General features: G+C 64.6%; 48 protein-coding genes and 3 tRNA genes (2 of these 51 only partly in view). 22 read left to right on the top strand and 29 right to left on the bottom strand.

From position 1 onward, the window contains the following. Positions 1 to 563 carry the 3' end of an ABC-F family ATPase gene (locus tag DNJ95_RS06440; RefSeq protein ID WP_131183904.1) on the top strand. The gene continues 1,027 nt to the left of window position 1, outside the view, so the window shows 563 of its 1,590 coding nt (coding positions 1,028–1,590); its start codon lies beyond the left edge, outside the window; its stop codon occupies positions 561 to 563. A 113-nt stretch (positions 564 to 676) separates the two neighbouring features. Here the strand turns inward: DNJ95_RS06440 and DNJ95_RS06435 are convergent, their stop codons facing one another. Further along, entirely contained in the window at positions 677 to 1,162 is a 486-nt protein-coding gene (locus DNJ95_RS06435; RefSeq protein ID WP_131183903.1) for a MarR family winged helix-turn-helix transcriptional regulator, read from the bottom strand. Between the two features lie 80 nt (positions 1,163 to 1,242). On the opposite strand from DNJ95_RS06435, the gene DNJ95_RS06430 reads away from it, so the two are divergent. After that, complete coding sequence (locus DNJ95_RS06430) at positions 1,243 to 2,154, top strand: DMT family transporter (RefSeq protein WP_131183902.1); 912 nt, start codon at positions 1,243 to 1,245, stop codon at positions 2,152 to 2,154. Between the two features lie 181 nt (positions 2,155 to 2,335). Here the strand turns inward: DNJ95_RS06430 and hisN are convergent, their stop codons facing one another. From hisN to aroC, 13 genes are all read right to left on the bottom strand, one after another. Next, entirely contained in the window at positions 2,336 to 3,139 is an 804-nt protein-coding gene (hisN, locus tag DNJ95_RS06425; protein WP_131183901.1) for a histidinol-phosphatase, read from the bottom strand. Positions 3,140 to 3,153: 14 nt separating this feature from the next. Continuing rightward, the gene (locus DNJ95_RS06420) at positions 3,154 to 4,089 is read right to left on the bottom strand and encodes a choline kinase family protein (protein ID WP_131183900.1); all 936 of its coding nucleotides are present in this window, start codon (positions 4,087 to 4,089) and stop codon (positions 3,154 to 3,156) included. A 10-nt stretch (positions 4,090 to 4,099) separates the two neighbouring features. Next, the gene (locus DNJ95_RS06415) at positions 4,100 to 5,029 is read right to left on the bottom strand and encodes a phosphotransferase (protein WP_131183899.1); all 930 of its coding nucleotides are present in this window, start codon (positions 5,027 to 5,029) and stop codon (positions 4,100 to 4,102) included. Positions 5,030 to 5,047: 18 nt separating this feature from the next. Then, entirely contained in the window at positions 5,048 to 6,310 is a 1,263-nt protein-coding gene (locus DNJ95_RS06410) for a M20 family metallo-hydrolase (RefSeq protein ID WP_131183898.1), read from the bottom strand. Continuing rightward, complete coding sequence (locus tag DNJ95_RS06405; protein ID WP_131183897.1) at positions 6,288 to 7,046, bottom strand: DeoR/GlpR family DNA-binding transcription regulator; 759 nt, start codon at positions 7,044 to 7,046, stop codon at positions 6,288 to 6,290. Before DNJ95_RS06405 ends, DNJ95_RS06410 begins: the two co-directional genes overlap by 23 nt. Positions 7,047 to 7,134: 88 nt before the next feature. Further along, positions 7,135 to 8,955 carry a dipeptide ABC transporter ATP-binding protein gene (locus DNJ95_RS06400; protein WP_131183896.1) on the bottom strand — a complete coding sequence of 607 codons (1,821 nt, stop codon included), beginning with the start codon at positions 8,953 to 8,955 and terminating at the stop codon, positions 7,135 to 7,137. Further along, positions 8,955 to 9,863, bottom strand: coding sequence for an ABC transporter permease (locus tag DNJ95_RS06395; RefSeq protein WP_131183895.1), 909 nt, complete (start codon positions 9,861 to 9,863; stop codon positions 8,955 to 8,957). The genes DNJ95_RS06400 and DNJ95_RS06395 overlap by 1 nt, the downstream gene beginning before the upstream one ends. A 1-nt stretch (position 9,864) precedes the next feature. Next, positions 9,865 to 10,845 (bottom strand): ABC transporter permease, encoded by a 981-nt coding sequence (locus DNJ95_RS06390; RefSeq protein ID WP_131183894.1) that lies wholly within the window; start codon positions 10,843 to 10,845, stop codon positions 9,865 to 9,867. 240 nt (positions 10,846 to 11,085) lie between these two features. Next, complete coding sequence (locus DNJ95_RS06380) at positions 11,086 to 12,651, bottom strand: ABC transporter substrate-binding protein (RefSeq protein WP_131183893.1); 1,566 nt, start codon at positions 12,649 to 12,651, stop codon at positions 11,086 to 11,088. A 91-nt stretch (positions 12,652 to 12,742) separates the two neighbouring features. Then, positions 12,743 to 14,137, bottom strand: a complete 1,395-nt coding sequence (locus DNJ95_RS06375) for an amidase (RefSeq protein WP_242671880.1) — start codon at positions 14,135 to 14,137, stop codon at positions 12,743 to 12,745. A 342-nt stretch (positions 14,138 to 14,479) separates the two neighbouring features. Beyond that, positions 14,480 to 16,561 (bottom strand): BCCT family transporter, encoded by a 2,082-nt coding sequence (locus DNJ95_RS06370; protein ID WP_131183891.1) that lies wholly within the window; start codon positions 16,559 to 16,561, stop codon positions 14,480 to 14,482. A gap of 660 nt (positions 16,562 to 17,221) precedes the next feature. Further along, the gene (locus tag DNJ95_RS06365) at positions 17,222 to 17,749 is read right to left on the bottom strand and encodes an acireductone dioxygenase (protein WP_131183890.1); all 528 of its coding nucleotides are present in this window, start codon (positions 17,747 to 17,749) and stop codon (positions 17,222 to 17,224) included. Further along, entirely contained in the window at positions 17,746 to 18,837 is a 1,092-nt protein-coding gene (gene aroC, locus DNJ95_RS06360) for a chorismate synthase (protein WP_131183889.1), read from the bottom strand. Before aroC ends, DNJ95_RS06365 begins: the two co-directional genes overlap by 4 nt. 280 nt (positions 18,838 to 19,117) lie before the next feature. On the opposite strand from aroC, the gene DNJ95_RS06355 reads away from it, so the two are divergent. The 3 genes from DNJ95_RS06355 to folE all read left to right on the top strand — a co-directional run bounded on the left by DNJ95_RS06355 (position 19,118) and on the right by folE (position 21,619). Continuing rightward, complete coding sequence (locus tag DNJ95_RS06355; RefSeq protein ID WP_131183888.1) at positions 19,118 to 20,077, top strand: alpha/beta hydrolase; 960 nt, start codon at positions 19,118 to 19,120, stop codon at positions 20,075 to 20,077. 66 nt (positions 20,078 to 20,143) lie between these two features. Next, positions 20,144 to 20,935, top strand: coding sequence for a hypothetical protein (locus DNJ95_RS06350; RefSeq protein ID WP_131183887.1), 792 nt, complete (start codon positions 20,144 to 20,146; stop codon positions 20,933 to 20,935). Between the two features lie 123 nt (positions 20,936 to 21,058). Beyond that, complete coding sequence (folE, locus tag DNJ95_RS06345) at positions 21,059 to 21,619, top strand: GTP cyclohydrolase I FolE (protein WP_131183886.1); 561 nt, start codon at positions 21,059 to 21,061, stop codon at positions 21,617 to 21,619. Between the two features lie 55 nt (positions 21,620 to 21,674). Here the strand turns inward: folE and DNJ95_RS06340 are convergent, their stop codons facing one another. Both DNJ95_RS06340 and DNJ95_RS06335 read right to left on the bottom strand, forming a co-directional pair. Next, positions 21,675 to 22,277, bottom strand: coding sequence for a glutathione S-transferase family protein (locus tag DNJ95_RS06340; RefSeq protein WP_131183885.1), 603 nt, complete (start codon positions 22,275 to 22,277; stop codon positions 21,675 to 21,677). A gap of 11 nt (positions 22,278 to 22,288) precedes the next feature. Continuing rightward, on the bottom strand, positions 22,289 to 23,485 hold the full coding sequence (locus tag DNJ95_RS06335; RefSeq protein ID WP_131183884.1) for an aminotransferase-like domain-containing protein: 1,197 nt from the start codon (positions 23,483 to 23,485) through the stop codon (positions 22,289 to 22,291). A 68-nt stretch (positions 23,486 to 23,553) separates the two neighbouring features. On the opposite strand from DNJ95_RS06335, the gene DNJ95_RS06330 reads away from it, so the two are divergent. After that, positions 23,554 to 24,033 (top strand): MarR family winged helix-turn-helix transcriptional regulator, encoded by a 480-nt coding sequence (locus DNJ95_RS06330; RefSeq protein WP_131183883.1) that lies wholly within the window; start codon positions 23,554 to 23,556, stop codon positions 24,031 to 24,033. Positions 24,034 to 24,163: 130 nt separating this feature from the next. Here the strand turns inward: DNJ95_RS06330 and DNJ95_RS06325 are convergent. The 3 genes from DNJ95_RS06325 to DNJ95_RS06315 form a co-directional block, all read right to left on the bottom strand. Next, a tRNA-Leu gene (locus DNJ95_RS06325) sits at positions 24,164 to 24,248 on the bottom strand. A gap of 56 nt (positions 24,249 to 24,304) precedes the next feature. Beyond that, positions 24,305 to 24,380, bottom strand: a tRNA-His gene (locus DNJ95_RS06320). Between the two features lie 31 nt (positions 24,381 to 24,411). Beyond that, positions 24,412 to 24,488, bottom strand: a tRNA-Arg gene (locus DNJ95_RS06315). A gap of 436 nt (positions 24,489 to 24,924) precedes the next feature. On the opposite strand from DNJ95_RS06315, the gene folD reads away from it, so the two are divergent. From folD to DNJ95_RS06275, 8 genes are all read left to right on the top strand, one after another. Further along, positions 24,925 to 25,779 carry a bifunctional methylenetetrahydrofolate dehydrogenase/methenyltetrahydrofolate cyclohydrolase FolD gene (folD, locus tag DNJ95_RS06310; protein ID WP_131183882.1) on the top strand — a complete coding sequence of 285 codons (855 nt, stop codon included), beginning with the start codon at positions 24,925 to 24,927 and terminating at the stop codon, positions 25,777 to 25,779. 387 nt (positions 25,780 to 26,166) lie between these two features. Next, complete coding sequence (locus DNJ95_RS06305; RefSeq protein ID WP_131183881.1) at positions 26,167 to 28,392, top strand: NADP-dependent isocitrate dehydrogenase; 2,226 nt, start codon at positions 26,167 to 26,169, stop codon at positions 28,390 to 28,392. A gap of 77 nt (positions 28,393 to 28,469) precedes the next feature. Further along, positions 28,470 to 28,910 (top strand): NUDIX hydrolase, encoded by a 441-nt coding sequence (locus DNJ95_RS06300; protein ID WP_131183880.1) that lies wholly within the window; start codon positions 28,470 to 28,472, stop codon positions 28,908 to 28,910. A gap of 778 nt (positions 28,911 to 29,688) precedes the next feature. Next, positions 29,689 to 30,816 carry a tRNA 2-thiouridine(34) synthase MnmA gene (gene mnmA, locus DNJ95_RS06295; RefSeq protein ID WP_131183879.1) on the top strand — a complete coding sequence of 376 codons (1,128 nt, stop codon included), beginning with the start codon at positions 29,689 to 29,691 and terminating at the stop codon, positions 30,814 to 30,816. Further along, positions 30,813 to 31,436, top strand: a complete 624-nt coding sequence (gene hflD, locus DNJ95_RS06290) for a high frequency lysogenization protein HflD (protein ID WP_131183878.1) — start codon at positions 30,813 to 30,815, stop codon at positions 31,434 to 31,436. The genes mnmA and hflD overlap by 4 nt, the downstream gene beginning before the upstream one ends. A gap of 200 nt (positions 31,437 to 31,636) precedes the next feature. Continuing rightward, complete coding sequence (purB, locus tag DNJ95_RS06285) at positions 31,637 to 33,007, top strand: adenylosuccinate lyase (protein ID WP_131183877.1); 1,371 nt, start codon at positions 31,637 to 31,639, stop codon at positions 33,005 to 33,007. Positions 33,008 to 33,085: 78 nt separating this feature from the next. Further along, positions 33,086 to 34,252 (top strand): ribosomal protein uL16 3-hydroxylase, encoded by a 1,167-nt coding sequence (locus tag DNJ95_RS06280; RefSeq protein WP_131183876.1) that lies wholly within the window; start codon positions 33,086 to 33,088, stop codon positions 34,250 to 34,252. Further along, positions 34,245 to 34,667, top strand: coding sequence for a GNAT family N-acetyltransferase (locus DNJ95_RS06275; RefSeq protein ID WP_131183875.1), 423 nt, complete (start codon positions 34,245 to 34,247; stop codon positions 34,665 to 34,667). Before DNJ95_RS06280 ends, DNJ95_RS06275 begins: the two co-directional genes overlap by 8 nt. Positions 34,668 to 34,892: 225 nt before the next feature. On the opposite strand, the gene dsdA is transcribed toward DNJ95_RS06275, so the two are convergent. Then, complete coding sequence (gene dsdA / locus DNJ95_RS06270; protein WP_131183874.1) at positions 34,893 to 36,233, bottom strand: D-serine ammonia-lyase; 1,341 nt, start codon at positions 36,231 to 36,233, stop codon at positions 34,893 to 34,895. Positions 36,234 to 36,435: 202 nt separating this feature from the next. On the opposite strand from dsdA, the gene DNJ95_RS06265 reads away from it, so the two are divergent. Together DNJ95_RS06265 and DNJ95_RS06260 are read left to right on the top strand one after the other, a co-directional pair. Then, entirely contained in the window at positions 36,436 to 37,239 is an 804-nt protein-coding gene (locus DNJ95_RS06265; protein ID WP_131183873.1) for a secretin N-terminal domain-containing protein, read from the top strand. Between the two features lie 479 nt (positions 37,240 to 37,718). After that, positions 37,719 to 39,314 carry an isocitrate lyase gene (locus DNJ95_RS06260; RefSeq protein ID WP_131183872.1) on the top strand — a complete coding sequence of 532 codons (1,596 nt, stop codon included), beginning with the start codon at positions 37,719 to 37,721 and terminating at the stop codon, positions 39,312 to 39,314. Positions 39,315 to 39,453: 139 nt separating this feature from the next. On the opposite strand, the gene DNJ95_RS06255 is transcribed toward DNJ95_RS06260, so the two are convergent. Continuing rightward, on the bottom strand, positions 39,454 to 40,191 hold the full coding sequence (locus DNJ95_RS06255) for an alpha/beta fold hydrolase (RefSeq protein ID WP_131183871.1): 738 nt from the start codon (positions 40,189 to 40,191) through the stop codon (positions 39,454 to 39,456). Further along, positions 40,188 to 41,168 carry an isopenicillin N synthase family dioxygenase gene (locus DNJ95_RS06250; protein WP_131183870.1) on the bottom strand — a complete coding sequence of 327 codons (981 nt, stop codon included), beginning with the start codon at positions 41,166 to 41,168 and terminating at the stop codon, positions 40,188 to 40,190. Before DNJ95_RS06250 ends, DNJ95_RS06255 begins: the two co-directional genes overlap by 4 nt. A 299-nt stretch (positions 41,169 to 41,467) precedes the next feature. Here DNJ95_RS06250 and DNJ95_RS19170 point away from each other — a divergent pair, with 299 nt between their 5' ends. The 6 genes from DNJ95_RS19170 to DNJ95_RS06225 all read left to right on the top strand — a co-directional run bounded on the left by DNJ95_RS19170 (position 41,468) and on the right by DNJ95_RS06225 (position 48,767). Further along, positions 41,468 to 41,635, top strand: a complete 168-nt coding sequence (locus tag DNJ95_RS19170) for a hypothetical protein (RefSeq protein ID WP_165491556.1) — start codon at positions 41,468 to 41,470, stop codon at positions 41,633 to 41,635. Between the two features lie 668 nt (positions 41,636 to 42,303). Then, a complete protein-coding gene (locus DNJ95_RS06245; protein ID WP_131183869.1) occupies positions 42,304 to 42,834 on the top strand; it encodes a sigma-70 family RNA polymerase sigma factor in 531 nt (176 codons plus the stop codon). Then, a complete protein-coding gene (locus tag DNJ95_RS06240) occupies positions 42,831 to 43,769 on the top strand; it encodes a FecR domain-containing protein (protein WP_131183868.1) in 939 nt (312 codons plus the stop codon). The genes DNJ95_RS06245 and DNJ95_RS06240 overlap by 4 nt, the downstream gene beginning before the upstream one ends. Before the next feature lie 81 nt (positions 43,770 to 43,850). Beyond that, positions 43,851 to 46,244, top strand: a complete 2,394-nt coding sequence (locus DNJ95_RS06235) for a TonB-dependent siderophore receptor (RefSeq protein WP_131183867.1) — start codon at positions 43,851 to 43,853, stop codon at positions 46,242 to 46,244. Positions 46,245 to 46,698: 454 nt separating this feature from the next. Continuing rightward, positions 46,699 to 47,751: an NAD(P)-dependent alcohol dehydrogenase gene (locus DNJ95_RS06230; RefSeq protein WP_131183866.1), complete on the top strand. Its 1,053-nt coding sequence runs from the start codon at positions 46,699 to 46,701 to the stop codon at positions 47,749 to 47,751. Between the two features lie 383 nt (positions 47,752 to 48,134). Continuing rightward, entirely contained in the window at positions 48,135 to 48,767 is a 633-nt protein-coding gene (locus DNJ95_RS06225; protein WP_131183865.1) for a DUF2238 domain-containing protein, read from the top strand. 14 nt (positions 48,768 to 48,781) lie between these two features. On the opposite strand, the gene DNJ95_RS06220 is transcribed toward DNJ95_RS06225, so the two are convergent. The 7 genes from DNJ95_RS06220 to hisS form a co-directional block, all read right to left on the bottom strand. After that, complete coding sequence (locus tag DNJ95_RS06220) at positions 48,782 to 49,576, bottom strand: amidohydrolase (RefSeq protein ID WP_131183864.1); 795 nt, start codon at positions 49,574 to 49,576, stop codon at positions 48,782 to 48,784. Next, positions 49,564 to 50,712 carry a pyridoxal phosphate-dependent aminotransferase gene (locus DNJ95_RS06215; RefSeq protein WP_131183863.1) on the bottom strand — a complete coding sequence of 383 codons (1,149 nt, stop codon included), beginning with the start codon at positions 50,710 to 50,712 and terminating at the stop codon, positions 49,564 to 49,566. The genes DNJ95_RS06220 and DNJ95_RS06215 overlap by 13 nt, the downstream gene beginning before the upstream one ends. Positions 50,713 to 50,961: 249 nt before the next feature. Beyond that, positions 50,962 to 53,013, bottom strand: a complete 2,052-nt coding sequence (locus DNJ95_RS06210) for an AsmA family protein (RefSeq protein ID WP_131183862.1) — start codon at positions 53,011 to 53,013, stop codon at positions 50,962 to 50,964. A 358-nt stretch (positions 53,014 to 53,371) separates the two neighbouring features. Further along, the gene (der, locus tag DNJ95_RS06205) at positions 53,372 to 54,847 is read right to left on the bottom strand and encodes a ribosome biogenesis GTPase Der (protein WP_131183861.1); all 1,476 of its coding nucleotides are present in this window, start codon (positions 54,845 to 54,847) and stop codon (positions 53,372 to 53,374) included. Between the two features lie 93 nt (positions 54,848 to 54,940). Continuing rightward, entirely contained in the window at positions 54,941 to 56,089 is a 1,149-nt protein-coding gene (bamB, locus tag DNJ95_RS06200) for an outer membrane protein assembly factor BamB (protein WP_131183860.1), read from the bottom strand. 4 nt (positions 56,090 to 56,093) lie between these two features. Further along, entirely contained in the window at positions 56,094 to 56,735 is a 642-nt protein-coding gene (locus DNJ95_RS06195; protein WP_131183859.1) for a YfgM family protein, read from the bottom strand. A 28-nt stretch (positions 56,736 to 56,763) separates the two neighbouring features. Then, a protein-coding gene (hisS, locus tag DNJ95_RS06190) for a histidine--tRNA ligase (RefSeq protein WP_131183858.1) crosses the window boundary here: on the bottom strand, positions 56,764 to 57,671 show its 3' portion. It continues 382 nt past the right edge of the window; only the last 908 of its 1,290 coding nucleotides appear in the window; the start codon falls outside the window, past its right edge; it ends in the stop codon at positions 56,764 to 56,766.

Here is a 57,671-nt window from a genome sequence, read left to right as displayed (position 1 = left end):
AGGCCGGCGAGCGCGTGGCGATCATCGGCCCCAACGGTATCGGCAAGACCACGCTGCTGCGCACCCTGGTTGGCGACATGCCGGCCATGAACGGCGAGGTGAAATGGACCGAGAGTGCCGAGATCGGTTACTTCGCCCAGGACCATGCCGACGACTTCGCCGAGGATCTCAGCCTGTTCGACTGGATGGGCCAATGGACCCAGGGCGGCGAGCAACTGATCCGCGGCACCCTGGGGCGCATGCTGTTTTCCAACGATGAAATCCAGAAGTCGGTGAAAGTGATTTCCGGTGGCGAGCAGGGCCGCATGCTGTTCGGCAAGCTGATCCTGCAGAAGCCCAACGTGCTGGTGATGGACGAACCGACCAACCACCTGGACATGGAATCCATCGAGGCGCTCAACCTGGCGCTGGAGAACTACCCGGGCACGCTGGTCTTCGTCAGCCACGACCGCGAGTTCGTCAGTTCCCTGGCCAGCCGTATCATCGAGCTGTCGGAGAATGGCGTGACCGACTTCAGCGGCAGCTACGACGACTATCTGCGCAGCCAGGGCGTGCAGGTCTAGGGCTGGCGGCTGGACGAAAGAACGTGTAGCCGATATTTTTCGTCCAGCTTTCAGCCTCCAGCGCTTTTATCGAAGCGCCTTGCCGTTGATAACTGCATAGCACGATCGCCCTGCTAACATCCCCTGAGCAACTTGCCCAGCAGCTCGTAGAGCGCCCGTTGCTCTTCCCTGCTCATTCCCGCCAGTACACGCTGCTCGTTCGCCACGTGCAGCGTCATCAGTTCCTCGATCAGCGCGAACCCTTGCTGGGTCAGGGCCACCAGCACGCCACGCCGGTCATGGGGGTGCTTGCGGCGCTCGATCAGCCCGGCTCTTTCCAACCGGTCGATACGGTTGGTCATGCCGCCTGACGAAATCATCGCGCTCTCGTACAGCACCGTCGGCGTCAGCGCATAGGGCTCGCCCGAGCGGCGCAAGGTGGCCAGCACGTCGAACTCGCCGGATTGCAGGCCATGCTCGGCGAACAGCGGGTTGAGATGGTCGCGGGCAACCACCTGCGCCGCTTCCCCCAGCCGCCCCAGCACGCCCATCGGCAGAGGATCGAGGTCCGGGCGTTGCGCTTGCCACTGGGCCATGGCGATTTCAGCGCGATCCGGCATATGACGCTCCACTTATCTTGATACTAAGATACTTTTCATCGAGACTGTCGCGATCATACCCCACCGGCAAGGGAGCCGACATGGCAAACCGTCACACCAGCCTCTGGCTTCCTCTGCTCCTGCTGGTCAGCACCGGCGGCCTGATGGGCCTGACCAACAATCTGGTCAAACAGGCCGTCGCCAGCGGCTGGCAGCCGCTGAGCTTCCTGATGCTGAGCCTGCTGGGCAGCGGCCTGCTGCTGGCGCTGCTGGCCGTCGCCAGGGGCGAATATCCGGGGTTGCGCAAACAACACTTTCGCTACTACCTGGTCGCCGCGCTGCTCAGCGCCAGCCTGCCGCATTCCCTGCTGTTCAGTGCCGTGACGCACACCGGCGCCGGCTTCGCCTCGATATGCCTGGCCTTCCCGCCGCTGTTCACCTATCTCATGGCACTGTCATTGAACATGGAACGCCTGCGCCCTCTACGCCTGGCCGGGCTCCTGCTCGGCCTGCTGGGCGCAGTGCTGCTGACCCTGGACAAATTCGCCGGGGCAAACCCCAGCCCCTGGGCGCTGGCGCTGCTGTGCACGCCGGTGCTGCTGGCGCTGGGCAATATCTACCGCACGCGCCACTGGCCCGCCGGCGCCAGCCCGCTGTCCCTGGCGCCCGGCATGCTGCTGGCCGCCGCGCTGCAATTATTGCCCGTGGTACTGCTGGGCGGAGCCCCCTGGCTGCCGGAACAGGGCGGGCGGGCCGTGCCTGCGCAACTGGCGGCGCAGACAGCCCTGTTCGCCCTCACCTACGCACTGTTCTTCCTCCTGCAACGCATCGCCGGCCCGGTCTATCTCAGCCAGGTCGGCGCGGTAGCCGCCATCGCCGGCACCGCCATCGCCGTCGGCCTGCTCGGCGAATCGGCCAGCCCCGCCATGCTGCTGGCTCTGCTGGCGGTGATCGGCGGTGTACTGCTGGTCAGCCTGAATCCCCCCACGCCTGGAGACAGGCATGGGAACTGAGCGCTTGTTGACGGGCATCACGCTGGTGCTGCCAGTATCGCGTCAAATATCCAGTGGCGCAGTGGGTAACGGTGGGTTTGCCCAGGGTGCGCCGAGTGCCTGGGTGCGCACGGTGCCGCTATCGTTGGTGCGCACGGCGCACCCTACGCCAGAGCTACAGGCCGACAGGGCCTGACGAGGATCAGGGCTGCCCGTCCACATAGGGCCTGAGCCGCTCGAGCAGCCGGGCATGCAGGGCCGGGTCGCCACAGGCGAGGATGGCGCCGCCGTGCTGGGCGTCGCCACCGTCCCAGGTGGTCATGCGCCCGCCCGCCGCCTCGACGATCGGGATCAGCGCCTGCACGTCATAGGGCATCAGGCTCGCCTCGATCACCACGTCCACCAGCCCCTGCGCCAGCAGGCAGTAGGCATAGCAATCGCCACCCATGCGCAGCAACTGGGCTTCACCGGCAATCGCCTCGAAGCCGGCGCGCAACGCTGGTGTGGTGAAGATTTCCAGGCTGGTGGCCATCACCCGCGCCTGCGCGAGGTCGGCGCAGGGACGCGTGGCGATGGGTACGCCGTTGAGCCAGGCACCGTTTGGCGTACCCAGGTAACGCTCGCCGGTGAACGGCTGGTTCATGACGCCGATGCGCGGGCGGGCGCCGTCATTGAGCGCGATCAGGGTGCCCCACAGCGGCAGGCCGGTGATAAAGGCACGGGTGCCGTCGATGGGGTCGAGCACCCAGGTATAGGGCTCGCTGCCGGTGACACTGGCCTCCTCCTCACCGAGCACGCCATGCCCCGGGTAGCGCGTGGCGATCAGTTCACGCATGGCGCGTTCGGCGCCCTGGTCGGCCACCGTGACCGGATCGTAGCCGGCCTTGCCCTTGTCCACGACGGCCAGGGGCACGCGGAAGTGCGGCATCGCGGCCTCGCCGGCGACCCGTGCCAACTGGTGCGCGAAGGCGGTGAACTGGTCGATCTGTTCAGGTGTCAGCGACATGGATTACCTCGTTTTCAGACCTGGCGCAGCCAGGATTCCCACTGGGAGTTGCGCATCACGCTACGGGCGCGCATGTGCTTCCAGAAGCCATATTTGTAATAGTCGAATTCCAGCGATGAGACCGCCCGTTGCACCATGGCCCAGGTCGACCACTTCAGGTCGGCCAGCGCCTTGTGCAACTTGATGCGCGCCACGTCCCGCGGGCGCACGGCACCGAAGTAGTCCTCGATCACTTCCAGCTCCAGCGCCTCGGGGAAGAACATTTCGCCGAACCACAACGCCAGTTCGTAGTGGCGATCGTTGTTGGAGGCGTATTCGAAGTCCACCAGGCGGATGTCGCCGGCCTGGTTGAGCATGAAATTGCCGGCCAGGGTGTCGTTCATGCAGGGCACCAGGTCCAGCCCCGAGGCTTCCAGCGCCTGGCGCGCACGCTGGTACTGCAGGGTCAGCCAGTCATGGTCCGGCGGCGTGCTCGCGCCCAGCTCGCGAACCTGCCGGTAGTGCTCGTCGATCATGTCGAACACCGTCTTGGTCTGGATCAGCGAGCCCTGCGAGTTGAACGCCTTGAGGCCACGGGCCGCCCCCAGGCGCACGTCACGCTCGAGGAAGTCCCGGTTGCTGGCTGGGCGCCAGCCTTCGATGAACTCGAAGATTTCCACGCCCTGCTCCGGCAGATAGCCGACCACCGGAACCCCATAGCCGGTCGCCGCGGCCTTCAGGCTGGCGTCATGGGCGGTATCGCGGCGGATGAACATCTCGGTGCCGGTGCCCGGAATCTTCACGAAATAATCGCATGGCGCCCCGGCGATATGCACACGCCAGTTGGTATTGGAAATACCCCCGCTGACCGGTGCATAGCTGGCAGCCTTGCCGCGCCATTCGGGCAGGCCGTGGATGGCCGCCTCCAGCGCCTGTTCCGGTGGAGTCTGTGCAGTACCCAGGGTTTTCATCGTCGCCTCCTCAGAGCAATCGCAGCCAGCTTTCGAAGCGTGGATCGGCCAGGCCGTCGCGCAGGCGCAACAGGGTCCACTGGCCGACCTTGGAGAATTCCACCTCACGCTGGGTGACACTGCCGGCCCACAGCCCCCAGAGCGTCCATATCCAGTCATCGAGCAGGGCATGCAGGCGGCAGCGGGCGTAATCCGGCTCGCGGCAGGCGCCGTTCCACAACTCGATGCCGAGGCGCCACTGGTCCTCGAACTGGTACAGCTCGTTGAGGGTGGCAGCCAGGTCGTACCAGGGGTCGAACAGGCTGGAACGGTCGAAATCCACCAGCATCAGGCGCTCGCCGGCGAGGATGACATTGCTCGCCACCCCGTCGCCGTGGATCGGCGTGACGCGCCAGCCGGAGCGCGTCAGGGCGGCCCGCACCAGATCGATGCACTGGTCGATCCAGGCCGCGTCTTCCGGCAGCAGCACCCGGTCCTGTACACAGCGCCGGCGCAGCCAGTCCAGGGTTTCCAGCGGGGTGCGCCCGAGCGGCGCGGCCGGGCAGGCATGCAGGGCCTTTTTCGCCGCGAACAACTGGGTCAGGCGCTCGGCCGACAGCAGGTCGTCGACCCGGCTCCAGCGGCTGCCCTCGGGCAAGGCGGCGAACACCAGCACGCCCTGTTGCGGGGCCTGGGCCACCAGTTCAGGGGTCACCCCGCTGGCGGCGAACAACTGGCTGGCACGGGCGCTGGCGGGCACGTCGATCCAGGCCGCGGTATCGTCGAACAGCACCTTGGCGTGGTAACGCGCGCCCTGGCACTCGAATGCATAACCCTGCCATTCCGTGGCCAGGCGCAACGGCGAGGCCACCGCGGCGGTCACCTCCACGGGTTCGCTGGCGGCGGCGAAGCCCAGGGTTCCCAGGCAGTCATTCAGTCGTTCGAGAGGGCTGGACAGCATGAGACAACTCCTCCGCTCTTACAGGGCAAGGCGGCCAATACTGGCGCGATAGAGAAATTCGGTGAGCACATGCAGGCCGTTATGCAAGTCACGTTCCTGGGTCAGCTCGCCCTCGTTGTGGGCGATACCGCCCTCGCTGGGGATGAACACCAGCACGCTCGGATACTTGCGGCTCATGCTGATGGCGTCATGGCCGGACACGGTGACGCTGTCCACGCAGGGCAGCGCCAGCTCATGGCAAATCGCCTGCACGGCATCGCCCAGGGCTGGTTCCAGGTGCGCCGGCGCGCGCACCTGTTCGCTGAGCACCTGATAGCCGCAACCGGTCGCACTGGCGACAGCGTCGAGCTCGCTGTGCAGGCGTGCGCAGGCTTCCTCCAACAGCGCCGGTCGCGCCGAGCGCAGCTCGACGAAGCAGGTCACCCGCGACGGCACCACGTTCGGCGAATTGGGGTAGATATCCAGCTTGCCCACCGAGGAATGCAAAGCGCTGCCGAATTCGTCGCTCAGACGCCGGGTGGCATCGATGCAGCGTGCCGCCGCCCACAGTGCATCGATGCGCGCGGCCATCGGCGTCGGCCCGGTGTGGGCCTGGACACCGTTGAAACGCAGCGACAGCTTGATCGCCGCCCAGGTGCTGCGCACCACGCCGATGGCCGCGGCGCGCTCGGACAGGCCGGTGCCCTGCTCGACATGCACTTCGGCATAGCCGGCCACCGGCAATTCGACACGGGCGGCGCCCAGGTAACCGATCTCGCCGAGCGCCTGGCCGAGCGTCACCCCCTTGGCATCGGTGGCGGCGTGGGCCTGCGCCGCATCCAGCTCGCCGATGAAGTAGGAGCTGCCGATCAGGCTCGGCTGGAAGCGCGCGCCCTCTTCGTTGGTCCAGTCGACCAGCGCCAGGTTGAAGCGCGGCGCGACACCGGCCTGGCGATGCAGACGGGAGACCCGGGCCACCGCCACGGCGCCGGCGATCACGCCATAGGCGCCGTCGAAACGGCCCGCGGTCGGCTGGCTGTCGAGATGGGAACCACAGAGGATATAGGGCGCGGCGGGGTCGAAGGTGGCCAGGCCGAACAGATTGCCTGCCGGGTCGACCCTGACGTCGAGGTCATGCGCCTCGAGCCACTGGCTGAGCAGGTCGCGCACCTGCCCATCTTCGCGCGAGGCCGCCAGGCGGTGCAGGCCGCCGGCCGGGGTGGCGCCGATGCGTGAACTCTCGGCGAACAACTGGTCGAAACCCTCTATATCGATGGCGCTAGGGGGTAAGCACTGTGACATTGGCCTGCTCCAGACAGACGGCGAATGCGTCCGGCAAAGGTTTGCTGGTGACCAGGCAGTCCACCTGGTCGAAGGGGATGGTGCGAATGAAGGTGCGCAGCCCGACCTTGCCCGAGTCGGCCAGGATCACCCGCTGCTTGGCATGGCTGCACAGCAGTCGGCGCAGCAGCGCCTCGGGTTCCTCGTAGTCCATGAAGCCGACCTCGAGGTCGATGCCGCCGATGCCCATGAAGGCAATGTCGAAGTGGAACTGCTCGACGAACGCCAGGGTGTGGCTGCCGATCAGCGCGCTGTCGTTGCGGCGGACGCTGCCGGGCACCAGCGTCACGCGGTTGTCGCTGGTCTGGTTGAGCAGTTGCGCGATATCCAGCGAGTTGGTGAACAGGTTCAGCGAGCCGAAGCGATCCAGCCGGGCGGCCAGCGCCTGGGTGGTGGTGCCGGTGTCGAGGAAGATCGACATGCCGTCGCGGATCAGCCCCAGGGCCTTCTGCGCAATGCGCGCCTTTTCCTGCGGGCGGATACGGCTGCGCACGCCGAGCGGTTGCTCGGTGCTGGTGTTGGGCAGGATCGCCCCGCCATGGATGCGCCGCAGCTTGCCCAGTTCCTCCAGCCCCTTGAGGTCGCGGCGGATGGTCTCGTCCGAGACATGCAGGGCCTCGGCCAGCTCCAGCACGCTGACACGCTGCTGCAGCGTCAGGCGGCGCATGATTTCATCGAAACGGGGTTGGCTCAGCATGGCGGTCGCTCCTGGGCAAAAGCGCCAGTCTGCCCCATGCCTGCGGCGAAGTCAGGTAGGCCGCCATGGCGCTGCGGCGCGGCGCGCATCAGGCCAGACCCCGTGTGAGCGGCGACTCGACCGCTGGCGGGCGGCGGTTGAGGTGGCAGGCGGTGTAGCCGGCCGCGCCCTCGCGGCGGTCCAGCGTCGGCGAGACACTGGCGCAGATCTCCATGGCCCTGGGGCAGCGGGTGCGGAACGCGCAGCCCTGCGGCACGTCGATCGGGCTCGGTGGCTCGCCTTCGAGCAGGTACTCGCTGGCGGCGAAGGGGTTGTCCTCGAGGGTCGATACGGCGCTGAGCAAGGCGCGGGTATAAGGATGGCCAGGGTTGCTGAAAAGTGTCTGGTTATCCGTGACCTCGACCATCTCGCCCAGGTACATCACCGCGATCCGATCGCAACTGCGGCGCACCATCGCCAGGTCGTGGGAAATGAAGATGTAGGTCAGGCCGTGCTTCTTCTGCAGGCGATCGAACAGCTCCAGCAGCTTCTGCTGTTCGCCCGGGTCCAGCGAGCTGAGGGTTTCATCGAGGATGATCAGCTTAGGCGACAGGATCAGCGCCCGGGCGATGGCGATGCGCTGGCGCTGGGCGCCGTTCAGGTTCAGCGCCAGGTGGTCGTGCAGCGCAGGGTCCAGACCGACCTCGGCCATGGCCGCGAGCACCCGCTCGCGCAATTGCGCCTTGCCCAGCCGCTGGTGGATCAGCAGCGGCTCGGCGATCATGCGGCCGATGGTCATGCGTGGCGGCAGCGAGTTGAACGGGTCCTGCAACAACAACTGAAACTGCTGGCGCAGCTTCACCAGTTGCTTCTTCGGCAGGAAGCTGAGGGACTGGCCGAACAGCTCGATATCGCCCTTCTCGGGTATTTCCAGCCAGGCGAGGATACGTGTCAGGGTCGACTTGCCGCAGCCCGATTCGCCGACGATGGCGAAGTTCTCGCCGGGGAAGACATCGAAGGTCGCCTGGCGCACGGCTTTCACCGCACGGCGCTGGTGGTGGTAGGTCTGGGCCACATCGAGCACCGCCATGGAGGGCATGACGCCTTCATGGCTGTGCACCGGCCGCGCCTCGACATTGCGCCAGAGCCCCGGCTGCTGGGCGATCAGCCGCCGCGTGGCGGCATGCGCGGGGTCGCCCAGCAGGGCGTGCGACTCACCCTCCTCCACCACCGCGCCCTGATCGAGGACCAGCAGGCGGTCGGCCACGTCGCGGGCAATCGCCGGCGAGCTGGTCAGGTAGAGGATGGCGGTGCGGTGCTCGCGCGCGACCCGGCGGACCAGCCGCAGGATCTGCGCGCCGACAGTCACATCCAGCGGCTGGGTGATATTGTCGGCGACCAGAAAGTCCGGATCGCCCAGCAGGGCATCGACGATCATCACCCGCTGCAGCATGCCGCCGCTGAACTGGAACGGATATTCCTCCAGCCGCGCCTCCGGCGAAGGGATGCGCACGTCGCTGAGCAACTGCACGATGCGCCGCCGCCCTTCCGCCCGGCCGATACCCGGCCGCGCCGCGCGCAGGCGTTCCATCAATTGCTTGCCGACCGTCAGCGTGGGGTTCAGCGCACTGCTCGGGTCGCCGCCGACGAAACCGATGCGGGTACGCTGGCCACGCGCCATGGACGCCAGTTGCGGCGCCGCGATGCTCGACTCACCGACCCGCAGGGTACCGCCGAGCGCGGCGAGGTCGCGCCCCAGCCAGCCGGCCAGCGCCTTGGCCAGCACCGTCTTGCCGGCGCCACTGTCGCCAATCACCCCGAGCACCTCGCCGGGGGCGATGGCGAACGACACCCGGTCGACCAGCAGCTTGCCGGTGGCCGCCACGGCAACCGAGAAATCCGCCACGCTTACGCTCACCTGGCTGCTCATCACTTGCCTCCGTAGACACGGTTGCGGGCACGCTCCAGCGCCGAGCCCATGAGGTTGATACTGGTCAGCAGAACCACCAGCAGCAGTCCCGGAATGGTGGCGATCCACCAGGCATTGATCAGGTATTTGCGGCCATCGGCGATGACATTGCCGAAGGTCGGGGTCGGCGGCTGCACGCCCAGGCCGAGGAAACCCAGGATGGACTCGCAGATCACCATGCGCGCGATATCCAGCACCGCGACGAACAGCACCGGCGGGATGATGTTGGGTACCACCAGCAGCGCGATGATGCGCAGGTCGGAAGCTCCCATGATGCGGGCGCTACGCACATAGTCGCGGTTGCGCTCGGCCAGCGCCGCGCTGCGTACCACGCGGGCATACAGCGGCCAGCCGGACAGCCCCAGCACGAGGATGATGGCCCCCACCGAGGGCCGCGCCGCGCCCAGCACGGCGATCGCCAGGATGATCATCGGGATCGACAGCTGCACATCGGTGATGCGCATGATCAGCGTATCGGTCAGCCGCCCCTTGAACCCGGAGAGGGTGCCCAGGGTGCAGCCGATGGCCAGCATCAGCAGCACCGTGCAGATGCCGATCAGCAGCGAATAGCGCAGGCCGATGCAGGCCCGCACCAGCATATCGCGCCCGAGCTGGTCGGTCCCCAGCGGGTGCGCCCACTGGAAGCCATCGAAGAACAGCGGCGGCAGGAAACGCGACTTGATGTTCATCGCGTTGGGGTCGATGCCCGACAACCAGGGATAGAGCAGGCAGCCGGCGACCATGATGGCGAACACCAGTGTGCCGATCCTGCCGCCCCAGGAGCCCAGGGCCAGTTGCAGTATCTGCCGGGCCGGCGATGCCACCGGCTGCACCCCGGCGCTTGGCGAATGGCTGAGAATATCGGTCATGTCAGTGATCCAGACGCGGGTCGATGAGCACCGCGATGAAGTCGACGATGATGTTGATGCAGACGAAGATGACTGCGGTCAGGATGGCGATGCCCTGGATCAGCGGGAAATCCCGCTGCAGCACCGCCTGGATGGTCAGCAGGCCCAGGCCCGGGTAGTCGAAGATGAACTCGATCACCAGCACCCCGCCGATCAGCGCCGAGAGCTGGATGCCCAGCAGGTTCAGCAAGGGCACGCTGGCATTGCGCAGGGCATGGCCGAACACCACCCGTGCACGGCCGATACCGCGCGAGCGGGCCGCGGCGATGAAGGGCTGGGTCATGATCTCGGCGATCGACACCGACAGCGTGCGGGTGAGAAAGGGGATCAGCTCCACCGCCAGCACGATGGCCGGCAGCCAGGTATAGCTGAAGCCACCGTAGCCGATCGCCGGCACCCATTTGAGCTGCACCGAGAGGACCAGGATCAGTACGATGCCAAGCCAGAAGTTGGGCAGCGAGACGAAGATCGAGCCAGTGAAGAACGCCAGCTTGTCCTGCCACTTGCCGGGGTTGAGGCCGGCGGGTATGCCCAGCGCCAGCGATACCAGCAACGCGATGAGCAAAGCCAGCCCCGCCAGTTGCAGGGTATAGGGCAGCGCTCGCATGATCAGCTCGGCGACTTCGGCGCGCTCGCTGCGGGTCGGGTCGTCGTAGGCCGCGCCGCCCATGGTGGCGCCGCTCTTCGGGCGGATGAAGGATTGCCCCATGTCGCCCTGCACCAGCCCGGCCAGATAGCGGCCGTACTGCACCAGCATCGGGTCGCGCAGGCCCAGGTCCCTGGCGGCCTGCTCGACCACGTGATCGGGCGCCATGCCGCCGACGATCAGGCGCACCGGGTCGCCCGACATCACCCGCAGCAAGGTGAAGATCAGCAAGGACACGAGCAGGACGATGAAGGCACCCTGCCCCAATCGCTTGCCCAGGTAATAGAGCTTGTCCACGTCGGTGCTCCCGGTCGGCAGGCAGCGGCATCCCTTCCCGCCGTAGCGGGCGGGATGCAGCGGGTTTCAGAAGACGGCGCCGGGCGGCGCCGCGTGGTTCAGAACCTGTTCACGATCTCGCGAGCCAGGTCCTGCAAGGCAAAAACAGGCGAGGAAGCGGAGTTTACAAGTGGTAAATGAGCATTCCGAGCCTGTTTTTAACGCAGCAGGGCCGACGCGCAGCAGATCGTGAGCAGGTTCTCAGACGTACTCGGCGGCGGCGGCATCCATCTGCCCGTTGGGGTAGATGAACAGCCCCTTCAGGTCCGCGCGCATGGCATGGAAGAACACCGAGGTGAAGAGCGCGTAGGACGGCACCTTGGCCGCCAGCAGCGGCAGGGTCTCCGTCTGCAGCACGCGCTTGCGTTCCTCCAGGTCCTCGATGCCCTGCTCCTTGTCCAGCGCAGCATCGATTTCCTTGTCCTCGATGCCGGTGATGCGCTTTGAACTGGAGTGGAAGTGGGTGCGCAGCACCAGATCCGGCTCCGGCGAGCCGGAAGCCCAGCCACAGTCGATCATATGGCCGGGGCCGCCATTGGGGCGGTCGTATAGCCGCTCGTTCCAGGCGGCCACTTCCATCACGTTGAGCTCCACCGGGAAACCCTGCGCCTGCAGCATGGCGGTGATCAGCTCGCCGTACTCCTGGGTCTTGGGGTAGAAACCGACCGAAGTGATGTACTCCAGCGGCGGCAGACCCTGGCCGTTCGGATAGCCGGCCTCGGCCAGCAGCGCCTGGCATTTCTGCGGGTCGAACTCCGGATAGTTCGGCACATCGGTGTAGCCGAACTTGACCGGCGAGATATGCGAGGCGCAGGGGTGGCCGGCCTCGCCGAGTAGTTCGAGGATCATCTCGCGGTCGATCGCGTGGCAGGCGGCCAGGCGCACCCGCGGGTCATTGAACGGCGGCTTGGAACAGCGGAACCACAGGTACTTGTTCTCCACCGAGACCAGCTTGTGCAGCGCCATGTCCTTGCGTTTCTGGATGGTCTGGATCTGCTCGGGCTCCAGGCGCTCGATCAGGTCGGCCTCGCCATTGAGCAACGCCATGACCCGGGTGGTGGCATCGCCGACGAAGACGAAGTTCAGGCCGGGGATCTTCGGCTTGCCCAGGTAGTAGCCGTCGAAGGCCTCGAGCACCGAGGTGTTGCCCTTCTGTTCGACGAAGCGGAACGGCCCGGTGCCATTCGCTCTCTGCGACAGACTGCCGGCCTCGATATCGTTGGCGGACATGATCGGCAGGAACGCCGACAACAGGATATAGAGGCTGGCCGGATAACCCTGCTCGCTGGTGTCGACACGGCAGGTGTAGTCATCCAGCACATGCACCTTGCAGGTTCCCGGATAGTTCTGCGCCGGGCGATCCGGGCGCGACGCGTACTCGAAGGTGGCCTTCACGTCCCTGGCCGAGAACGGGCTGCCATCATGGAAACTGATGCCCTTCTTCAGGGTGATTTCCAGGGTGTGGCGATCGATCGGCGTGATCGACTCGGCCAGCTCCATCTTCAGTTCATCGGGGTTGGCCATGGTCATCGGCGCCCGGCACAGCGTACCGAACACGAAACTCTCCAGGTTCATCTGCGCCAGCGTGCTGTGGGAGGACGGGTCCCAGTTGCCGGTCAGGTTTTCCGCCGAGTAGAAGGTCAGTGTCCTGCCCTCGGCGGCGAAGGCCGAACTCATCAGGAAATCCGGGTTGATCCTGACGGCCATGGCGGCCGCACCGGCGATCGAAGCCCCTTTCAAAAACTTTCGGCGATTGATACTTGGCATCGTTTGACTCCTTTATATCCGTGAATGCAAAAAGCGATTGGCAAAGGTGACGCCGGGCAGGCTTCTGCACGGCCTGCTCTGGGCGCGCGGGTCACAAGTCCGGGATGCGCTGCTCCCAGGGGTTGATCGCCTCCAGGTGGGCGCACAGGTTGAACACGGCGCCCTCCTGATGGCGCGCGCCCACCACCTGCAGGCCGATCGGCAGGCCCTCGCGGCTGACGCCACAGGGAATGCTCGCCGCCGGGTTGCCGGTGATGTTGAAGGGATAGGTGAAGGGGGTCCACGCCGCCCATGGCACCAGCGAATCCGGGCGCTCGAAGCCTGGCGGCGCGACCGCATCGGCGCTGAACGGCAACACCGGCAGCGTCGGCAGCAGCAGCAGGTCATAACCCTCGAACAACTGCTGCACCTGGTTGGAGAACTGCGCGCGCGCCCGGCTGGCATCCAGGTACTGCTCCAGGTCGAAACGCCCGGCCCCCTCGATAAGCCTGGCGAACCCCGGGTCGAGCAAGTCCAGGCGGTCCGCCAGGGTCTTGCCGTAGGCGATCCCGCGGCCGGCCGCCCAGAGGGTCTCGAATATGCGTACCGGGTCCTGCCAGTCCAGGTGGATTTCCTCGACCGCAACGCCCAGCTCCTCGCGCATCTGCGACACCGCGGCGTCCACCGCGGCGGCGATCTGCGGATCGACGGCGACATCGAACAGCGTCCTGCAGTAAGCCACCCGGAGCGGCACCAGGGGTGCCTCGCACGCGGCCAGGTAGGATGCCTGCGGGGCCGGCAGCGCCTGATGGTCCAGCGCGTCCGGCCCGCTCAGCACATCGAACAGCAGCGCGCTGTCACGCACGGTGCGGGTGATCGGCCCGGCATGGCTGAGCATCTCGGTGGCCGACCAGGGCCAGGTCGGGATGCGCCCGAGCGTGGCCTTGAGCGCGAAGGTGCCACAGAAGGCGCTGGGAATGCGCACCGAACCGCCGCCATCCGAACCGAGCGCGGCCGGCACCATGCGCGCCGCCACCGCAATCGCCGAACCGGAACTGGACCCGCCGCTGGTCAGCCGCTGGTCCCAGGGTGTACGGCCATTACCGAACACCCGCGAAGTGCTCGCGCCCGTCCAGCCGAACTCGGTGGTCGCGGTCTTGCCGAGGATGATGCCGCCAGCCTGCTTCAGGCGGCGAATGATCGGTGCGTCCCGCTCGGGCACGAAATCCAGGGCCGTCAGCGAACCCCGCGTGGTACGCAGGCCCTGGGTGTAGAACAGATCCTTGATGCCGAAAGGCACACCGTGCAATGGCCCGCGCACCCGCCCGACACGAGCCTCCCGCGCCATCTCGCGGGCCTGCTCCAGCGCCGCCTCCTCGTAAAGATCGCCAAACGCATTAAGTGACTGATTTGTTGATTTTATTGAATCTATGCAATCCCTTACCAGGGACGCCGGATCAAGACGACACTCCCGTATCGCTGCCGATGCATCAAGGACACTAGGTATTTTTGCGAAATCGCTCATATCTCGGCCTTCTACCGAAAAGGAGATGTTTGGCTCGAGTGATATTTGGCTATTTTGGATTTAAACCGTCAAGTGGGTTTTGTTGATTTTGTTGATTATTTTCGCCCCAAAACCATGCGTATCGCGACATTTCGCACCGAGGCAGTGCAAACCCACCACAAGGCAGGAAAAGCAGCGCATCCGCAGACAAAAACGCCGGCCTGCCTGAGGCAAGCCGGCGCACACATCGTATGCACGCGCCGGGTGCGCCATGCGCACCCGGGCGATCGACAGCTATCCCTGGTACGCGGCGGCGCACCCTGCGCAAGGCTGTCGCGACAGTTGCTAGCTGCCCTTCTCGGATGCTCCTTCGCCACCCTCCTGCTGCAGCATTTCATCGTGCTCGGCCATGTTCCACGGCAGGTTGCCGGGGGAGATATGCAGGAAGTGCAGGTACTTCTCGAACTGGTCGAGGATATCGCTGATGATCTCCGCCTTGTCGTAGCCATAGATGTCGTAGGACTGTCCGCCACGGCGCAGGAACACCTCGGCCCGATAGTAGTGCTCGTCCGCCTCCTCGGAACGGTCCATCTGCGGGTAGGCGAAGGATGGCCGGGCGTATTCGCGCAGGCGTATCTCGTAGAGGAAGTCGAGCTGCTCGGGCTTGACCACCTCCAGCCAGGCGCGCCCCAGATCGTCGTCGTAGCTCACCCGGGCCGGCCAGCCTTGTTCCTCCAGGCCCTTGCCAACGCGGATCATGCTCGGCAGCACGGTGCGCCGGACGAAATGCTCGACCTCATCCTTGCGCGGAAAATTGACGATCCCGGCCAGGCGCTTCTTCCACAGTGTCGGCCCGTTCGGCGCACAGTAGCGCCCGGCCTGCTGCGAATAGCGCATGCTGGTTTCCCGGTGCCCTTCGATCACCAGCGCCCGCCACATGCCCAACGCCGACAGCAGCATGATGATGGCGAACGGCAGCGCACTGGCGATAGCCATGCTCTGCAATGCCTTGAGACCGCCCGCCAGCAGCAGCACCGAAGCCAGGGTGCCACTGAGGATGGCCCAGAAGGCCCGCTGCCAGACCGGCGTATTCATCACTCCGCCAGAGGCCAGCGAGTCGACTACCAGCGCCCCGGAGTCCGCCGAGGTGACGAAGAACAGGGCGATCAGCAGGATAGTGATGCCGGAGACGATGGAAGTCAGCGGCAACAGTTCGAACAGCTTGAACAAGGCGATGGCGTTATCGGCCTTCACCTCGCCGATCAGCGAGGTATAGCCTTCGTTGATGATCAGGTGCAGGGCGGTGTCGCCGAACACCGAGAACCAGAAGAAGGTGAAGAGGGTCGGCACCAGCATCACGCCGAAGACGAACTGGCGAATGGTGCGGCCCCGGCTGATCTTGGCGATGAACAGACCAACGAAGGGCGCCCAGGCGATGGTCCAGCCGAAGATGAACAGCGTCCAGTTGCCGATCCAGTCGCTGCGCGAGTAAGCCTGCAGGTTGAAGGTGCGCTCGACGATATTGTTCAGGTAGCGCCCGGTGTTCTCCAGAAAGGTTTCCAGGATGAAGATGGTCGGGCCGACCAGGAACACGAACAGCATCAACGCCGTGGCGATCACCATATTGAGGATCGCCAGGGTCTTGATGCCTTTGTCCATGCCCGCCACCACCGAGCCCATGGTCATGGTGGTGATGACCGCGATACAGGCGATCTGCACGCCGGTGCTGACCGGAATGTCATTCCACAGGTAGTTCATCCCGGCATTCATCTGCGCTACGGACAACCCCAGGGTGGTGGCGATGCCGAACAACGTGCCAAGGATGGCGAAGATATCCACCGCATGCCCGATCGGCCCATAGATACGGTCGCCGATCAGCGGGTAGAGTGCGGAACGGATCGCCAGCGGCAGCCCATGGCGAAAGGAAAAATACGCCAGCACCAGCCCGACCAGCCCGTAGATCGCCCAGATATGAAAGCCCCAATGGAAGAAGGCGATCTGCATGGCCTGCCGTGCCGCATCCAGCGTCTGCCCCTGCGCGCCTTCGGGTGGGTCGGCGTAATGCAGCACTGGCTCGGCCACCCCGAAGAACAGCAAGGCAATGCCATAGCCCGCGGAAAACAACATGGCGAACCAGGCCGGGAAGCTGTACTGCGGCTCGGCATGATCCGGCCCCAGCTTGATGCGCCCCCACTTGCTGCAGGCCACCAGCACCACGAACATCAGGAACAGTGACACGGCCAGCATATAGAACCAGCCAAAATTAGCGGTGATATACGCCAGCATCGAGGCGAAGGCCTCGCTGGCTAATTCCGGTCGGCTGATGGTGCCGACCACCAGCAAGGTGGCGAACAATACAGCGGGGATGAAAACGGGCCAGAGAATCGTGGTCTGCCAGCGCGATGGCCTGGCTTGCGGATCGGACATGAGCGAATGCTCCTTTCGCTGATGAGAAGGCGTGATCGTGACGATCATGAAGAGAGCGGGAAGGTTTCCCGGATGTTGCAGGGCAGGACCTTGCGGCCCAGGCGACGATTAGGACAACGCAAGCGCCATTAAAGTGCCACCCGGCTCGGCATGGCTGCGGGAACGGCCTTGGCCGCGAAGTTTCGAACGATGCCGGAGCAAACCGCCGGGAAGGAACAGGCCCAGGCTAGAGGGGTGAGCTTGCAGCCGTTGCAGGGTGCGCCATCTCCCCGACGCGCACGGCGCACCCTGCGTGGATACCGCCCCCAGCTTCCGACTGCTTCTACCCGATCGCAGCCCTTCGAACACGTGAAACACAGGGGATCAGAGGCATGTCTTTCAACGTCCTTGCCAGAACGAATAGCGGGGAAACGCGGCTACAGGCGGCCGGCCATATGCGGACTTCCCCCCTCGCGGGAAAAGGGCTGCCGCCAGACAGTCCGGGGCCGAGTGCTATTGCAGCAACGCCCTGGCGGGCGCCTCTTCCCCAGCCCTTCTCCCGCAAGAGGAGAAGGGAGCCCGTAGTGCGCCACACCTGAGCCATACGCTTGACCGACAGGGTGAAGGGCTCGAGCAGCGGCTTCTCTCCGCAAGCCGCACAAACATGTTAAGGCATGGGGCTCAGAGCCCCAGGTCGTCCAGCCCTGGAAAGCGCTCGGCGATCGGGTTTCCGCTCGCCTCCGACTCCCCGTCACGGGTGCAGCGGATCACCACGAAATAGGGGTTATCGCCCATGTCCAGCCAGTGCAGCGTGCCCGCGGGAAGGATGAGCAGATCATGCCGCTCGCACAGCACCCGGTAGACATACTCGCCATGCGGCAGGCTGATCAGCGCCCGGCCAGACAGGCATAGCAATGCCTCGCCGCCAACCTGGCGATGCTCGCCCAGGCGCCCCGCCAGGCTCGGATGATCATGGCGAAGCAGCGCATGCTCAGAGTAGCCCCCCCCCTCCAGCAATGCGGCGACCGGCTGCCGGTAGGCCGCCAGCAGCTCATCGCCGGTCGCCGTGGCCGAGAGCGGTGCATCCGGCTGCCAGCGCTCCAGAGTGACAGCGAGCGGTGCCAGTTCGGCGGCGATGTCCTCATGGTGGGTCAACATCTTGAGCGGCTGCTCGGGATGCTCTTGCTGATAGATGCCCAGAATGCTCATAGCTGCCCCAACACCGGCGTATTCACCTGCACATTGGCATTCTGCGCCCGATGGCGCAGCAGGTGATCGAGCAGCACGATGGCCATCATCGCCTCGGCGATGGGCGTGGCGCGAATGCCGACGCAGGGGTCGTGGCGCCCCTTGGTCACCACATCCACCGGATTGCCATCGACATCGATGGAACGCCCCGGCATGGTGATACTGGAAGTCGGCTTCAAGGCGATATGGGCGACGATCGGCTGGCCACTGGAAATACCGCCGAGGATGCCGCCGGCGTTGTTGGACATGAACCCCTCGGGCGTCAACTCGTCGCGATGCTCGGTGCCACGCTGGGCGACGCTGGCGAAACCGGCGCCGATCTCGACGCCCTTGACCGCGTTGATGCTCATCAGGGCATGGGCCAGGTCGGCGTCCAGGCGATCGAAGATCGGCTCACCGAGGCCCGGCAGCACCCCTTCGGCGACCACGGTGATCTTCGCCCCGACCGAATCCTGGTCCCGCCGCAACTGGTCCATATAGGCCTCCAGCTCCGGCACCTTGTCCGCATCGGGGCAAAAGAAAGCGTTCTGCCCGACACTGTCCCAGCCCTTGAATGGAATCTCGATGGGGCCGAGCTGGCTCATATAGCCACGCACGGTAATGCCGAGGCTGGCCAGGTACTTCTTGGCAATCGCGCCCGCGGCCACCCGCATGGCGGTTTCCCGCGCGGAACTGCGGCCACCGCCCCGGTAGTCGCGCAGCCCGTACTTATGGTGATAGGTGTAATCGGCATGGGCCGGGCGGAACAGATCCTTGATCGCCGAATAATCCTTGGACTTCTGGTCGGTGTTGCGGATCAACAGGCCGATGGCGCAGCCAGTGGTACGCCCCTCGAACACGCCGGAGAGGATTTCCACCTCGTCGGCCTCCTGGCGCTGGGTGGTATGCCGGCTGGTGCCCGGCTTGCGCCGGTCAAGATCGCGCTGCAGGTCCTCCAGGGAAAGCTCCAGGCCCGGCGGGCAACCGTCGACGATGGCGACCAGGGCCGGACCATGGCTCTCGCCGGCGGTGGTGACGGTGAACAGCTTGCCGTAGGTATTGCCGGACATGCAGGACGCTCCGCGATCAGCCTGTAGGAAAAGTCAGGCAGTATACCTGAGCGCCGCCGGCTTGCCGCCACTCGGCGTTTCGAACCCGCCCCGGCTCACGGTCGCAGGCCCAGGATGATCGCGCGCCGTCTCGCTGGAGCGGATTGGCAATAGAGTGTCTGGTCAATCGGGGGCGTACCGCACGACCACCCCCGCACTTTCCTCTCTCCCGACACTCCAAGATCGCAACCGTACCGTGGCACCTTATATAGTGCTTCCCCGAACCGACGCCAGACACTCCATGCGCCTCCTACTACTGCTCACGACCTTCCTGATGCTCATGCCCAACGCCTTTTCCCACAGCCTGCTCAGCCAGCCGATGCAGCAGAAGATCGATAGCGGAACGCTATACGGCACCCTGCTGCTGCCCAAGCGCGACCACCCCGTCCCGGTCGCCCTGCTGATCGCCGGCTCCGGCCCCACCGATCGCGACGGCAACAACCCCCAGGCCCACAGCGACACCCTGAAAAAACTCGCCCAGGCCCTTGCCCGCCAGGGCATCGCCAGCCTGCGCTACGACAAGCGCGGCATCGCCGCCAGCCGCGCGACCGCGCCGGACGAGCGCGACCTGAGCCTGGAAGGCTACGTCGAGGACGCCCTGGCCTGGTCGCGCACCCTACAGGCTGACCCACGCCTCGGCCCCCTGCTGCTGGTCGGCCACAGCGAAGGCGCCTTGGTCGCCAGCCTGGCCGCCCCCCACAGCGGTGCGGCGGCATTGATCAGCCTGGCCGGCAGTGGCCGACCGCTCGACCTGCTGCTGCGCGAGCAACTGCAGGGGCGCCTGCCTCCGGCACTGCTGGCCAGCAGCGGTTACCTGCTCGACGAACTCAAGGCCGGACGCCAGGTCGACGAAGTGCCAGCGCCCCTGCACGCCCTGTTCAGGCCCAGCGTGCAGCCCTACCTGATTACCCTGCTGCGCCAGGACCCGGCCCACGCCCTCGCCGCGGTACGGATACCGACGCTGATCGCCCAGGGCCGCAACGACATCCAGGTGCAGGTCAAGGATGCGCAACGGCTGCATCAGGCCAGGCCTGACGCGCAACTGGCGCTGATCGACGGCATGAACCATATGCTGCGCATCGTTCCCGAGCACGGCCTGCAGCAATTGGCCTCCTACGACGATGCGCACCTGCCTATCGCTCACGAATTGCTGAAAGCGATCGGTGAATTCCTGCGAAACAATGCCATCCTGCCAGCATGAAGTTAGACTGGTCGCCGCCGATAACACTAACGACGCGCCCAGCCTGTAGCCAACGAGATGCCAGGAATGACCGACACGCCCGAGACGCCCATAGCGCCCGCCGAGAATGCCGAGAACGCCGAACAAGTACCGCCAGCGCACCCCTGGGCGGAGCTGGCCCCCGAGCGCTTCCGTCTGTTGCGCCTGGCGCCCCTGGCCGCCGACAAATACACCGGGCCCCGCCCGCTGCGCTTCGTCGAACTGGCCCAGGTGGAGCGTCACAGCCCGGAGGAAAGCCTGCTGCGGCTGTTCATCCATCAAACCGGGCAGAAACGCTCGCACAAGCAGAACACCCTGGAAGTCTGGGCCGATCACGAAAACAAGACCCTGCGCTTCGGCCCGGAAAGTGGCCTGAGCATCGTTCCGGCCAATCGCGGGCTGGGCCGCTTCCTGCTGGCCCAGGCGGTACTCTGGGCCCAGAAGAGCTGGTCGCACTATCTGGTCGAGGGCGGCACCCTCGCGGAAAACGGCCACGAGGAACAGCGCCAGTTGCGCGACCATTTCCTGCAGACCCAGGGCTTCGATGTCGAGTACAACCTCGAGCACCAGTTCAAGGGCAGCTATTCGGCGCCTCGTGTCAGCGCCTTGCGCGGCGACTGGAACCAGGACAAGGTCCAGATCATCGAACTGCTGGATTCGGCCAGCATGCTCGAACAGGCCGACCAGAATCTTGCCAAGCAGGAAGCCCACATCGCCGAACTGCAGGAACAGATAGCCAAATACCGACGCGAAGACGGCGGCCTGCGCTTTACCATCGTCTGCCTGATCGCCTTCTGCCTGTTCCAGGCCGGCCTGCTGATCTGGATCGCGACCCGTTGATGCATCTTCGGCATCCATCGGCAATCGCAGTACAATTTCGCCACATAGACGCAACTATCCGGCGGATGGCAGGTATGATGTCGCCCTTCACCGCCAAGAAAATTACCACTCCCTGGAAGCCCCATGGACTCTAGTAATAAAGAAATAGAACAGCACTACACCGCGATCCTCGGCCAGCTCGGCGAGGATGTGAACCGTGAAGGTCTGCGGGATACGCCCAAGCGTGCCGCCAAGGCGATGCAGTATCTGTGCAAGGGTTATCGACAGACCCTCGAAGAAGTCACCAACGGCGCCCTGTTCAGCTCGGATAACAGCGAAATGGTGCTGGTGCGGGACATCGAGCTCTACTCGCTGTGCGAACACCACATGCTGCCATTCATCGGCAAGGCGCACGTGGCCTACCTGCCCAGCGGCAAGGTGCTCGGCCTGTCCAAGGTGGCACGCATCGTCGATATGTATGCCCGCCGCCTGCAGATCCAGGAAAACCTCACCCATCAGATCGCCGAGGCGGTCCAGCGGATCACCGGCGCGGCCGGGGTGGCCGTGGTCATCGAAGCCAAGCACATGTGCATGATGATGCGCGGTGTCGAAAAGCAGAATTCGTCCATGATCACTTCGGTCATGCTTGGCGAATTCAGAAAGAACGCCGCCACCCGCGGCGAATTCCTCGGGCTGGTGAAATAACGGCCTCACGGCATGCGGGGCGGCAGCATGCCCCGCACGGCTTCCCGAGTCGTATCTAGTCGAACATCCCCACGTGCCCCGGCTGCGCCTCGACGCGCTGCAGCCATGCGCGGATGGCCGGATAACCGCTCATGTCGAACCCACCCTCATGGGCCACATGGGTATAGGCGTACAGGGCCACGTCCGCGATTGAATAGCGATCGCCCACCAGGTAGGGCGTGCGCAGCAGTTGCTGCTCCATCACATTCAACGCGTGATAGCCATCCAGCAGCTTGGCCTGATACTCCTCCTGGCGCTCCGCCGGCATGCCCAGATAGACTTTGATATAGCGCGCCACAGCGATGAACGGCTCATGGCTGTACTGCTCGAAGAACTGCCACTGCAACACCTGGGTACGCAGGCGCGGATCGCTCGGCAGCAGCGGACTGCCGTCACCGAGGAAGTTGAGGATGGCATTGGACTCCCACAGGCAGGTCCCGTCTTCCAGCTCCAGCACGGGAATCTTGCCGTTGGGATTCTTCTTCAGGAATTCTTCCGAGCGGGTTTCCCCACGCAGGATATTGACCGGCACCCACTCATAGTCCAACCCGAGCAGATGCAGCATCAGCTTGACCTTGTAACAGTTGCCTGACCGGTAGTCACCATAGACCTTGAACATACACCTCTCCGTTACGCCCCCTGCACGGACAATTCCCCGGCACTCTCGCGCCAGACCTTCTGCTCGGCCCTTACGACCTCGGCCAAGCGCCGTAACCCCTCCCCCATGCGCTCCGGCGCCACATGGCTGAAATTCAGCCGTAGATAACCCGGGTTGCGCTCCGGCTCGACGAAAAACGCCTCCCCCGGCATGAATGCCACGTTCCGCGCCAGAGCCGCCTGCAACAGCACGCGGGTATCCACCGGCTGCTTGAGGGCCAGCCAGAAGAACAGGCCGCCCTGGGGCAGGTGCCACTGCGCGATATCGCCGAAATGCTCTTCCAGCGCCAGTTGCATCGCATCACGTCGCTCGCGGTAGAAAAGCCGCAAGGCCTGCAGGTGCTGCCGATAATGCTCGCTCCCCAGCCATTGCAGCGCCTGCCACTGGCCGATGCGATTGGTATGCAGGTCCGCCGCCTGCTTCAAGCGCAGCAGATGCGGGAACAGATCGGGCGTCGCGATCAGATAGCCGACGCGTAGCCCCGGCAGCAGGGTCTTCGATAGCGTTCCCATGTAGATCCAGCTGGACTTGCGCAGATGGCTGACCACTGGACGCGCCTCCACCTCATCGAAAACCAGGTCGCGATAAGGCTCGTCCTCGAGCAAGGTCACCCCGAATTCATCCAGCAGCGCCGCCACCGCCTCTCGCTTGGCCGCGCTATAGCGCATGCCGGACGGATTCTGGAACGTCGGAATCAGGTAGGCGAACGCCGGCTTGTGCCGTTGCAGGCGCGCACGCAACACCTGCAGGTCGATGCCATCGGCCTGCAGCGGGACCGTCAGGCAATCGGCGCCGAACAACTGGAAGGACTGCAACGCCGCCAGGTAGGTCGGCGCCTCGAGCAAGACCTCGGTACCCTTGTCGATATACAGCTTGGAAACCAGGTCGAGCGCCTGCTGCGAACCGCTGAGAACCAGCACCTGGCTGGCCGCGCAGGGCACACCGAGCGCCCGCGCCTGCTCGGCGATCGCCTCACGCAGCGCCGGCTCCCCCTCGCTCATCCCATACTGGCCGATGCTCGCCGGCATCCGCTCCCAGGACACCTCCGGCAGCATGGGTTCGGCAGGCAGGCCCCCAGCGAACGACATGACCTCCGGGCGCTGTGCAGCAGCCAGGATTTCACGAATGAGAGAACTCTTGAGACGATCGACGCGTTCGGAAAAAGCCATTGGTATACCGGGCCCAATAAGTCAAAATACTTGACTAAAATTACTCCCGCGCCGGCAAATACGTCAATATGACTGACCTAAAAAAAAGCACCGTTCAGCGCCAGATAATGGAAAGTTTTTTCCTCGCTTACCAGGCCTTCACCGCCAAGCCCGACGAGATGCTGGCACGCCGCGGACTGTCGCGCGTCCACCACCGCATCCTGTTCTTCATCGCCAACTACCCGAGCCTGAGCGTCAAGGACCTGCTCGGCTACCTCGGCGTCAGCAAGCAGGCGCTGAACATCCCCCTGCGCCAGCTACTGGAAATGCACCTGGTGGAAAGCCTGCCCGACGAAGACGACAAGCGTAAGAGAAAACTGCAATTGAGCGCGGAAGGCGCCAGGCTTGAGCATGCCCTGCGCCGCGAACAGGCCCGCCTGCTGGCCCGAGCCTTCGCCGAGGCCGGCGATGCCGCCGTGAGCAACTGGCTGTCGGTCAACCAGGCCCTGGCCGCTGGCAAGCATCCACAGGGCGACGACAAGCGCAACGCCGGGCGCGGAAGCGAATGAAGCGGCAATAGGGCACAGCAGGACACCGACCCGAAAGCCGATCGAGAAAGAAAAACCAGGAAAACGGAAGCGCCCCCGGCCGGGAATTTCCCCGCCCCATGGGCGCAAATGACCGATGCTTATCGAGAGATGGTGCGGACGGAGAGACTCGAACTCTCACACCTTGCGGCGCCAGAACCTAAATCTGGTGTGTCTACCAATTTCACCACGTCCGCGCGGCTCGAACCTGAAAACGGAAACGCCAGGCTTTTGGCCTGGCGTTTCTGGAATATGGGGTGGACGAAGGGGATCGAACCCTCGACACCAGGAGCCACAATCCTGTGCTCTACCAACTGAGCTACGCCCACCATATTGCTTTGCTTGTGCCAGAGCACTCAATGGCGCACCCGGCAGGACTCGAACCTGCGACCATCCGCTTAGAAGGCGGATGCTCTATCCAGCTGAGCTACGGGCGCTTTCGAACTCGCAATTCCGACGAACTACAGGTTCAAGCTTGAATGCTATCGAAGAAAAACCTCGAAGCTTTCCTACCCTGCGACAGGCTGTGCTCGACAAGCGGGACGAATCTTATAGACCCGAAAACACCAGGTCAACAGCAAAAATCAAAAAATTTCAGATAGTTAACCCCCCCCTCGATACAGGGCGATCGCGCTGTACCGTTATTCACCGGCAAGGGCCTTCGATAAAAGCGCCGGAGGCTGGAAAGCTGGACGAAAGGCACTGGTTGCCACGCTCTTTCGTCCAGCCTCGAGTCCTCCAGCGTTGTTTTCGGCTGTTTGCCGTGCATAGTGCGATCGCCCTGCTCCTCGATATCCACGACTTTGCCGCGCTGGCACGACATGCGAGAATGCGCGCCCTTTTCCAATCCCTTCCGATGGTTGACCAAGCGACATGACCGCACAACTGATCGACGGTAAAACGATCGCTGCCAATATCCGCCAGCATATAGCCACTCGTGTACAGCAACGTCGCGCCCAAGGGCTGCGCGCGCCCGGGCTTGCGGTCATCCTGGTCGGTAACGACCCGGCCTCCGAAGTCTACGTGGCCCACAAACGCAAGGACTGCGAACAGGTCGGCTTCCATTCTATCGCCCACGACCTGCCCGCCGAGACCAGCCAACAGGAACTGCTGGAACTGATCGACCGCCTCAACGAAACGCCGGAGATCGACGGCATCCTCGTGCAACTGCCACTGCCGAAGCACCTCGACGCCTCCCAGCTATTGGAGCGTATCCGCCCCGACAAGGATGTGGACGGCTTCCACCCTTACAACATAGGCCGCCTGGCGCAACGCATGCCGTTGCTGCGCCCCTGCACGCCCAAGGGCATCATCACCCTGCTGGAAAGCACCGGGGTCGATCTGCACGGCCTCGAGGCCGTGGTGGTCGGCGCCTCGAACATCGTCGGACGACCAATGGCACTGGAACTGCTGCTGGCCGGCTGCACCACGACCGTCACCCACAGGTTCACCAGGAACCTGGCCGAACAGGTGAGTCGCGCCGACCTGCTGGTGGTCGCTACCGGCATAACCGGCCTGATCAAGGGCGAATGGATCAAACCAGGGGCCATCGTCATCGACGTCGGCATCAATCGCCAGCCTGATGGCCGGCTCGTCGGCGATGTCGAATTCGAGCCCGCCCTGCAGCGCGCCGCCTGGATCACGCCAGTACCCGGCGGGGTCGGCCCCATGACGCGCGCCTGCCTGCTGGAAAACACCCTGCACGCCGCGGAACATCTGCACAGTTGAAACGAGCCAAGGCCGGCATACCACCGGCCTTGCCACTTCCCTCCGTTGCCCCTGTGCAGCCCGCCCACCGCCATGCGCCGCTGGCGCCCCCAGCCGGGTCCGACGCGCAGCATGGCATATTCGAGGCACTCTTCTGCCATCGAATATCGGTGATATACTGCGACACATGACTTCATAGTCATTGAGGGCCGCACACTCTCATGCGGAGCTAGCGGCCCTTGAAGCGACCGTGTCACCACCATGACCCAGCCGCTCGACGCTCTACTGGTGCCCTAAATCACCGCGGCAAGCTCTCGACCTTCGGCCAATGTTCCATTGAACGAAAGCGCCTATCCAGCGCACCTCGAGACTCTGTGCACGCCCAGCAAAGAAGAGAGTTAATACCCGATGTCCACTCGTTCGAAGATTGTCTACACCCTCACCGATGAAGCACCCGCACTCGCCACCTACTCGCTTCTTCCCATCGTAAAAGCCTTCGCCGCCTCAGCCGACATAGCCGTCGAAACCAGTGACATCTCTCTCGCCGGGCGCATACTGGCCACCTTCAACGACCGCCTCCCCGCCGAACAGCGCATCCAGGACGACCTCGCCCAACTGGCGAAACTGACCCTTTCTCCCGATGCCAATATCATCAAGCTGCCGAACATCAGCGCCTCCGTTCCCCAGCTCAAGGCCGCCATCGCCGAACTGAAGAGCAAAGGCTACGACCTGCCCGACCTCCCGGAAGACCCGCAGACCGAAGAAGAAAAAGAAGTCCGGGCCCGCTATGCGAAGATCCTCGGCAGCGCCGTGAACCCGGTCCTGCGCGAAGGCAACTCGGACCGTCGCGCCCCGGCCGCGGTCAAGGCCTATGCCCGCAAGCACCCGCACTCGATGGGCAAATGGAGCATGGCCTCGCAATCCCACGCCGACTACATGCGCGGCGGCGACTTCTTCTCCAGCGAACAGTCCTTCACCATGGACAAGGCCGGTGAAGTCCGCATCGAATTCGTCGGCAAGGACGGCAAGGTCGAAGTCAAGAAGACCCTGAAGCTGGAAGCGGGCGAAGTCCTCGACGGCATGTTCATGAGCGCGAGGAAGCTGCGCGAGTTCTTCGAGAAGACCCTGCAGGACTGCAAGGAAACCGGCGTGATGTGGTCCCTGCACGTCAAGGCGACCATGATGAAGGTCTCCCACCCGATCGTCTTCGGTCACGCCGTGACCGTCTACTACAAGGACGTGTTCGACAAGTACGGCGAACTGTTCAAGGAGTTGGGCGTCAACCCGAACAACGGCATCAGCAGCGTCTACGAGAAGATCAAGTCCCTGCCCGCCTCGCAGCAGGAAGAAATCCTCCACGACATCCACGAGGTCTATAGCCACCGTCCGGAAATGGCGATGGTCGACTCGGTCAAGGGCATCACCAACCTGCACATACCGAGCGACGTGATCGTCGACGCCTCGATGCCGGCGATGATCCGCAACTCCGGGCAGATGTGGGGCAAGGACGGCAAGCAGAAAGACACCAAGGCGGTGATGCCGGAAAGCACCTATGCGCGCATCTACCAGGAAATGATCAACTTCTGCAAAACCAACGGCGCCTTCGACCCGACCACCATGGGCAGCGTACCGAACGTCGGCCTGATGGCGCAGAAAGCCGAGGAATACGGCTCCCACGACAAGACCTTCGAACTGCAGGCCGACGGCATCGTCCGCGTGGTACTGGCCGACGGCACCGTCAAGCTGCAACATGAAGTGGAAGCCGGCGACATCTGGCGCGCCTGCCAGACCAAGGACGCGCCGATCCGCGACTGGGTCAAGCTGGCCGTCACCCGCGCCCGCCAGTCCAATACCCCGGCCATCTTCTGGCTGGACCCGGAGCGCGCCCATGACAACGAACTGCGCAAGAAGGTCGAACTGTATCTGCAGGAATACGACCTTAGCGGCCTCGACATCAGCATCGCCGGCTACAACGAAGCCATCCGCGTCAGCATGGAGCGCCTGATCCGTGGCAAGGACACCATTTCGGTGACCGGCAACGTCCTGCGCGACTACCTGACCGACCTGTTCCCGATCATGGAGCTGGGCACTTCGGCCAAGATGCTTTCCATCGTGCCGCTGATGGCCGGTGGCGGCATGTACGAAACCGGTGCCGGCGGTTCCGCACCCAAGCACGTACAGCAACTGGTCGAAGAGAACCACCTGCGCTGGGACTCCCTGGGCGAGTTCCTGGCCCTGGCCGTCTCCCTGGAAGAAACCGGCATCAAGACCGACAACGTCAAGGCCAAGATCCTCGGCCGCACCCTGGACGAAGCCACTGGCAAGCTGCTCGACAACGACAAGTCGCCGTCGCGCAAGACCGGCCAGTTGGACAACCGTGGCAGCCACTTCTACCTGGCGCTGTACTGGGCCCAGGCCCTGGCCGCGCAGACCGAAGATGCCGAGCTGGCCACCCAGTTCGCAGCGCTGGCCAAGACCCTGACCGAACAGGAGAAGACCATCGTCGCCGAACTGAACGCCAACCAGGGGCACCAGGTCAATATCGGCGGCTACTACCGCCCGGACCAGGAGCTGGTGAACAAGGTCATGCGCCCAAGCTCGACCTTCAACGCAGCGCTGGACACCCTGGCGTAAAGCCCGCGAAAGCCTGACAGAACCCCCGGCCACGTGCCGGGGGTTCTGTTTCCGCCCAACCGACACAGGTACAGCACATGGACTGGTACCCCCATATCACCGTCGCCACCATCATCGAAGACCGCGGGCGCTTCCTCCTGGTCGAGGAAATGGCTGGCGGACAGGCCGTGTTCAATCAGCCGGCCGGCCACCTGGAAGCGGATGAAAGCCTGCTTGACGCCGCATTACGCGAAACGCTGGAGGAAACCGGCTGGGAAGTCGAACTGACCGGCGTCACCGGCATATACCTCTACACCGCGCCGTCGAACGGCGTGACCTACCAGCGCATCTGCTTCTGCGCCCGCCCCCTGCGCCACCTTCCCGACAGCCCGCTCGACCACGGCATCATCGGCCCTCACTGGATGACCCGCGACGAGATACTGCAGCAACGCTCCCGCTGGCGCAGCGAACTGCTGCTGCGCTGCATCGACGACTACCTGAGTGGCGAACACTTCCCGCTGTCGCTGGTAAAAGCCTAGAGCCAACGATCGAGCACAGGGTGAATGGCGACGTTTTACGCAAGGTGCGCCGCCTCCCCCAGCAAACCCGATCAAGCCTTTTCCGCTTTCAGCTTCAAACCAGCAGTCCGCAGCCAGGGCAATCGCATGCCCCCTCGCTTCCACTCCCGGGCAGGCATATACCCTGCTCCAGCGGACGCGACAGTCGGCTGGATTGGCAATCAAGTGTGTGACTGATCGTACGCCGCTGTCGGTGTTCTGTTGTCCGTGGTGTCGCGAACCCGGCCAGCCCCGCGACGAAACACACATGAACCCGTCGCTCATATGAATAAGAGGGCGCTTCCCTGCCGACGAAGGTTTCGTAGCGGGGCTGGACAGGCTCGCGGCAATACCGAGGCGACTATGGAAAGAGCCGTCTCGCGGTGCCTGGATCATTTGTAGGGCTTTCGGTTTCCCGCTCTTCCCCACAAGCGCCGCTGAAGATGGCTGTGCGAATGCCTGGTGGCGGGGCGGGGCCTTCGCCGCCAGGGATGGCGGCGAAGAGCTACAGGGAGGTATTCACGCGTGCCCCGTCCCGCCACCAGGCATTCGCACAGGGACGATGAGCCCGAGGTCACGCTGTACACTCTATAACCAGACACACGGTTGCCAATCCAGTCGCAACGAGATGGCACACGATTACCCAACTTCCACGGCCATGGGCCGGGATTTAATGCAGGCCCCCTGAGCCCGCCGCCTGAAGCGCACCCCACCAAGTCTGCTAGAATCCCGCGATTCGAATATCGCAGTGCGGATCGCCATGTCCATTTCAACCTCATCTCCAGCCAAAACCCGCGTCATCGTCGGCATGTCCGGCGGCGTGGATTCTTCCGTTTCCGCCGTGCTGTTGCTGGAGCAGGGCTACCAGGTGGAAGGCCTGTTCATGAAGAACTGGGAGGAAGACGACGGCACCGAATACTGCACCGCCCGGGAAGACCTGGCGGACGCCCAGGCCGTCTGCGACCGTATCGGCATCAAGCTGCACACGGCGAACTTCGCGGCGGAATACTGGGACAACGTGTTCGAGCACTTCCTCGCCGAATACAAGGCAGGCCGCACGCCCAACCCGGACATCCTGTGCAACCGGGAAATCAAATTCAAGGCCTTCCTCGACTACGCGCTGATGCTAGGCGCCGACCTGATCGCCACCGGCCATTACGTACGCCGCCGCGATATCGACGGTCGTAGCGAACTGCTCAAGGGCCTGGACGCCAACAAGGACCAGAGCTACTTCCTGCATGCAGTGGGCGGCGAGCAGATCGGCAAGACCCTGTTCCCGGTCGGCGAACTGGAAAAACCGCAGGTACGCGCCATCGCCGAACGCCATGGCCTGGCCACGGCGAAGAAGAAGGACTCCACCGGCATCTGCTTCATCGGCGAACGACGTTTCAGCGACTTTCTCAAGCAGTACCTGCCCGCCCAGCCCGGCGATATCGAAACCACCGAGGGCACGGTTATCGGCCGCCATCACGGCCTGATGTACCACACCATCGGCCAGCGCCAGGGGCTTGGCATCGGCGGCCTCAAGGATGCCGGAGAAGAGCCCTGGTACGTCCTGCACAAGGACCTGCAGCGCAATGTGCTGGTGGTCGGCCAGGGCAACGATCACCCGCGCCTGTTCTCCAGCGCCCTGCACGTCTCGCACATCTACTGGGTCAACCCGTTCGAACTGCAACAGCCGCGCCGCCTGCGGGCCAAGGTCCGCTATCGCCAGGCCGACCAGGCCTGCACCCTGGAGCGCACGGAGAACGGCTACCGCGCCGCCTTCGACGAACCGCAACGCGCCGTCACGCCCGGCCAGTCGGTGGTTTTCTACGATGGGGAAATCTGCCTGGGCGGCGGCGTCATCGAGAGCACCGTGCCGTGGAGCCAAGGAGAGCACGAATGAGCACCCGAGAGCAGATGATCGCGCTGGGCGCGGTCTTCGAAGCCGCGATACTGGTCGACCGCGTCGCCAAGACCGGCCAGACCCCATCGGCAGCGCTGGAATGCATGCTGCGCAGCCTGATGATCCGCGACCACGACTCGATACTGGATATATACGGCGGCGACGATCTCAACCTGCGCGACGGCTACCGTGCCCTGGCCGGCACCCTGGAGCGCGACACCGACAGCCTGCAACGCGACCCGTTGCGCTATGCCCTCGGGCTGATCGGCCTGGAGCGCCAGTTGGTCAAACGCGAGGACATGCTGAAGACCATCGGCAGCCGCCTCGACCAGGTGCAGTTCCAGATCGAACACTTCGGCCTGCTCCACGACAATGTCATTTCCTCGCTGGGCGGCCTCTACCAGGACACCATCAGCACCCTGCGCCAGCGCATCCAGGTACAGGGCGACATGCGTTTCCTGCAGCAGCACGACAATGCCGCGAAGATCCGCGCCCTGCTGTTGGCCGGCATCCGCGCGGTCAGGCTCTGGCGCCAGGTCGGTGGCCACCGCTGGCACATGATCGTCTGCCGCGGACGCCTGCTCAAGGCGCTCTACCCGCTGATGGACGGGCACCAATAAGCGGACGACAAGAGCGCTGGAGGCTGGAAAGCTGGACGAAAAGCAGCGGTTGCCACACGCTCTCGTCCAGCCTCAAGCCTCCAGCGCTCTTGTCGGTTCTTTGCCACCCAGGCCGCAATTACCCCGCACATCCAAGGGCATCCTCCGGGCCGTTTCATGTATGATGTGCGCCCTTTTCGAACACGACCGTCGAGAACTCCATGCAGCTTTCCTCGCTCACTGCGGTTTCCCCCGTCGATGGCCGCTATGCCGGCAAAACCGCCGCCCTGCGGCCGATCTTCAGTGAATACGGCCTGATCAAAAGCCGCGTCAAGGTGGAAGTGCGCTGGTTGCAGCGTCTCGCCGCCCATACCGGCATCCCCGAGGTCGCTCCGTTCTCCAGCGAGGCCAACGCCCTGCTCGAGCAACTGGCGGAAGACTTCCAGATCGAGCATGCCGAGCGCGTCAAGGAATTCGAGCGCACCACCAACCACGACGTCAAGGCCGTGGAATACCTGCTCAAGGAGCAGGCACGCAAACTGCCGGAACTGGCCGCGGTCAACGAATTCATCCATTTCGCCTGCACCAGCGAGGACATCAACAACCTGTCCCACGCGCTGATGCTGCGTGAAGGCCGCGACGATGTGCTGCTGCCGCTGATGCGCCAGATCGCCGAGGCGATCCGCGCGCGCGCGCTACAGTTCGCCGACGTGCCGATGCTGTCGCGCACCCATGGCCAGCCGGCCTCGCCGACCACCCTGGGCAAGGAACTGGCCAACGTCGTCTACCGCCTGGAACGACAGATCGCCCAGGTCGCGGCGGTGCCGCTGCTGGGCAAGATCAACGGTGCCGTGGGCAACTACAACGCCCACCTCTCGGCCTATCCGGAAATCGACTGGGAAGCCAACGCCCGCGAATTCATCGAAGGCGACCTGGGGCTGACCTGGAACCCCTACACCACGCAGATCGAGCCGCACGACTACATCGCCGAACTGTTCGACGCCATCGCCCGCTTCAACACCATCCTCATCGACTTCGATCGCGATGTCTGGGGCTATATCTCCCTCGGCTACTTCAAGCAGAAGACCGTGGCCGGCGAAATCGGCTCCTCGACCATGCCGCACAAGGTCAACCCGATCGACTTCGAGAACTCCGAAGGCAACCTCGGCATCGCCAACGCACTGTTCCAGCACCTGGCCAGCAAGCTGCCGATCTCCCGCTGGCAGCGCGACCTGACCGACTCCACGGTGCTGCGCAACCTCGGTGTCGGCTTCGCCCACAGCGTGATCGCCTACGAAGCCAGCCTCAAGGGCATCGGCAAGCTGGAACTGAATGCCCAGCGCATCGCCGAAGACCTGGACGCCTGCTGGGAAGTGCTGGCCGAACCGATCCAGACCGTCATGCGGCGCTACGCCATCGAGAATCCCTACGAGAAGCTCAAGGAGCTGACCCGTGGCAAGGGCATCACCCCCGAGGCCCTGCAGGTGTTCATCGACGGCCTGGAAATCCCCGCGCAAGCCAAGGCCGAGCTGCGTGCCCTGACCCCTGCCGGCTACATCGGCAATGCCGGTACCCAGGCCAAGCGCATCTGACCGACGAACAGACCCTAGCGCCCGGCCGACGCCGGGCGTTTTTATTTACAGCTCGTATCCCGGGCAAGGTAACAAGCGATGACATCCGACATTCCCCTGCAAATCCTTGGCGGCATCAGCGCCCGGGAATTCCTGCGCGACTACTGGCAGAAGAAACCCCTGCTGATCCGCCAGGCCATCCCCGGCTACCAGAGCCCGATCACCCCGGACGAACTGGCTGGCCTGTCGCTGGAAGAGGAAGTCGAATCGCGCCTGGTCATCGAACACGGCGACCGCCCGTGGGAACTGCGGCGCGGCCCGTTCGAGGAAAGCACCTACCAGCAACTGCCGGAGAAAGACTGGACCCTGCTGGTGCAGTCGGTCGACCAACTGGTGCCGGAAGTCGGCGAACTGGTCGAATATTTCGGCTTCCTGCCCAACTGGCGCATCGACGACATCATGATCAGCTTCGCCACGCCCGGCGGCGGCGTGGGCCCGCACTTCGACAATTACGACGTGTTCCTGCTACAGGCCCATGGCCATCGGCGCTGGCGTATCGGCCAGATGTGCGACAGCGACAGCCCCCTGCTGGAGCACCCGGACCTGCGCATCCTGGCAGACTTCCAGGGTACCGATGAATGGGTACTCGAGCCTGGCGACATGCTCTACCTGCCGCCGCGCCTGGCCCACTTCGGTACCGCCGAGGACGACTGCATGACCTACTCGGTCGGCTTTCGCGCACCGAGCGCCGCCGAGGTGCTGACCCATTTCACCGACTTCCTCGCCCAGTTCCTCACGGACGAAGAACGTTACAGCGACCCTGACCTGCAACCCGCCAGCGACCCGCACCAGATCCAGCATGACGCCCTCGACCGGCTCAAGGCACTGCTCGGCGAGCACATGAACGACGAGCGCCTGCTGCTGACCTGGTTCGGCCAGTTCATGACCGAGCCCCGCTACCCGGAACGGGTCGAAGGCGAGCCGGTCGAGCAGGACGAACTGCTCGCGGCCCTGCAGGATGGCGCCGTGCTGGTACGCAACCCCAGCGCCCGCCTGGCCTGGAGCGAAGTGGACGTCGGCCTGCTGCTGTTCGCCAGTGGCCAGAGCCGCCTGCTGCCGGGGCACCTGCGCGAACTACTGAAACAGCTATGCTCGGCGCAGGCGTTACATATCGACAACCTCGGCCAGTGGCTGGCCGACGAAGATGGGCTTAATCTCCTGCTGCAACTGGTCAAGCAGGGGAGTCTGGAGTTCGCCGATGAATGACTTGCAAATCCGTATCGCCGACTGGAGCCGGGACAACGGCGACCTGCGGCGCATCCGCGAAGCGGTATTCGTTGCCGAGCAGGCCGTCCCCCCCGAACTGGAGTGGGATGCCGAAGACGCCGAGGCCGTGCACTTCCTAGCCCTCGACGGCGACTATGCAATCGGCACCGCCCGCCTGCTGCGTGATGGACATATCGGCAGGGTCGCGGTGCTGCGCGACTGGCGCGGCCTGAAGGTCGGTGAAGCGCTGATGCAGGCCGTGATCGCCGAAGCCGAACGCATGGGACTGGACCGCCAGTACCTGACGGCCCAGGTGCATGCGACCCGCTTCTACGAACGACTGGGTTTCGAGGTGGTCAGCGACGAATTCCTCGAAGCCGGCATCCCCCATGTGGACATGGTCCGCCAGGGTTGAATCCTTCAACCCTGGCCTAGGACCACTTCAACGATCAAGTGTCGCGGGCGGCAGCCTTGCGCACGGCAAAGCGCCGAAAAGGGCGCTGGAGGCTGGACGAAAGCGCGCGGCAACTGGTGTTTTTCGTCCAGCTTTCCAGCCTCCAGCGCTTTTATCGAAGCCGCTTTCGGTGAATGACGGCATAGCGCAATCGCCCTGACCTTCCCACCCGGCGACGGCTGATATTCAGAGCAGGCTGCGGCCTTGCTCGAGATAGGCGGCGAACACCGGCTCCGGCACCATGCTGCCACCCGTGGCCCAGACCAGGTGCGTAGCCCGCTCCAGCCGTGCCGCACTGGCGCCGATACGTTGCAGATAGGTGCCATCGCGCAGCACCCGCAGCATTCCTGGTACCCCGGCCAGGGCCGAAGGCTCCAGGCGCAGCGTCTCAAGCTCGTTGAGCATGGCCAGCAGGCGGAACAGCGTATCGTCATCGACCGTGTAATAACCATCGATCAGGCGCTGCATCGCCTTGCCGACGAAGCCGGATGGCCGCCCGACCGCCAGCCCGTCGGCGGCCGTGATGTTATCGATGCCCAGCTCCTGGACGCTGATCTGCTCATGCAGCCCGGTATAGACACCCAGCAGCATGCAGGGTGAATGAGTCGGCTCGGCGAAAACACAATGCACCGCATCGCCGAACACCAGCTTGAGCCCGAAGGCAACGCCACCCGGGCCACCGCCCACGCCACACGGCAGATAGACGAAGAGCGGATGCTCGGCATCGACGGCCACCCCTGCCTGCTCGAACTGCCGTGCCAGCCGCTCTGCCGCGACGGCATAACCGAGAAACAGATGCGGCGAGTTCTCGTCGTCCACGAAATAACACATAGGGTCGGACTCGGCCTGCTTTCTTCCCTGCTCCACCGCGACGCTATAGTCCGAATCGTACTCGATGACCGTGACACCACTGGCCCTGAGCCGGTCCTTCTTCCACTGCCGGGCATCGGACGACATATGCACCGTGGCCTGGAAGCCCAGTTTCGCACTCATGATGCCGATGGAGAGCCCCAGGTTGCCGGTGGAACCGACCGCAACCTTGTACTGGCCGAAGAAACGACGCGCCTCTTCACTGTCCAGCACGGAATAATCGTCGCCGATGCGCACCAGGCCGGCCTGCAAGGCCAGGTCCTCGGCATGCTTGAATACCTCATGGATACCGCCCCGCGCCTTGATCGAGCCGGAAATCGGCAGCTCGCTGTCCAGCTTCAGCCACAGCGAGCCGCCGCTCGACAACCCGGCCTCTTCCAGTAGACGCTGGCGCAGCTTGTCCACGACGACCAGCGGCGACTCGATGATGCCTCCCGCCGCCGCGGTTTGTGGGAACACCTTGGCGATATAGGGTGCGAAGCGCTGCAGTCGCGCGCTGGCCTGGGCCACGTCGCCCGCATCCAGGCCAACATCGGCCAGCGCGGTGGCGACAGGCGCGATGGCCGGGTTGAACCAGGTGGTTTCCCTGAGCGCCAGCAACTCCCGGACCAGCGGATGGCTCGCCAGCCAGGCGTCGAGTGTTTTCCCGTGGGTCATGCTATTACTGCCACTGCTGGAATGAATGATGCGAATTGTAGGCACAGAACCGTTGGCATTTCATCGTCACCGCTGGCAAGGTGCTTCGATGCGGGGACCACCGGAGGCTGGAGCACGAAAAGCACCGGCTATCTCCCGCGTTTCGTCCAGCCCCAGCGCTCTTTCCGGCTGTTGCCTGATATCGCCCCCGGAGTCCGTCACCATGGCCACCCTGCGCAATATCCTCGTCAGTCTCTTCCTGCTCGCCTGCCTGCCGGTGCAGGCCGACACGGAAATCATCACCCTGAACTTCCGCCTGGGCGAGCAATTGCTGCCGGTCGCACAATCGCTGATCGGCGAACGGGGCAAGGTCACTGCCCATGAAAACCAGTTGATCGTCAGCGCCCCGGCCGAAGCCATCGGCGAACTGCGCGAAGTGCTGGTACAGCTGGACCGGGAACCCCGCCGGCTGCTGATCAGCGTCGACAGCCAGGACCGCGCCTTGCGGGGCGACGGCGACTACCGGACTCTCGACGACATTCCTACCGACGACGATATGCAACGGCCCCCAAGCGACGGGCCGGCCACCACCCGCATCATCCGCCGCCAGACCCTCGGCAACGGCACTGGCATCCGCCGCATCCAGGCCACCGAAGGCCATCCGGCGCTGATCCAGACCGGCCAGATCGTTCCCCTGGAAAGCACCACAACGGATGCCTATGGCCGCCTCCAGCAACAGACCCACTACCATGAGCTGGTGAACGGTTTCTACGCAACCGCCTACGTCATCGGCAACCGCGTGGAAGTCACGCTGGAAACACGCCGCGACAGCCTCGCCGGGCAGCAGACCAATCGCATCGAAACCCGCGACAGCAGCACCCGCATCGGAGGCAACCTCGGGGAATGGATCAGCATCGCCGAAGTCGACGAAAGCGGCGACTCCGGACAGGCCCCCGGCAACCGTCGCTACAGCACCGAAGGCCCGCGAAACCTGGGCCTAAGACTAAAGGTGGATATACTCCAATAGGCACTTTTGGCCTGCCCCGGGAAAAATGTAGTGCCCTACAAAAAACACTACAAAAAGCATTGACGAAGCATTTTGCCCGGAGCATGATGGCCTCGCTCCCGCTAACCAGGGGTCCGAAAAGACCCCCGGAGCGTGCTCAAGCCAACCAGCAGAGCCGCTCCGTGACTGTACTGCTCACAAGGCAGACTGACGAGGTTGCGACTGGAACGAGTCGTCCCGAGGGACGGGGAAGCACCTGATGCATCGGTCCTGCCGGCCACCCGCGACGTCGCACGATCAAGACGACGACAGAATGCTCCACACTCTGCGCGGTCCCGCCCCAAGCCCGATGAAGCAGCCCCCTGTCACCTTCGGATCAACGTTTCGCCCGGTCGATATTTCGACGCTCTGCCTGGTGCCGCACCGATCAATGCCAGCACGCAGGTTCTCGGCGGGAGCAGTCGGTACCCTAACCAACTCGTATCTTTGAAGGATTGACCATGTCCGCTTATCAAAACGACATCAAGGCAGTTGCCGCTCTCAAAGAAGCCGCTGGCAGCAGCTGGAGCGCTATCAACCCTGAATCCGTCGCCCGCATGCGCGCCCAGAACCGCTTCAAGACCGGCCTGGAGATCGCCCAGTACACCGCTGACATCATGCGCAAAGACATGGCCGAGTACGACGCCGACGCTTCCGTCTACACGCAGTCCCTGGGTTGCTGGCATGGCTTCATCGGGCAGCAGAAGCTGATCTCGATCAAGAAGCACCTGAAGACCACCAACAAGAAATACCTGTACCTGTCCGGCTGGATGGTTGCCGCGCTGCGTTCCGACTTCGGCCCGCTGCCCGACCAGTCCATGCACGAGAAAACCGCCGTTTCCGGCCTGATCGAAGAGCTCTACACCTTCCTGCGTCAGGCTGACTCGCGCGAGCTGGACCTGCTGTTCACCGCCCTGGACGCCGCCCGCGAAGCCGGCGACAACGCCAAGGCCGCCGAGATCCAGTCGCAGATCGACAACTACGAAACCCATATCGTACCGATCATCGCCGACATCGACGCCGGCTTCGGCAACCCGGAAGCCACCTACCTGCTGGCCAAGCGCATGATCGAGGCCGGTGCCTGCTGCATCCAGATCGAGAACCAGGTTTCCGACGAGAAGCAGTGCGGCCACCAGGACGGCAAGGTGACCGTTCCCCACGCCGACTTCCTGGCCAAGGTCGCCGCCGTTCGCTACGCCTTCCTCGAACTGGGCATCGACAACGGCGTGATCGTTGCACGTACCGACTCCCTGGGCGCCGGCCTGACCAAGCAGATCGCCGTGACCAAAGAGCCCGGCGACCTGGGCGACCAGTACAACGCCTTCCTCGACTGCGAAGAAGTCTCCGCCGCCGAGCTGGGCAATGGCGACGTCGTGATCAATCGCGAGGGCAAACTGCTGCGTCCGAAGCGCCTGCCGTCCAACCTGTTCCAGTTCCGTGCCGGCACTGGCGAGGCGCGCTGCGTACTGGACTGCATCACTTCGCTGCAGAACGGTGCCGACCTGCTGTGGATCGAAACCGAGAAGCCGCACGTTGGCCAGATCGCAGCCATGGTTGACGAGATCCGCAAGGTGATCCCGAATGCCAAGCTGGTCTACAACAACAGCCCGTCCTTCAACTGGACGCTGAACTTCCGTCAACAAGTGTTCGATGCATTCGTTGCCGAAGGCAAGGATGTCTCCGCCTACGACCGCGCCAAGCTGATGAGCGTCGAGTACGACGAAACCGAGCTGGCCAAGGTTGCCGACGAGAAGATCCGCACCTTCCAGCGCGACGGTTCGGCCCACGCCGGTATCTTCCACCACCTGATCACCCTGCCGACCTACCACACCGCCGCGCTGTCCACCGACAACCTGGCCAAAGGGTACTTCGCCGACCAGGGCATGCTGGCCTACGTCAAAGGCGTACAGCGTGAGGAACTGCGCCAGGGTATCGCCTGCGTCAAGCACCAGAACATGGCTGGCTCCGACATCGGCGACAACCACAAGGAGTATTTCGCTGGTGAAGCGGCTCTGAAAGCGAGCGGTAAAGACAACACCATGAACCAGTTCCACTGATTCAGGTGTCGGTGACGCGCCCCACGGCGCGCCACCGGGTAACGACGAAGCCCCGCCATGCGGGGCTTTCGTCTTTGTAGGCGGCCGAATCGCCGGATCACGGATAGAAGCCCGGCCTGGATGGCCGCGAAAAACCGGGTCAGATACGAGCGAAGAACGCCAGCAGGCCTTCTAGCAGCGCATCCGGCGCGGCCAGTTGCGGTACATGCCCGCACGCCAGGCTCAGGCGTTGCGCCCCCGGCGTCAGTTCCTGCATGCGCCGTTGCGCGGGCAAGGTCACCGAGCGATCGTCCAGGGCCTCGACATACAGCCTGGGCAGTCGGCCGAAACGCTCGGCGCTCCAGTCGGCGACGATATCCCGGCCACCATCGGGCTGCGCGACCATACACCGGGCGGCGTGCCAGGCCGCTTCATCCGCCACATCGCCGAGGAATATCTCGCGGGCCGCGGCCGGTGGCACCCGGGAAGCCCCCGGCAGCACTTCCAGGTATGGACCGACCCCGGCGACATCGGCCCCCTCCGCCGCCAGTTGCGCGCAGAGCTGGCCGAAGCCCATACCGCTGGGCAGCATCATGCCGGCGATATAGGTGACGCTGGCGATCCGTTCCGCCGCCGCCTCGGCCACGGCAGTGGCAGTCACCCCGCCGCCGGAATGGGCCACCAGGTGCGCCGGGCCATCGAGGCTTTCCAGCACGGCCAGCACATGGCCGCGGTAGCGCTCCAGACTCACCGCCGCGAACGGCAGTTCGCCACGGTTGCCGGGCAGGTCCACGGCATGGGGCTCGAAACCTGCGGCTCGCAACGCCGGCAGCAACGGCTCCCAGACCCAACTGCCGGCCCAGGCACCATGGATAAGGACGATATGGCGGGCGGTCATGCGTAAGTCCTCTGGTACATCTCGCGCAGGTGCTCCTCGACGGTCACCGCCGGATAACGCGGCGCCGCGCCCTCGGCCAGGCATCCGGGCAGGCATTCGACGAGATGATCCGGGTTGCCGCTGTAGAAGAACGGAACAGAATAGCGCTCATGGCCACTGCTGTTGACCACCCGGTGCAACGTGGAACGGTAGCGATCGTTGGTCCAGCGGGCGATCATATCGCCCAGGTTGACCACATAGCTGCCGGGGATCGGCGTAGCCACCAACCACTCCCCGCTGTTAGCATCCCAGACCTGCAGGCCACCGTTGGCGTCCTGCAGCAGCAGGGTCAGGCCACCGAAGTCGGTATGCGCGCCACAACCCTTCTCGCCCGGCTGCGGCTTGGCCGGCTGTGGCGGATAGTGCAACAGCCGCAAGGTGGTCAAGGGTTCCCGACAATAATCGGCGAAGTGTTCCCGCGGCAAACCGAGGGACAGCGCCAGCAATCCCATCAGGCGCTCGCCCAGGCCGGTGACCTCATCCAGGTAGCGCAGCATCACCCCGGAGAACTCGGGGCATTCGGCCGGCCACTGGTTGGCGCCATGGTTGAAGCGCCCGGCCTGCACCGCCGGATGCTGGTCGTCCAGCTCGGGGCCGATATAGAAACCTTCCTTGACATCCGGCGGCGTGCCGGCCTCGAGGACCTGGCCGCGCAAGGCTTCATAGCCGCGATTGGCCGGCGAATGGCGCTTGTCCAGCGCGGCCTTGGCCGCCTCGGGCAGGGCGAAGAACTCGGCGGCATGGTCAAACACCGCCTGCTGCAACGCCGGGTCGATACCGTGGCCGACGACGTAGAAGAAACCCTTGTCGCGACAGGCACGATGCAGGCGCTCGGCAAGGGCGGCGATACGTGCGGGATCGTCACTGGACAGGTCGCCGATATCGATCACCGGCAGGGAGGCGGTATCGACGGCACGGGCTGAAAACGACTGGGGCATGGGGGTTCTCCTGTTGGCAATGCGATGGAGTATCGGGAGTGTTCCCCGCACGCTCAAAGAAGAGATTTTCGGGCGGCCCGATGCTGAAACAGCAGCACGGGGGAATTCCGCGCTGGAATCGGGCATGACCTGGAAGGCTCAACCGCGCCTTTATCGAGGCACTGCAACGCCACATGATCAGCCCAAAAGCCTGATGTTCTGGGTAGGATGCGCCGTGCGCACCAGGGGTCGCCGGCCTGGTCTTCGAACGCCTCCGCCTGGCCGGATCACTGACCGGCGGCAACGCCTAAACCCAGGAAATGCTCGGTTTCTACGCCGGACACGGCATCGTCTCGGAGATCGAGGCGACCGATATCAAGTGCATCGACGAAGCCTATGAAGGCATGCTCAGGCGCGCGGTGAAATACCGCCTCCTGATCGACATGGCCACTCTGCAAGCCGCCCGATGCAGGTATTTCACCTCATAGGGAAGGAGAAAGATGCACCGCGCAGGACGATCCCATGAAATCCCGGCCCATGGCCGTGGAAGCCGGATAATTCGTGTGCCACCTCGTTGCGACTGGATTGGCAATCAAGTGTGCGTTGCATCGTAGGCCGCTGGCGGTGTCCTGGTGCCCGTGCTGTCGCAGCCCCGCTACGAAATACGCATGACCCCGCCGTTCATATGAATAAGGAGCACTCTCCGTCGGCGTCCCTGCCGACTGAGGTTTCGTCGCGGGCTGGCCGGGCTCGCGGAAAATACCGTGGCGACGTTGGAAAGAGCCGTCGGCACGGTGCCTGAATCATTCGCAGGGCCAGCTCTTTCCCACAGGCACCGCCGCTAGTGGCTGTGCGGATGCCAGGTGGCGGGACGGGGCCTTCGCCGCCAGGGATGTATTCACGCGTGCCCCGTCCCGCCACCAGGCATTCGCACAGGAACGATGAGCCCGAGATCACGCTCTACGATCCAGAAGCCAGCCAGACACACTATTGCCAATCCAGCCGTACTGTCTTCCCCTGCCGCAGGCATATGCCTGCCAGGGAGCGGAGGTGAGCGTTCATACGATACGATCGCCCTGATTCGCGCACCAGTTGCAGTACCGAATGGCAGCAATCATCATATTGATAATATTTTGCATCATAAAGTACCGCACCGATGTCGCTCCCGCCTTCCGACCCGCAGTATCTGGCCATGCGCAACCGTGTCTTGCAGCAGTTGTTCGGCGACCACCACGGCTGGTTGCTGGAGCGCCTGCGCACCCGCCTGGGTTGCCGCCAGGATGCGGCCGACATGGCGGCGGAGACCTTTGCCCAGGTCGTGGCGCTGCCCGCGCCCCAGGCCATCCGCGAACCCCGGGCGATGCTCACCACCATCGCCAAGCGGCTGGTCTTCGCCAGTTGGCGGCGCCGCGACCTGGAGCGTGCCTATCTGCAAACCCTGGCCCAGCAACCCCAGCAGTACGAGCCGGCGGCGGAAGAACGGGCCGAAGCCCTGGAGGCGCTGATCGTCCTGGATGAAATCCTCGATGGCCTCTCGCCACGTGCGCGCAGCGCCTTCCTCTACAGCCACCTCGAAGGCCTTACCTACGCGGAGATCGGCCAGCGGCTGGGCGTTTCCACGCCGAGGGTGCACCAGTACATGGTCAAGGCCATGCGCCTCTGCTATCTCGCCCTGGAGCCGCAATGAACCCCAGGCAACTGCCGCAGGAAGTCGACGAGGCCATCGAGTGGCTGGCCCTGGAGCGCTCGGGCAGCATGAACGAAGAACAGCGGCGGCGTTTCCAGCACTGGCTGGATGCCAGCCCGGCCAACCGCCAGGCCTGTGACGACCTGCGGCAGCGTCTCGACCAGATGCTCGGCGGCCTGCCGCAAGCCTCGCAGCAGATGCTCAGCCTGGCGGGCAGCAGCCGTCGCCACCTGCTGCGTGGCGCACTGGTCATTGCCGGTATCGGCGCGGGAGGCTGGTGGCTGCAGCGCAGCGGCATGCTGCCACCCGGCCACAATGACCTGCGCAGCGGCCTCGCCGAACGCCGCCGCTTCGAACTGGAAGACGGCAGCAGCCTGGTGCTCAACGCCCGCAGCCGGCTGCGGCTGGCGTTCGATGAAAAACTGCGCCTCCTGGAACTGCGCGAGGGGGCGCTGAACGTCAAGGTCGCCAGTGACCCGCAACGCCCTCTGCTGGTGCGTACCGCCTTTGGCGAAATCCGCGCCCTGGGTACGCAGTTCAGCGTCAGCCTGCACGACGCGGCCGCCCATGTATGGGTACAGGAATCGCAGGTGAGGTTGCAGGCCCTCGATGGCACTACCTCGACCCTGGCCGCCGGGCAAGGCGCTTCACTCGCCTCCGCCGGCATCCTGCCGCTGGACGCGCGGCATGCCGGCGAAGGTCGCTGGCAGGAAGGCATCCTGGAAGTGCACGACCGCCCGCTCGAGGACATTCTCGACTTCCTGCGGCCCTATCAACGGGGCCTGCTGTCCTGCTCACGGGAGGCAGCCGCCTTGCGCGTCTCCGGCATTTTCCCGCTCGACGACACGGCCCAGGCACTGCGTTCGCTCGAAGAAACCCTGCCGGTCAGGATCGAGCGCCACTTCGGCTGGTGGACGCGTGTGGACCTGCGCTGAAAAAATTTTCACCCGCCTCTTAACATTTCCCCCAGGCGCATCACATCACCTGCATCGACCACAGCATACGAGGTATGCCGCATGCGCCCACCACGCCATCTCACCGCCCTGCCCCTGGCCATCGCCCTGTGCCTGAGCGGGCAACCCGTCATCGCCGACGACGGCAACCCCGCAGCCAGCCGGCAGCAACTGGTCCAGTTCGACCTGCCCGCCGGCCCGCTCGACGCCAGCCTGACGGCCATCGCCCGCCAGAGTGGCCGCGGCATCGTCTTCAGCGCCCCCCTGACCCGCGGCCTCAGCGCGCCGGCACTGCAAGGGAGCTACAGCGCCGAACAGGCCATCGACAAGCTGCTCGGCGGCTCGCCCCTGCGCCTGCACATCACCCCCAGCGGCACCCTGAGCGTCGGGCCGCGCGACGAGGCGGCCCTGGAACTGTCCGATATCGAAGTGGGCGGGAGCCGCCAGGACGCCTGGGGACCGGCCCACAGCCTGGTCGCCAGGCGCAGTGCGACCATGGGCAAGACCGATATGTCATTGCTGGAAACGCCCCAGTCGGTCTCGGTCGTCACCCGCGAGGAAATGCAACTGCGCCGCAGCGACAGCCTGGCCGACGTGCTCGGCTACACCGCCGGACTGATCAGCCAGCCGAACGGCTACAGCCGGGTCGCCGACGACTACCGGCTGCGCGGCTTCGACATCGGCCCACGCACCGGCAGCGTGCTACGCGACGGCATGAAGCTGCAGAGCACGCAGTTCGAAGGCGGCCAGGAACCCTACGGGCTGGAGCGTGTGGAAGTGCTCAAGGGCGCCGCGTCGGTGCTCTACGGGCAACTCGCGCCCGGAGGCCTGGTCAACATCCTGAGCAAGCGCCCCAGCCAGGACCCACTGCACGAGATCGAACTGGAATACGGCAATCACCAGCGCCGTCAGTTGGCCACCGACCACAGCGGCCCGCTCGACGACGAAGGGCGCTTCAGCTACCGCCTGACCGCCCTGTGGCGCGACAGCGGCAGCCAGTACGATGCCATCGACGACGACAAGCAATACATCGCCCCGGCCTTCGCCTGGCAGATCGACGAGCGCACCCGCCTGACGCTGCTGGCCAGCCACCAGCGTACCCGGACCACCCTGACGCCGCCGATACGCTACGACATCACCACCTACAGCGACACGCCCGGCTACAAGGTGCCCTACGACCTGTTCCCCGGCGAGCCGGACTACGACCAGTACGATGGCACCCTGCAGACCTTCGGCTACCTGCTGGAGCGCCAGCTCGGCGACAACCTGCAACTGCGCCATGCCGCCCGCTACTTCGAGTCCCGCAGCGACTATGACTACATCACCCTCAACAGCAGCAGCGTCACCGGCCCCGAGCTGTCGTTGCTGACCCGCAGCTACAACTCGCGCGAAGACATCGCCACCGGCTGGACCAGCGACACCAACCTGCAATGGACCCTGGAACAGGGCCGCTGGCAGCATTCGCTGCTGAGCGGCCTCGACTATTACCGCAAGACCTACGACAGCCACCGCTTCAGCGGCAACGCACCGCTGCTGGACCTGGCCAACCCGGTGTACGGCAACCTGCCCCAGGTGAACACCGCCATCGACCGCGGCTCGGACCTGCACAGCCGCCAACTGGGCCTCTACCTGCAGCACCAGGTCAAGCTCGACGAGCGCTGGGTCGCCCTGTTCGGCCTGCGCCACGACTGGGCCGACAGCGATACCCGCAACTACCGCGACGGCTCGCGCAGCGGCACCGACGACAGCAAGAGCACCGGCCGCGTCGGCCTGGTCTACCTCGCCCGGAATGGCCTGGCGCCCTATGTCAGCTACAGCCAGTCGTTCCTGCCCATCGCGGGCAGCGGCAGCGACGGCAGGGCCTTCCTGCCCACCGAGGGCGAGCAGTACGAGATCGGTATCCGCTACCAGCCGCCAGGGCGCGAGCTGATGCTCAGCGCGGCGCTCTACCAGTTGACCCAGAGCAACGTGCTGAGCGCGATCCCCGGCGCCGACTTCGACGAGCAGACCGGCCGCGAACGCAGCAAGGGCCTGGAGCTGGAAGCCAAGGGGCAACTGACGCCGGCACTGGCCATCACCGCCGCCTACGCCTACACGGACGCCCATATCATCGACGACAACAACGCCACGCTCGAAGGCTCGCGCGTCGAGGGCACGCCCTACCACAGCGCCTCGCTCTGGCTCGACTACCGTATGGAAGCCTTCGGCCTGCCAGGCCTGTCGCTGGGCGCGGGCGCCCGCTACAACGGCACCACCCACACCCAGCCGAGCATCAGCGACCGCAAGATCCCGGCCTATACACTGTTCGATGCGCGCATCAGCTATAGCCTGGACGAACACTGGCAACTGAGCCTCAAGGGCCAGAACCTCGGCGACCAACGCTACCTGTACTGCGCCAACTCCTGCCGCTACGGCGACGAACGCAGCCTGATCGGATCGGTCAGCTACAGTTGGTAAAAAAAGCAGCTTCAAGCTTCAAGCTTCAAACACTGCAGGCTGCGCTTGGAGGTGGGAGTTTTCCAACGGCCTCCAGGGTCTGTTGACGTTTCGGCGCGCCCGCGCCGACGCCTGTGGTTACACGGGGCAAGGCGCGAGGAGCGAAGTTTGCTCAGCGCATCCATGCGCTTCAGCCCTTGGGGCTTACACACAAAAACACTCCCGGCGTTTTTGTGGTGGGCCAGATGCGCCATCGAGTAACGCAGCCTCGTGTCACAACAGGCCCGGCCTTTAGGGTTGTGCGAGAAATAGCCCCCGCTGTCGTTGCGAACAGCGGCCTGGCTGCAACCCGTACCTTTCGTCCAGCTTCCAGCCTCCCGCGCTTTTATCGAAGCGCTGGATCAGCCAGCCATCGGGCGTAGACTGGCGCCCTGTGGAAGCAGAAGTCCATTCACCGCCAGACGAGTACATGACCATGATCGAAGCCAAAGGCTACGCCACCCACTCACCGGACTCGCCCCTCCAGCCCTACGACTTCCAGCGCCGCAGCCCGGGCGCCAGCGATGTGCAGATCGAGATACTCTATTGCGGCGTCTGCCACTCCGACCTGCATACCGCCCGCAACGAATGGCACAACACCCTTTACCCCTCGGTCCCCGGCCATGAAATAGTCGGCCGCGTGGTCGCCGTCGGCACCGCGGTGAAGGGCTTCAAGGTCGGCGACCTGGCCGGCGTCGGCTGCATGGTCGACAGTTGCCGCAGTTGCCCGTCCTGTGGCGAAGGGCTGGAGCAGTATTGCGAGAACGGCTTCACCGGCACCTACAACGGCCCGGTATTCGGCGGCGAGAACACCCTGGGCGGTTATTCCGACAGCATCGTGGTGGACGAGGAATTCGTCCTGCGCATCTCCCACAGCGGCAACCTGGCGGCAGTGGCGCCGCTGCTGTGCGCCGGCATCACCACCTACTCGCCGCTGCGCCAGTGGAAGGTCGGCCCGGGCCAGAAGGTCGGCGTGGTCGGTCTTGGCGGGCTGGGCCATATGGCGGTGAAGATCGCCAAGGCCATGGGCGCCCATGTGGTGCTGTTCACCACCTCCCCGGGCAAGCGCGAAGACGCCCTGCGCCTGGGCGCCGCCGAAGTGGTGGTTTCGAAGGACCCGCAAGAAATGAACACGCACCTGAACAGCTTCGACTTCATCCTCGATACGGTCGCCGCGCCCCATGACCTGAATGCCTTCCTCGCCCTGCTCAAGCGCGACTGCACCATGACCCTGGTCGGCGCCCCGGACTCGCCCCACCCGTCTCCGGATGTCTTCGGCTTGATCTTCAAGCGCCGCCGCCTGGCCGGCTCGCTGATCGGCGGCATCGCCGAAACCCAGGAAATGCTCGACTTCTGCGCCGAGCACGGCATCGTTTCGGAGATCGAGATGATCGATATCAAGGACATCAACGAAGCCTACGAGCGCATGCTCAGGAGCGATGTGAAATACCGCTTCGTGATCGACATGGCATCGCTGAAAGCGGCCTGATAAGAGCGCCTTCCAACAGAACCTGTTCACGATCTCGCGAGCCAGAGCCCCGCAAGGCGCAACGACCAAAGGGCGTAACAGCCGGAGGCTGGCCCGCAGGGTGAGCGCAGCGAGTCAAGCGGAGTTCAAGAGTGGTAAATGAGCATGACTCGCTGCGCTCGCCCCTCCGGGGTCGCACTGAAGTGCGTTAGCCGCAATCGGCTTGCCGAGCCTGTTTCAATGCGACAGGGCCGACGCGCAGCAGATCGTGAACAGGTTCTTACGGGTAACCGCAGCCGGAAGCCACAAGCTGGAAGCGGAACGCCCGCAGGGTGCGCACGGCGCCCCTTGCTCGTCCATTGCCAGTCCCCGGCCACAGCGAAAGCGAACAATAAGGCGGAAAAATGATACCTCAGAAGATACTCTACCCGGCACTCGGGCTCGCGGTCCTGCTCGCCCTGCTCCTTTCCGGCATCGCCCCCTATGATCGTGCCACCTGGCTGCTGGAGGTGGCGCCCGTACTGATAGCTGCACCGCTACTGATCCTCAGCCACCGCCGCTTTCCACTTACCCAATTGCTCTACATCCTGATCGCGGCCCATGCGCTGGTCCTGATCCTGGGTGGTGCCTATACCTATGCACGGGTCCCGCTGGGCTTTTGGGTAGAGGATTTCTTCGAGCTTGGCCGCAACCCGTACGACAAGCTGGGGCATTTCATGCAGGGCTTCGTTCCCGCGCTGATCGCCCGGGAAATACTCGTGCGCGGAAATTACCTGGCCAACGGCAGGATGCTCGCCTTTCTCTCGCTCTGCGTAGCGCTGGCCATCAGCGCCTTCTACGAACTGCTCGAATGGTGGGTCGCACTACTGGCCGGACAAGGCGCAGTCGAATTCCTCGGCACCCAGGGCGATCCCTGGGACACCCAGTCGGACATGCTGATGGCGCTGATTGGCGCAAGCCTGGCGCTGGCCTGGCTCAGCCGCTTGCAAGACCGGCAGATTGCCACGCTGGCGCAACGCTCCAACGGCCATCCGTAGCCTATCGCGCTGGCTCAGTTATCCAGGACGAAGGGATCGGCATCCTGGTAGGCCGGGAAGCGCTCGCGGAAGCGGGCCAGGTCGGCCGCCTTGAGGGTGGCGCGGAGTACGCCATCGGCATCCCCCGCCGTCAGCAGCGGGTCGCCGAGGAAATCCAGCACCTGGCTGTCGCCGCTGTAGGGATAGCCCTTGCCATCGCTGCCGACCCGGTTGACGGCGGCGACGTAGCACAGGTTCTCGATGGCCCGCGCCGGCAACAGGCGGTTCCAGGCATCGCGCCGGGCCGCCGGCCAGTTGGCGGTGTAGATCAGCAGATCGGTGCCATGGGGATCGCGGCTCCACACCGGAAAACGCAGGTCGTAGCAGATCAGCGGCCGCACCTGCCAGCCCTTGAGCTCGAACAGCGCCTGCCGCTCGCCCGCCGTGTAGTGCTTGTGCTCGCCGGCCATACGGAACAGGTGGCGCTTGTCATAGTGCGCTACCTGGCCATCGGGGCGCGCCCACAGCAGCCGGTTACGGTAGCTGCCATCGGCGGCCCGGGTGATCAGGCTGCCGCTGACCACCGCGCCGATACGCTGCGCCTGCTCGCTCAGCCAGACATGGCTCGGCCCCTGCTCCGGTTCCGCCAACGCGGCGGAGTCCATCGAGAAGGCGGTGGTGAACATCTCCGGCAGCACCACCAGGTCGGCGCCCCGCGCCTGCTCCAGCAGCGGTTCGAAGCGACGGCGGTTGGCCTCGGCATCCTGCCAGACCAGGTCGGTCTGGATCAGCGCCAGTTCGAGATCGGGTAATCGGCTCATATCGCGCATAGTCGTTGCGCTGCCTGGCGCAGCGTCTCCTCCCGTTTGGCAAAACAGAAACGCACCAGGCGCAGGTCGGCCGGTGCCTCCTGGTAGAACACGGAAACCGGAATGGTCGCCACGCCATGCTCGCGGGCCAGCCACTCGGCCATCTGCACGTCATTCAGGTCGGGGCGGATCGCCGAATAATCGGCCACCTGGAAATAAGTGCCCGGCGAACGCGTGAAGGTGAAGCGCGAAGCGGCCAGCAGGTCGCAGAACAGGTCGCGCTTGGCCTGGTAGAAATCCGGCAGTTCGGCGATATGCTGCGGATAGGCCGCCATGAAATCCGCCAGCGCCCATTGCAACGGCGTCACGCCGCAGAAACTGACGTACTGGTGCACCTTGCGCAGCTCGGCGCTCAGCGCCGGCGGGGCAATGACATAGCCGGTCTTCCAGCCGGTGACGTGGTAGGTCTTGCCGAAGGAACTGACCACCAGGGCACGCTGGTACAACTCTTCGTGGCGCAGCACGCTGGCGTGCTCGCGCCCATCGAAGACCAGGTGCTCGTACACCTCGTCGCTCAGCAGGTAGATATCGCGCCCACGGATCAGCCCGGCCAACTGGTCGAGATCGGCCCTGGCGATCAGCGCACCACTGGGGTTGTGCGGGGTATTCAGCACGATAAGCCGGGTGCGCGGGCCGATGGCCTCGGCCAGTGCCTGCCAGTCGATGGAAAAATCGGGCCGCTTCAGTTGCAGATGGATACAGCGCCCACCCGCCAGCTCGACCGCCGGGGCATAGCTGTCGTAGCTCGGGTCGAACACGATCACCTCGTCGCCCGTACGTACCAGCGCCTGGATCGCACAGAACAGCGCCTCGGTCGCACCAGGGGTGATGGTCACCTCGTGCTCGGCGCTCACCACCCGGCCATAGAGGGCCGCGACCTTGGCCGCGACCTGCTCGCGCAACGCCGGCAAGCCGGTCATCGGCGCGTACTGGTTGTGCCCGGCCATCACATGCCGGGCCACGGCCTCGCGCAGGGCCTCCGGCCCGTCGAAATCGGGAAAGCCCTGGGAAAGATTGATCGCCCCGGTCTGTGCCGCGAGCTGGGACATGGTGGTGAAAATGGTGGTACCGACGCTGGGCAGCTTGCTCTGGATCATGGGAACGACCGAATGCCTGGGGCATGAAAGATTGCATGCCTGCCGGGGGTGTGTCCATACGCGGGAAGCAGGCTGACAGGGCAATCGCGCTATACCGTTATTCACCGGCAAGATGCTTCGATAAAAGCGCTGGAGGCTGGAAAGCTGGACGAAAAATAGCGGTTGCCACGCACTTTCGTCCGGCCTCGAGCCTTCCAGCGCTGTTTCGGCTGTCTGCCGTGCAGAGCGCGATCGCCCTGGGCAGGCCGCTCAATCTCCGCCCTGTATCTGCCGCAACAGCGGCTCACACTGGCTCGGCTCGTCGCCGGCACTGGGCGCCACCAGCGCCAGCAGGCCGGCCGCCGGCGCCACCGCCACGCCAAGGGCCAGCAGGCCTGCCCCGCGCAACGCCAGCGGCGTGGCCTCCACGCCAGCATCCGGCGCCTTGAAGGTACCGCGCACATAGAGTGGCGAACGCAGGGAGAAGATGCGCAGCCCCTTGGTCGCCGGGGTGATGGTGAAATCCAGCCGCTCGCTGGCGAAGTTGGCACTGCCGTCGACCTTGACCACCGCATTGTCGGTATCGACGACGAACAGGCGCGTGCTCATCAGCCCCCGCTCGATGCCAAGATCGGCGGCGGCACAATGGATCTTCACCTCATCGTCACCGAACAAGCGCCCCACCAGGTAATTGCCTACGTTGAGCCCGGCGATTTCCATCAGCCCGCGGCTGACCGCGCCATCGTTGATCAGCATCTTCAGTTCGCCGTCGGCAGCGCCCAACAGGGCCGCCAACGAGTTGCCACGCGCCGCCAGGCTGGCATCGCCGTTGAGTTCGCCGAAACTGGTCTGCATTGGTGCGAAACCGGGAAACAGTTGCTTGAGCTTGAGGTCACGCGCACTCAGGCGCATCTGCCCCTGCAATGGAGTGACCGCGCCGTTGAGGTGTATCTGCGCGTCGAGCTGGCCGCCGGCCAGGCCGAAACGCAGCGGCTCGAGGCCGAGCATGCCGTCATGGAGCAGCACATGGGTGTCCAGGTCAGTGATGGGCAAGTGCTCGCTGTGCACGATGCGCTTGCCGATGAAACGCACGTCGGCATCCATGGCCCGCCAACGATCGGTACGGAACTCGGAGGCGGGCAGCACCTTGTTCGCTGGCTGCCGATCCCGCCCGGCTTCACCAGGACCGGTATCGGCACTGGAATCGGCGCCGATCAGCGGCGCCAGGTCGCTGAACAGCAACTGGTTGGAGGTCAGTTGGCCGGACAGCTTGGGGCGCGGCTCGCGGGCGACGAAGGTCAGGTCGCCGTGGATATCACTGTCGCCGATGCGGCCAGTGAAGCCGAGGTAGCGGAAGACCGCCCCATCGGCATCGCGCAAGTCCGCCTGCAGGCGACCATCGGTGCTGTAGCGCGGGCTTTGCGGCAGGGTCACGCCGGTCAACGGGTAGAGATGGTCCAGGCTGCTGCCGGACAGGCGCAGGCGCAGATCCAGCGCGCCGAGGTTCTGCGGGTCGGTCAGGCTGCCAGCCAGGACGATATGGGTGGCGCCGATGCGCAGGTCCGCCTGCAACGGAAAAGGCTGCGACGCATCGTGCAGCGCCAGCAGCCCACCGACACGGCCACTGCCGGTAACCGCCTGGCCACGGAAGTGGCCCTTGGCCTGCCAGGCGAACGCGTAGTCCTGTGCATTGGTATTCGTCTCGGCCAGGCGCCCGGCAACGTTCTTGCCGACGATCTCGGCGAAAGGAATCGGTTCGCCGAGCGGTGCTATCGACGCTTCCAGGCGGGTGTCGCTGCTTTGGTCATCGAGCGTGAGCTGGCCTTTGTCAAAACCGATGGTGCCGATATCCAGTGTCCAGGGTCCTGGCTCGTCCGACGGCTCGCCGCCGAGCTCGAAGGTCCAGTTGGCGCGGCCATCGGCAAGGCGTTGCAGGTCGGCCAGCGGCGCGCCCAGCTCGATACTCGGAATGCGCACGGTCTTGCGCAACAGCGGCAACAGCGCCAGGCGCAAACGAACACTGTCGAGGCTGACGAAGGTCTCGCCCTGCGCCCATTCCGGGTTGCCCAGGCGCAAGCGCTCTGCGGAGACATTCGGCCAGGGTATCCAGGCAGCCAGCCCCTGCTGGCCGGCCTCGCGCTGCCAGGCCACGCGCAGATCGCCCTCGATGGCGAACGGCCGGTCCAGCGCCGCCGAGACCTGCTGGTTGATAAACGGGCGTGCCCGGTTCCAGTCGAACAGCGCCAGGAACAGCACAAGTGCGACCACCAGCAGCAGGAAAACGGCGACCAGCCATAGCATCAGCTTGCGTATATACCGCATCCATCGACCTCCTTTCGTCTTGGACCGAGCGGTACTCGCTCGCTCAAAACCAGGGCTTTCGGGGTAAAAGCAGCCATAGGCCTGAAGCCGTCGCAGGGTGCGCCATGCGCACCGGCGAGTAACGCGCTATCCCCGGTGCGCACGGAGCACCCTGCACTTCAAGCCTGCAGGCGCGCTCCTATCGTCTTACGAAGACGTTGAAAGTCGTGGTTCCAATATCCATATGACTGGAAAGATCGGCCAACGCTCCACGGTGCCGGCAGGAAAAGGAAAATATCCGACGCGGGGCGGCCGGCCGCGCCTCGTATCCAGCGGGATTGCCCCGGTCGCGCCGCCAATCGCCAGGCGCGCTCGAGCGCTACTTCTTCTTGTCCCGGCGCTTCTTCTCGGCCTTCTTGTGGTGCGACATGAGCCGGCGCTTCTTGTTCACCTGGCGGTCGGTCAGGGTGTTCTTCTTGCCCTCGTAGGGGTTCTCGCCGCCCTTGTATTCGATGCGGATCGGCGTGCCGACCAGCTTGAGTACGCGCCGGTAGGTATTTTCCAGGTAGCGCGAATAGGACTTGGGCACCGCGTCGACCTGGTTGCCGTGGATCACGATCAACGGCGGATTGGCGCCGCCCAGGTGGGCATAGCGCAGCTTGATGCGGCGGCCGCTGACCATCGGCGGCTGGTGCTCGCGCACCGCGTCCTCGAGGATCTGCGTCAGGCGGCTGGTCGGCCAGCGGGTGATGGCCGAGCGGAAGGCGCTCTGCACCGACTTGTAGAGGTGGCCGACACCGGTACCGTGCTTGGCGGAGATGAAATGGATATCGGCATAATCGACGAAGAACAGTCGCCGCTCCAGTTCGGTCTTCACATAATCGCGCTCGCCGGGCTCCATGCCGTCCCACTTGTTCAGGGCGATGACCAGCGAACGACCAGTCTCCAGCACGAAGCCGAGCAGGTTCAGGTCGTGCTCGACCACCCCTTCCCGCGCATCCATGACGAAGATCACCACGTTGGCGTCCTGGATCGCCTGCAGGGTCTTGACCACGGAGAACTTCTCCACCGCCTCGAAGATCTTGCCGCGCCGACGCACACCGGCGGTGTCGATCAGGGTGTACTTCTCTTCATCGCGCTCGAACGGGATATAGATACTGTCGCGGGTGGTGCCGGCCTGGTCGTAGACGATGACCCGTTCTTCGCCGAGCATGCGGTTGACCAGGGTCGACTTGCCGACATTCGGCCGGCCAATGATGGCGATCTTGATGCCATCCTTCTCGCTCGGGCCGGGGATACGGGCCAGCGCCTGCTCCTCGGTCTCGTCGGCGGCGCCCTCCTCGGGCTCCGGCTCTGGCTCCGGCTGCTTGAAAACGCCCAGCACATCCTGCAGCAACTGGCTGATGCCACGGCCATGGGCCGCCGCGATCGGCGAGGCATCGCCCAGGCCCAGCGGGCTGAACTCGGCACGCGCCAGGTCGGGGTCGATGGTGTCGACCTTGTTGGCGACCAGGAAACTGCGCTTGTTGCGCTTGCGCAGGTGCTCGGCGATCATCTGGTCGGCGGCGGTCAGGCCGGCCCGCGCATCCACCATGAACAGCACGGCATCGGCTTCCTCGATGGCCTGCAGCGATTGCTCGGCCATCTTCGCATCGATGCCCTCTTCGTCGCCGGAAAGACCGCCGGTATCGATCACGATATAGGACTGGCCCTGCCACTTGGCCTCGCCGTACTGGCGGTCGCGGGTCAGCCCGGCGTATTCGGCCACGATGGCGTCGCGGCTCTTGGTCAGTCGGTTGAACAGCGTGGACTTGCCCACATTGGGGCGGCCCACCAGGGCGATTACGGGAACCATGCGGCTCTCCATTGCGATATTTCAGAAAACACGAAGGCCGCTGCATGGCAGCGGCCCAGCACTCGGACAGCGACGACGGGGGCGGTGAAAACCTCAGTCGTTCGGCTCGATGGTCAACGCCATCAGCTTGCCGTCGTTGCCATAGGCATACAGCCAGTCGCCCTCGACCACCGGGCGGCTGCGCAGCCCGGCACTGTCGATGCGGATACGCGACACGAAGCGGCCATCGATCTGGCTCAGCAGATGCAGGTAGCCCTCGAAATCGCCCACAGCGACATAACTGGAAAACACCGACGGCCCCGACAGTTGCCGGCGGGTCAGTTCCTCATTGCGCCACAGCGCGGTGGTGGAGCGCTCGTCGATCGCTTCCACCGAGCCATCGGCCAGGCTCAGGTAGATGCTGCCGTAGCCCTGGGCGATACCGGAATAGGTCGAGGCATCGCGCTGCCACAGGATACGCCCGCTCTGCAGCTCCAGCGCGGCGGCGCGGCCCTGGTAGGTGGCAACGTACAGGGTGCCACCGGACAACAGCAGGCCACCGTCGATATCGACGATGCGCTCCAGCTCCGAGCGGCCCTGGGGAACCGCGACGCGCTGCTCCCATACCGGCAGGCCACGGCTGGTGTCCAGCGCCACCACCTTGCCCGACGACAGGCCGGCGATCGCCAACTGGTTGGTCAACAGCGGCGCCCCGGTACCGCGCAAGGTCAGCACCGCCGGCGAACTCTCATAGCTCCAGCGCTGGCTGCCATCGTCGATGTTCAAGGCGATCAGGCGGTCGTCCTGGGTCTGCACCAGCACGATATCGCCATTCACCGCTGGCGAGGCCAGCACTTCACTGCTGACCCTGGTGCGCCACACCTGCTCGCCGCTTTCCACGTCCAGCGCCAGCACTTCACCAGTCAGGGTGCCGACCAGCACCAGGCCATAGCCGACCCCCACGCCACCGGAGACCGGCACATCCAGGTCCTGCTTCCACACGACCTTGCCGGTTTCGCGGTCCATGGCGACAACCAGCCCCTCGACATCGGCGGCATAGATATGCTCGCCATAGAGTGCCGGCGTCAGCAGGTTGTAGGTCTTGCCCTGGCCATCGCCGATGGAACGGCTCCACTGTTTCTTCAGCTTCACCTCGGCAGTGAACTTGGTCAGTTCGGCCGGTTGCGGTTCTTTCTTGTCGTTGCTGCTGCAACCCACGGCCAGAACGGCCAGGGCCAGCAACGCAGTCGTCTTCCAGCGCATGGCTTCAAGCCTCCTCTCGGGCCAGATCATCGAGCTTCAATTGCAGGCCACCAATGGCGGCGTCCTGGGACAGCGACGCCTTGGCCTTGCTGTAGGCGGCATGGGCCTCGTCTTCACGACCAAGTTGCACCAGCAGGTCGCCACGCAGTTCCTCGCGGCCGGCGGCGAAGGCCTTGTCGGCCTCGCCATTCAGCAGCGCCAGCGCTTCCTCGGCCTTGTCCTGGGCGGCCAGCACCCGGGCCAGACGCTGGCGGGCCAGCTCTTCCAGGGTGGCATCGGCAGGCTTGTCCAGCACCAGGCGCAATTCGCTCACGGCATCGTCCAGGCGCCCGGCCTCCAGGGCGACCTTGGCCACGAACAGGCTGCCGTACTGGGCATACTGGGTACCGGCGAAGTCTTTCTTCAATATGCCGCCCAGGCGCACGATCTCGGCAGGATCGACCTGGGGAGAGTCGAGCGCGGCAGTCAGCAACTGCTGGTAGACCACCGACGCGCCTTGCGCCTGCTTGAGTTGATGGTTCTTCCAGAACTGCCAGCCGAACACCAGCACCAGGGCCACCAGGCCACCGGTCACCAGGGGTTTGCCGTTGCGCTGCCACCAATCCTTGAGTTGCTCGATTTGTTCATCTTCGGTAGCCGTGCTCACACGTTCACTCCTTTCATTCGCTTTGATCTCAGGCCTGTTCGACACAGGCTGCCAGATGCTCGGCCAGAGCATCCCAGGCAATATTCTGTTGTTCGCCATCGTCACGCAGCGGCTTGCAACCTACCACGCGCGAGGCCAGTTCGTCCTCGCCGAGGATCAGCGCGAAACGGGCACCACTCTTATCCGCCTTCTTGAACTGGCTCTTGAAACTGCCACCCCCGCCATTCACCAGCAGGCGCAGCCCCGGTACCCGGTCGCGCAGCCGCTCGGCAAGCTCCAGCGCCGCCAGCTCGGCAGCCTCGCCAAAGGCGCAGATATAGGCATGGGGCGCCGGGCTCAGGGCCTCGGGCACCAGCGCCAGGGTTTCCAGCAACAGCACCAGGCGCTCGACCCCCATGGCGAAGCCCACCCCCGGCGTCGGCTTGCCGCCGAACTGGCCGACCAGGCCATCATAACGGCCGCCGGCACAGACCGTGCCCTGGGCGCCCAGTTTGTCGGTCACCCACTCGAACACCGTGCGGCCATAGTAGTCCAGGCCACGCACCAGTTTCGGATTGATCTGGTAGGCGATGCCGACCGCATCCAGGCGCGCCTTCAGTCCCTCGAAATGCTCGCGGGAAGCCTCGTCCAGGTAGTCGCTCAGGGTCGGCGCACCGACCAGCAATGCCTGGGTCTGGGCATTCTTGCTATCGAGAATGCGCAGCGGGTTGGTGGTCAGGCGGCGCTGGCTGTCTTCGTCGAGCTGGTCGAAACGCTCGCGCAGGTAGGCCACCAGGGCATCGCGGTACTCGGCCCGCGCCTCGCTGGAACCCAGGCTGTTCAGTTGCAGGGTCACCGCATCCGCCAGGCCCAGGCGCTTCCACAGGCGCGCCGTGAGCACGATCAGTTCGGCATCGATATCCGGACCGGGCTGGTTGAACACCTCCACGCCAATCT

Origin of the sequence: Stutzerimonas kirkiae, from assembly GCF_004327335.1 — a bacterium.
In the GTDB taxonomy this organism is placed as follows: Bacteria; Pseudomonadota; Gammaproteobacteria; order Pseudomonadales; family Pseudomonadaceae; genus Stutzerimonas; species Stutzerimonas kirkiae.
The sequence above is the reverse complement of the archived record's forward strand: the minus strand, read 5'-3'. Positions and strand labels throughout refer to the sequence as shown.

Excerpts from the sequence above, each read along its gene's own strand:
- DNJ95_RS06435 (WP_131183903.1), bottom strand. The coding sequence starts at position 1,162 with ATGCCGGATCGCGCTGAAATCGCCATGGCCCAGTGGCAAGCGCAACGC.
- DNJ95_RS06430 (WP_131183902.1), top strand. The coding sequence starts at position 1,243 with ATGGCAAACCGTCACACCAGCCTCTGGCTTCCTCTGCTCCTGCTGGTC.
- hisN (WP_131183901.1), bottom strand. The coding sequence starts at position 3,139 with ATGTCGCTGACACCTGAACAGATCGACCAGTTCACCGCCTTCGCGCAC.
- DNJ95_RS06420 (WP_131183900.1), bottom strand. The coding sequence starts at position 4,089 with ATGAAAACCCTGGGTACTGCACAGACTCCACCGGAACAGGCGCTGGAG.
- DNJ95_RS06415 (WP_131183899.1), bottom strand. The coding sequence starts at position 5,029 with ATGCTGTCCAGCCCTCTCGAACGACTGAATGACTGCCTGGGAACCCTG.
- DNJ95_RS06410 (WP_131183898.1), bottom strand. The coding sequence starts at position 6,310 with ATGTCACAGTGCTTACCCCCTAGCGCCATCGATATAGAGGGTTTCGAC.
- DNJ95_RS06405 (WP_131183897.1), bottom strand. The coding sequence starts at position 7,046 with ATGCTGAGCCAACCCCGTTTCGATGAAATCATGCGCCGCCTGACGCTG.
- DNJ95_RS06400 (WP_131183896.1), bottom strand. The coding sequence starts at position 8,955 with ATGAGCAGCCAGGTGAGCGTAAGCGTGGCGGATTTCTCGGTTGCCGTG.
- DNJ95_RS06395 (WP_131183895.1), bottom strand. The coding sequence starts at position 9,863 with ATGACCGATATTCTCAGCCATTCGCCAAGCGCCGGGGTGCAGCCGGTG.
- DNJ95_RS06380 (WP_131183893.1), bottom strand. The coding sequence starts at position 12,651 with ATGCCAAGTATCAATCGCCGAAAGTTTTTGAAAGGGGCTTCGATCGCC.
- DNJ95_RS06370 (WP_131183891.1), bottom strand. The coding sequence starts at position 16,561 with ATGTCCGATCCGCAAGCCAGGCCATCGCGCTGGCAGACCACGATTCTC.
- DNJ95_RS06365 (WP_131183890.1), bottom strand. The coding sequence starts at position 17,749 with ATGAGCATTCTGGGCATCTATCAGCAAGAGCATCCCGAGCAGCCGCTC.
- aroC (WP_131183889.1), bottom strand. The coding sequence starts at position 18,837 with ATGTCCGGCAATACCTACGGCAAGCTGTTCACCGTCACCACCGCCGGC.
- DNJ95_RS06355 (WP_131183888.1), top strand. The coding sequence starts at position 19,118 with ATGCGCCTCCTACTACTGCTCACGACCTTCCTGATGCTCATGCCCAAC.
- DNJ95_RS06350 (WP_131183887.1), top strand. The coding sequence starts at position 20,144 with ATGACCGACACGCCCGAGACGCCCATAGCGCCCGCCGAGAATGCCGAG.
- folE (WP_131183886.1), top strand. The coding sequence starts at position 21,059 with ATGGACTCTAGTAATAAAGAAATAGAACAGCACTACACCGCGATCCTC.
- DNJ95_RS06340 (WP_131183885.1), bottom strand. The coding sequence starts at position 22,277 with ATGTTCAAGGTCTATGGTGACTACCGGTCAGGCAACTGTTACAAGGTC.
- DNJ95_RS06335 (WP_131183884.1), bottom strand. The coding sequence starts at position 23,485 with ATGGCTTTTTCCGAACGCGTCGATCGTCTCAAGAGTTCTCTCATTCGT.
- DNJ95_RS06330 (WP_131183883.1), top strand. The coding sequence starts at position 23,554 with ATGACTGACCTAAAAAAAAGCACCGTTCAGCGCCAGATAATGGAAAGT.
- folD (WP_131183882.1), top strand. The coding sequence starts at position 24,925 with ATGACCGCACAACTGATCGACGGTAAAACGATCGCTGCCAATATCCGC.
- DNJ95_RS06305 (WP_131183881.1), top strand. The coding sequence starts at position 26,167 with ATGTCCACTCGTTCGAAGATTGTCTACACCCTCACCGATGAAGCACCC.
- DNJ95_RS06300 (WP_131183880.1), top strand. The coding sequence starts at position 28,470 with ATGGACTGGTACCCCCATATCACCGTCGCCACCATCATCGAAGACCGC.
- mnmA (WP_131183879.1), top strand. The coding sequence starts at position 29,689 with ATGTCCATTTCAACCTCATCTCCAGCCAAAACCCGCGTCATCGTCGGC.
- hflD (WP_131183878.1), top strand. The coding sequence starts at position 30,813 with ATGAGCACCCGAGAGCAGATGATCGCGCTGGGCGCGGTCTTCGAAGCC.
- purB (WP_131183877.1), top strand. The coding sequence starts at position 31,637 with ATGCAGCTTTCCTCGCTCACTGCGGTTTCCCCCGTCGATGGCCGCTAT.
- DNJ95_RS06280 (WP_131183876.1), top strand. The coding sequence starts at position 33,086 with ATGACATCCGACATTCCCCTGCAAATCCTTGGCGGCATCAGCGCCCGG.
- DNJ95_RS06275 (WP_131183875.1), top strand. The coding sequence starts at position 34,245 with ATGAATGACTTGCAAATCCGTATCGCCGACTGGAGCCGGGACAACGGC.
- dsdA (WP_131183874.1), bottom strand. The coding sequence starts at position 36,233 with ATGACCCACGGGAAAACACTCGACGCCTGGCTGGCGAGCCATCCGCTG.
- DNJ95_RS06265 (WP_131183873.1), top strand. The coding sequence starts at position 36,436 with ATGGCCACCCTGCGCAATATCCTCGTCAGTCTCTTCCTGCTCGCCTGC.
- DNJ95_RS06260 (WP_131183872.1), top strand. The coding sequence starts at position 37,719 with ATGTCCGCTTATCAAAACGACATCAAGGCAGTTGCCGCTCTCAAAGAA.
- DNJ95_RS06255 (WP_131183871.1), bottom strand. The coding sequence starts at position 40,191 with ATGACCGCCCGCCATATCGTCCTTATCCATGGTGCCTGGGCCGGCAGT.
- DNJ95_RS06250 (WP_131183870.1), bottom strand. The coding sequence starts at position 41,168 with ATGCCCCAGTCGTTTTCAGCCCGTGCCGTCGATACCGCCTCCCTGCCG.
- DNJ95_RS19170 (WP_165491556.1), top strand. The coding sequence starts at position 41,468 with ATGCTCGGTTTCTACGCCGGACACGGCATCGTCTCGGAGATCGAGGCG.
- DNJ95_RS06245 (WP_131183869.1), top strand. The coding sequence starts at position 42,304 with ATGTCGCTCCCGCCTTCCGACCCGCAGTATCTGGCCATGCGCAACCGT.
- DNJ95_RS06240 (WP_131183868.1), top strand. The coding sequence starts at position 42,831 with ATGAACCCCAGGCAACTGCCGCAGGAAGTCGACGAGGCCATCGAGTGG.
- DNJ95_RS06235 (WP_131183867.1), top strand. The coding sequence starts at position 43,851 with ATGCGCCCACCACGCCATCTCACCGCCCTGCCCCTGGCCATCGCCCTG.
- DNJ95_RS06230 (WP_131183866.1), top strand. The coding sequence starts at position 46,699 with ATGATCGAAGCCAAAGGCTACGCCACCCACTCACCGGACTCGCCCCTC.
- DNJ95_RS06225 (WP_131183865.1), top strand. The coding sequence starts at position 48,135 with ATGATACCTCAGAAGATACTCTACCCGGCACTCGGGCTCGCGGTCCTG.
- DNJ95_RS06220 (WP_131183864.1), bottom strand. The coding sequence starts at position 49,576 with ATGCGCGATATGAGCCGATTACCCGATCTCGAACTGGCGCTGATCCAG.
- DNJ95_RS06215 (WP_131183863.1), bottom strand. The coding sequence starts at position 50,712 with ATGATCCAGAGCAAGCTGCCCAGCGTCGGTACCACCATTTTCACCACC.
- DNJ95_RS06210 (WP_131183862.1), bottom strand. The coding sequence starts at position 53,013 with ATGCGGTATATACGCAAGCTGATGCTATGGCTGGTCGCCGTTTTCCTG.
- der (WP_131183861.1), bottom strand. The coding sequence starts at position 54,847 with ATGGTTCCCGTAATCGCCCTGGTGGGCCGCCCCAATGTGGGCAAGTCC.
- bamB (WP_131183860.1), bottom strand. The coding sequence starts at position 56,089 with ATGCGCTGGAAGACGACTGCGTTGCTGGCCCTGGCCGTTCTGGCCGTG.